Genomic DNA, 56,592 nt, shown 5'->3' with positions numbered 1-56,592 from the left:
AGTCCTCCGGACGCGCGTCGTCCAGCTCCGCCCAGTCCAACGGCGTCGACACCAACGCCCGGGGCGTCGGCCGGATCGAGTACGCCGACGCCATCGTGTGGTCGCGGGACATCTGGTTGTAGTCCACGAAGACCGGCCGGTCCCGCTGGTCCCGCCACCAGGTGGTGGTGACCAGCTCCGGCAGACGGCGCTGCATCTCGCGCCCCAGCGCGAGCACCGCCCGGCGGCACTCGCCGAAACTCCACCTCGGCTCGATCGACAGGTACACGTGCAGGCCCCGGCCGCCGGTGGTCTTCGGATAGCCGGTCATGCCCAGCTCGGCGAGGAACGCCCGCACCTCGTGCGCCACCGGCACCACCTGGTCGAAGCCGACGCCGGGCATCGGGTCGAGGTCGATGCGCAACTGGTCGGGGCGTTCCACGTCGCCGGCGGACACCGGCCACGGATGAAAGCGCAGGGTGCCCAGGTTGGCGGCCCAGATGACCACCGCCAGCTCGCTCGGCGCGACCTCGTCGGCGGTCCGGCCGCTGGGGAACGTGATGTGCGCGGTGCGCACCCACTCGGGCGCGCCCGCCGGCAACCGCTTCTGGTAGAACGCGTCGCCGCGGTTGGTCTGCCGGGTGGCGATCGTCGCGCCCTCGAAGACGCCGCGCGGCCAGCGTTCCAGCATGGTCGGCCGGTCGCGCAGCGCCCGCAGGATGCCGTCGCCGACCGCCAGGAAGTAGCGGACCACGTCCAGCTTGGTCAGCCCGCGTTCCGGGAAGTACGGCTTGTCGGGGCTGGAGACGCGGACCAGCCGCTCCCCCACCTGGATCTCCTCCGCCGCCGTGGCCACGCCCCCGAGGGTACGACGTGCGGGCGGACCCGGTGGGCTACCGGCCCGGGACCAGCGTGGCGTGCTGCTGCGGCAACTCCTCCGTCGGGCCGCCGACGGAGGCCGGCTGCGGCTCCTCGGCCACCGCGGTCTGCTGCTCGACCGGCACCGGCTGCGACGAGCGGCGGGCCACGAAGCCCGGCGTCCAGTCCTTCAACCGCAGCGCCGGCCGCTCGACGAGCTTCCACGAGATGAACGCGGCGACGAAGGCGACCGCGACCGACATCGCGGCGAACGGCACGTACCCCCAGCGGCTCCACCCCAGGCTGGCCATCACCTGCTGGCCGACGAACCCGTAGATGTAGATGCCGTACGAGTAGTCGTTCTTCCGGCCGACCCAGTGCAGTTGACGCGGCATCCGCACCGACAGCCACACCAGCAGGTACGCGAACGCCGGCAGCCCGATGACGAAGAAGCCACCGAAGAGCAGGGACAATCCCAGCGCCACGGCCGAGGAGATGCCGAGCGCGTCGTTGATCGGCACCCGCTCGCGGTAGAGGTCCAGCGTCGCGCCGAACGCGAACAGGAAGCCCAGGTAGACGATGTAGTGGAAGCTCATCACGCCCACCAGGGGCGAGTCGAACGACCAGCTCGCCGTGGACGCCGGTCCGCTGAACTGCCCGGAGCTCACCCAGTCCTGCACGATGCTCAGGTAGAGCGCGACGGTCAGGAACAGCACGAACCGGCGGGCGTTGCGCAGCACCGCGGTGATGGCCAGGACGCCCACCACGACGTAGCAGAACATCTCGTACTTGAGTGACCACAAGGCGCCGTTGAAGACGCTGGAGCCGCTCTTCTCGCCCCACGGGGTGGTCGCCTTGAGCAGGTCCTGGATGCCGTACTGACGGACACCGGTCCACCAGTTGGCCTGGAGGTAGGCCAACGGGCCGCCGCGGTCCCAGGCGTTGTCGAAGAAGCCGGCGGTGGTGCCGTGCTCGCGCAGGGCGACCAGCGGGGCGACCACGAGCGCGGTGATCAGCAGGCACACCCACAGGCCGGGGAAGATGCGCAGGGCGCGGTGCCAGGAGTAGCGGATGATGCCGGTACGCCGGGCGCTGCGGGTGATCAGCAGACCGGAGAGCACGAAGAAGCCGTACACGGCCATGGTGCCGACGTTGGTCTGCCGGCCGGTCAGGTGGTAGCCGAGGTCGTTGGCACCGAAGCCGAGCGGCTTGGAGTGTGACAACACGACGCCGACGGCGAGGCAGAGCCGGATGAGCCCGATGCCGTTGCTGCGGCCGGAGAGCAGATCGGCAAGCGTGCCACGGGAGCGGACGAGGGCGGGGGTAGTCATGCGGTCAGAACCTCTCGACCATCAGGCGGGCACCTCGGCGCCGGCGTGCTCCCACAACTGCTTCATCTCGGTGTGCAGATCATCGCTCGGCGACCAGCCGAGCACCTCGGCGGCGAGCCCGACGTCCAGCCGCTGCCAGTTCGTCTCGGCCGGGCCGGTCTGCTCGGCCTCGACCAGGTCGGTCGGCACCCCACTGGAGTCGATGAGGAGCTGGACCATATCACGGGCGCTGGCGGCTACTCCCCGACCGATGTTGATCACATGGCCGGCCGCTCCGGGTCGGGTCGTGGCCAGCACGACGGCGGCCACCACGTCGCTCAGGCCCACGAAGTCACGCCGCGAGCCGAGCGGGGCCAGCTCCAGGCGGGCGCGCTCACCGGCGCGCTGGGCGTCGCGCAGCCGACCCGCGACCACCCCGAGCAGGCTGTGCCCGGGCTGGCCGGCGCCGATGACGTTGCCGACCCGCAGCGTGACGCCCTCGATCAGGCCCGACCGGTCGGCCTCGCTGACCGCCGTGGTGCAGCGCAGCTTGAATTCGCCGTACGGCATGACCGGCGCGGGTCGCAGCCCCTCGGGCATCGAGGTGTCGACCGGTACCAGCCCGTACTCGTGCACGCTGCCCAACTGGACCACCCGGACCCGACCGGGCAACCGGCCGGCGGCCTCGATCAGCCGCTCGACCAGCGTCACGTTGACGGCGAGCATCTGCGCGTCGTTGAGCCCCCACATGCCGCCCGCGGAGTTGATCACCACGTCCGGGGCCAGCTCGCGGAGCATCTCGGTGATCTCGTCGACGTCGGCGGCGGCCAGGTCCAGGGCGCGGACCGCGACGCCCGGCCCGATGTCACGCGGGGTACGGGCGACGGCGACGACGGTGTGGCCCTGGTCGGCCAGGGCCCGGCAGATCGGGCGACCGAGGAATCCGGTGCCGCCGAGCACCACCACCCGTCGCCGCTGTCCGGCGTCCCGCGACGGGTTCCGTTGCTCGATGATCATGAACTCTCCCTGACTGCGGTCGCTCATCGGCCCGGCCCGAACGCGTGCCGCGACAGGCTCTTCACACCCGTCATCCGGCCCGCGAGGACCGCGGTCGGCAGCAGCGTCACGGCGTGCAGCCGGGAGGACATGTAACGGCGGGCCGCCCGCGCCGCCCGGGGCCAGCCCTGCTCGTCCATCCGCCGGGCGACCTGGACGAAGTACGCCCGCGCCTCGGTGAACCGGGTGCCGGTGATCGCGTCGGCGGCGGACTTGCTGACCGCGTGCCGCCGGTACTGGAAGCACAGGGTGGTGTCCACAGCCATCTGCTCGCCCCGCTGGATCAGGTCGATCACCAGCGCGAGATCCTGGATGACCTGGAACTCCTCGCGGAAGTCGACGGCCTTGAGGGCGTCCGTCCGCCAGCAGATCGACGGGAAGTAGAACCAGCAGCCGCGCAGCAGGCTGGCCGCCAGATCCTCGCCGCCCATCAGCTCCCGGGACTCGACGCGCGGCGCGTAGAGGCGGCGCTTGGCCTCGTCGACGATGGTGTTGACCACCGTGCCGTTGGCGTCGATGATCTCGACCCCCGGCTGGACCATGCCCACGCCCGGGTACTGCTCGATCACCGATCGCACCGTGGCGACGTAGTTGGGGTGCATGATGTCGTCCGTGCCCATCATGACCAGATACTCGTGCTCGGCGAGGCCGACGCACTTGCGGTAGTTGCCGGTGATGCCGAGGTTCCGCTCGTTGCGCTGGTAGCGGACCCGCTCGTCGGTGATCTGCGCGAACCACTCCGGCACACCCGGCTCGGTGCCGTCGTCGACCACTGTGAGACGCCAACCCGGATCACTCTGTGCCATCACGCTGCGGACCGCCGCCTGCATGAGGGGCACGCTCCCGTAGTACGGCAACATGATGTCGACAATCATCGGTTCCCCGGGCCTTACTGTGCGTGGTGGACGTGCGCGACGGGCGCGGGCCACATTATCAGGCGTGGCGTCCGAATCCAGTACCGGCGAGCCGGCCCCGGGCCCGTCACGACACCACGGCCGGTGACCGGGACGACGGGTCCTCCGGCGACCACGGTGGCGGCTATCATCGTCGCGCCCCCTCCCCGCTCGCCCCCGATCGGACGCCGATGCCAGACCGCGCCGTCACCACGGACGCGCCTTCCGCGCCTACCGACGCGGGGCCGCCCCCGCCCGCCCCCGAGCCGGAGCGGCGGCGACTGTCCTTCGCCCGCCGGCTCGTGCTCAGCGTCTGGTTCTGGCCCACGGCGTTCGCGGCCCTCGCGGTCGGCTGGCGCCTCGGCAGCCCAGAGATGTGGCACGACGAGCTGGTCACTGTCGACGTGGCGACCCGCTCCACCGGGCAGATCCTGGGGATGCTCGAGAACGTCGACGCCGTGCACGGGGCGTACTACCTCTTCATGCACGGCTGGACGAGCCTGTTCGGCACCGGCCCGGCGGTCGTACGGCTGCCGTCGGCGCTGGCCATGGTCCTGGCGACCACGTGCGTGGCGCTGGTCGGGCGTCGGCTCTTCGACCGCACGGCGGGGGTCGCCGCCGGCTTCGTCTTCGCCCTCGTGCCCACGGTCACCCGCTTCGGGCAGGAGACCCGGTCGTACGCCTTCGTCGTCCTCGCCGCGGCCGCGGCCACGCTGTTCCTGCTCCGGGCCCTGGAGAAGCCGGGCTGGCTGCGGTGGATCGCGTACGCGCTCAGCGTGGCCGGTATCGGTCTGGTGAACGTGGTGGCGCTCACGCTGCTGCTCGGGCACGGGGTGGCGGTGTTGATCCACTGCTGGCGTGAGCGCCGCTGGTGGTCGCCGGCCTGGTTCGTGCTCGCCGCCGCCGCCGGGGTGGGGATCGCCGCCCCGGTGATCCTGCGCGGCATGAAGCAGGCGGGACGGCAGATCAGTTGGATCCCGGACAGCGCGCCCTGGACGGTCTGGGAGCAGGTCTTCGGCTCGGTGCTGCTGGCCGCCGCGATCACCGCGCTGGCGCTGGTCGGGGTGCTGACCCACCTGCGCCGCGACGTGGCCGCGCGGACCGCCGCCGCCGCGGTGATCGCCGCTCTGCCGGTCCCGGTGATCCTGGTGGCCTCCACCGGCGACATCAACTACTTCTTCTCCAAGTACCTGCTCTTCCTCGTACCGGCGTGGGCGGTGCTCGCCGGCGCGGCCGTCGGCGCGCTGCGCCGCGCGCCGCTGGTCGCGGTGGGCGTGGTGGTGCTCGCCGCGCTGAGCGTCCCCGGTCAGCTCGCGTTGCGCGGGGAGTACTCGCACGGCTGGTACACGTATCCGCAGAAGCGGGCGTTCGCGCCGCTCTCCTACTCGGAGGCGGCGCGGGTGATCGAGGCCGGCTACCAGCCCGGTGACGGCCTGGTCGCGGGTGGCCCCTGGTGGTGGATGCACGAGCCCGGCGTGCGCTACTACCTCCCCGCCGACATCTCGCCGCGCAACGTCTTCCAGGAGCGGTCGGCGGCAGCGCGTGACGAGCTGTTCGGCGCGGACTGCGCCAGCCCGGCCCGCTGTCTGCGCGACGAGCCGCGGCTCTGGGTGCTGCTGCCGACGGTCACCGACGCGCCGCTGACCGGTCTGCCGAAGAAGCAGTCCGCCGCTCTCGCCGAGCGGTACGAGGTGGTCCGCGTCACGCACGTGACCGGACTGACCGTGGCCCTGCTGCGCAAGCGCGGCTGAGCCGACCCCGTCCCGGGCGCGCCCACGGTTACGCCGTGTCGCGCCCGGGTAGGGGGTCGGCATGGCGGAACTGTCGACGCTCTGGATCATCCGGCACGGGGAGAGCACCGCGAACGTGGCGGCCACCCGGGCCGAGGAGACCGGCGCGGACGTGATCGCACTGAGCCACCGCGACGCCGACGTGCCGCTCTCGAACACCGGCGAGGAGCAGGCGCGGGCGACCGGCCGGTGGCTCGCCGGCCTGCCCGAGGACCGGCGGCCCGACGTGGCCGTGGTGTCGCCGTACCTGCGGGCGGTGTCCACGGCGAAGCTGGCGCTGCACGGCACCGGGGTGCCGGTGAGCCGCGACGAGCGGCTGCGCGACCGGGAGCTGGGCATCCTGGACGGCCTGACCGGGCACGGGGTGCAGCGGCGGTTTCCCGACGAGGCGGAGCGCCGCGCCCGGCTGGGCAAGTTCTACTACCGGCCGCCCGGCGGTGAGGCCTGGACCGACGTGGCGCTGCGCCTGCGCGCGCTCCTCGGTGACCTGCGCCGTGACCACGAGGGTCAGCGGGTGCTGCTCTTCGGTCACGACGCGCTGGTCTTCCTGCTGCGCTACCTCCTCGAGGGCCTGACCGAGCCGGAGTTGATGGCGTTGACCCGCGAACACGTGATCGCCAACTGCTCGATCACCGACTGGTCCGCCGACGAGCAGGGCAGACTGCGGCTCGGCGGTTTCAACGAGGTCGGCCACCTGCACCGGCAGGGCGCCGAGGCGACCAGGGAGGACGAGATCCATGCCGAACCGGTCTGAGGTTCAGGTGATCACGCCGGCGCTGCTGCGGGACTGGGCGCTGCCCGTACCCGCCGGTGGCAAGGAGAGCCGGGGCACGGTGCTGGTGATCGGCGGCTCCCGCTTCACCCCCGGGGCGGTCCTGCTCGCCGGGGTGGCCGCGCTGCGCGCCGGCGCCGGGGTGCTCCAGCTCGCCCTCGCCGAGTCGACCGCGGCCGCGTTGAGCATCCAGGTGCCCGAGGCGCTGGTGGTGGGGCTGCCGGAGACGTCCGACGGCACGGTGGCCGCCGACCGGGCCGGGCAGCTCCGCGAGTTGGCCGGCGCGGCGGACGTGGTGGCCCTGGGCCCGGGGTTGACGGACATCGACGAGACCTCCCGACTGCTGGACCTCGTCCTGGAGGCGGCCGGGCCGGACACCCCGCTGGTCCTGGACGCGTACGCCCTCGGCGCGCTCAGCCACGAGCCGAAGCTGCTGGTCGGCTCGGGCCGCCCGGTGGTGCTCACTCCCAACGTCACCGAGGCCGGTCACCTGCTCGGCCGGGACGCGGGCGACGACCTGGGCGCCGAGGCCGCCGAGCTGGCACAGCGGTACGAGGCGGTGGTCTCGCTCTACGGGCACGTGGCCGCCCCGGACGGGCGCGGGTGGCGGGAGGAGAGCGGCGACGCGGGCCTCGGCACGTCCGGCAGCGGAGACGTGCTCGCCGGCCTGCTGGCCGGGCTGCTCTCCCGAGGCGCCGACCCGGCGCAGGCCGCCTGCTGGGGTGCCTTCGCGCACGCCGTGAGCGGCCAACGGCTGATCCCCCGGTACGGCCGGATCGGTTTCCTGGCCCGGGAACTGCTCGACGAGATCCCGCGCACCCTGGCCACGGTCTGAGCAGGCGGTATCCGCCGCGTTCGTCCGTTTCGCCGCGCACTCTCGGGGTACCGGATCGACATCAGCCAAGCTATCGAACAAGGGGGGCACACCGGTGTCGACCGATGCCATCGTCCTGCTCAAAGAGGACCACAAGGAGATGCGCCGCCTGTTCAAGGCCTTCCAGGACGCCGAGGAGGGGCCGGCGAGCCAGCGGCAGAAGCTGGTGGACCAGATCCTGGAGGCCCTGACAGTGCACACCTACCTGGAGAACGAGGTGATGTACCCGGAGGTCCGCCGGCTCCTGCCCGACCTGGAGGACGACATCCTCGAGTCGTACGAGGAGCACCACGTGGCCGACCTGCTCTGCCTCGAACTGGCCAGCATGGACGCCAAGGACGAGCGCTTCACCGCCAAGACGACGGTGCTGATTGAGAACGTCACGCACCACGTCGAGGAGGAAGAGGAGGAGTGGTTCCCGAAGGTCCGCGAGGCGTTGGGCCGTAAGCAGCTCCAGGAGATCGGCGAGAAGATGATCGCGCTGCGCGCGGACGCGCCGCGTACCCCCACCGAGCCGAAGGCGATCAAGAAGGCGCGCGACGCCGTGACCGCCTGAGGCACCCGCTCACACCGAAGGGCCCGGCGAACTGCCGGGCCCCTCGTCATGCCGCCCACCCCGCCCCCGGCCCGCCGGCCCGGCGGGCTCCCCCGGCCCCTCGCCCCCGCGATCTTGCACTTTATGTTGCCGATTGGCGACGTTTAGTGCCGTTTCGTCACGACAGAAAGTGCAAGATCGCGGGAGGCGAGGCGGGGTCGGGGAGGCGGGGGCGGGGGCGGGGGCGGGGCGGGGGGTCAGTCGCCCGAGCCCGGCTTGGCCATGAGACGGTGCTGTTCGGACTTGAGCTTGTCCGGGATGATCTTCCCGGCAGCCGTCTGCACCTTGTTGATCAGTGAACCCGCCGTGACGGTCTGGTCACCCCTCATCATCGCCGCGAAGCCCTGCGCGGCTACCTCGGCCGGGTCGTCCTTCTTGCCGGAGCCGACCCGGGTGTCCCGCATCTCGGCCCGGTCGAAGAAGGCGGTGTCGGTCGGCCCGGGCATCAACGCGGTCACCGTGACGCCGCTGTCCTTCAGCTCGTTGCGCAGCGCCTCGGCGAAGGACTGCACGAACGACTTCGAGGCGTTGTAGACCGCCTGGAAGGGGCCCGGCATCGTCGAGGCGATCGACGAGGTGAACAGCACGCGGCCCGCGCCCCGCTCGACCATCCCGGGAAGCAGTCGCTTCGCCAGGTGCACCGTCGACCGCACGTTGAGGTCGACGACCTCCAACTCGTCGCGCAGGTCGGTGCCGCCGACGAACGCGCCCCCGGCGCCCCGCCCGGCGTTCAGCGCCAGCGCGTCCAGGGGACGTCCGGTCGCGGCGACGGCGCTCACCAACTCCTCGACGCCCTGCTCGGTGGACAGGTCGACGCGTACCGGATGGATCTGGACGCCGCCATCGCGGCGCAGCTTGTCGGCCGCCGCGGTGATGCCGGCGTCCTCGGCGGCCACGATCAGGTCGAATCCGTGCTCGGCGAACTGCACGGCCAGTTCGTACCCGATGCCGCTGGACGCTCCGGTCACCAGAGCTGACGGTCGACCGGTGGTGGGTGTGGTCATGGGTGTCGACTCCTCTCGTGGCAGGGACTGCCGCACCCGTTGCCGGCGCGACGTCCCCCTTGTCGAATGCCCGAGCGCGGGCCGTCCAACCACCTCGGCGCGCTCGCGTCGGGAGTCGCGCGGCTCGGTCGACGCCCGGCCCGGTAGGATCGGCGCGGGCCGTTACTGGCGCGTTGGGATGGACAACCATCGGGGAGCGGCCCCGTCACGAGGACGTTTGCCGAGCGCCTGGGCCTTCCGCACGTACGTAGGAGGTCGCATGTCGCACAACGCCGAGTCCAGCGCATTCCGGAGCGCCCTCGAGGTGATCCGGGCCGTCGAGCCGCGGGTGGCCGACGCCATCGGTGCCGAGCTGACCGACCAGCGGGAGTCCCTCAAGCTCATCGCCAGCGAGAACTACGCCTCCCCGGCGACGCTGCTGGCGATGGGCAACTGGTTCAGCGACAAGTACGCCGAGGGCACCGTCGGCCGCCGCTTCTACGCCGGCTGCCAGAACGTGGACACCGTCGAGGCGCTCGCCGCCGAACATGCCCGGGAGCTGTTCGGCGCGGCCCACGCGTACGTGCAGCCGCACTCGGGCATCGACGCCAACCTGGTCGCGTTCTGGGCGGTGCTCGCCGACCGGGTCGAGTCCCCCGCCCTCAAGAAGGCCCAGGTCCGTCAGGTCAACGACCTCACCGAGGCGGACTGGTTCGCACTGCGCCGCGAGCTGGGCAACCAGCGGATGCTCGGCATGTCGCTGGACGCCGGCGGGCACCTCACCCACGGCTTCCGGCCGAACATCTCCGGAAAGATGTTCGACCAGCGCAGCTACGGCACCGACCCGGCGACCGGCCTGATCGACTACGACCGGGTGGCCGAGGCGGCCCGCGAGTTCAAGCCGCTGATCCTGGTGGGCGGCTACTCGGCGTACCCCCGGAAGGTGAACTTCCGGATCCTGCGCGAGATCGCCGACTCGGTCGGCGCGACCTTCATGGTCGACATGGCCCACTTCGCCGGTCTGGTGGCCGGCAAGGTCTTCACCGGCGACTTCGACCCGGTGCCGCACGCGCACATCGTCACCACCACCACCCACAAGTCGCTGCGCGGCCCGCGCGGCGGCATGGTGCTCTGCCAGCCGGAGCTGGCCGACCAGGTCGACCGGGGCTGCCCGATGGTGCTCGGCGGTCCGCTGCCGCACGTCATGGCCGCGAAGGCGGTCGCGCTCGCCGAGGCTCGCCGCCCGGACTTCGCCGACTACGCGCAGCGGATCGTGGACAACTCGCAGGCCCTCGCCGAGGGGCTGCTGCGCCGGGGCGCGACGCTGGTCACCGGTGGCACCGACAACCACCTGGTGCTGATCGACGTGTCCGGCTACGGGCTCACCGGCCGGCAGGCCGAACAGGCACTGCTCGACTCGGGCATCGTCACCAACCGCAACTCGGTCCCGCAGGACCCGAACGGCGCCTGGTACACGTCCGGCATCCGGATCGGCACCCCGGCGCTGACCACCCGGGGGCTGGGCGCCGCCGAGATGGACCAGACGGCGGAGTTGATCCACACCGTGCTGACCAACACCACGGCCGGCGCCAACGCCGACGGCACCCCGTCCAAGGCGAAGTACACGCTCGACGCCGACCTGGCCGACAAGGTCTCCCGCCAGGCCACCGACCTGCTGGCCCCCCACCCGCTCTACCCGGGCATCGACCTGGCCTGACGGCCGGCCCCGACCCCGCACGCCCCCGTCGATCATGGAGCCGTGGTGTTTCCACGATCGACGGGGCGCGGCGGGGGTCAGTTCAGGGGGCGCTTCAGGTGGTAGCGGTGGACCTCGGTGCTGCCCTGGACGTTGTTGACGTCCTCGGCTGCCGACACCAGCTCCCAGCCCTCCCGGCCGGCGCGGTTGAGGTGCGCGATGGCCGTGTCGCCGTAGGCGGTGATGTCCTTGCGTGACCCGTCCGGGCCGTACCAGACGAACGAGACGGTGAAATTGCGACCCTGTCCCTGATAACGGCGGACGAGCAGGGCGTACTCCCAGGCAACCATGCGGCCCATTATGACCGTCCACCCAGGAGCTCGTCAGTGATGAGGGCGGCGAGCCGGTCCAATCCCACGTCGATCTGCTCCGGTGTCACCGCGCTGACCGACAGCCGCAGCGCCCGCACCGGCGCGGTGTCGTCGTAGAAGTGCGCCATCGGGGTCCAGAGCACGCCGTAGTTCCGCGCCGAGGTGTCCAGCAACGCGTCGTCGACCGTGAACGGCACCGTCACCACCACGAAGAACCCACCGGCCGGCACCGTCCAGCGCACCTCCGGGCGGTCCGCGAAGCGCCGGGCCAGGCCGGCCACCAGGTGGCGCAGGTTGCGGGCGTACGCGGCCCGCTCCCGGGTGTTCGCGGGCACCAGGCTGCACCCGTGCTCCAACAGCCGCCCACCGATCACCGCCTGCGCGAGGGGTGAGGTGTTCACGGTGACCATGCTCTTGATCATGGCGAGCTGGTCGGCGAACGGGCCGAGCCGGCCGTCCGGTCCGGCCACCCGCTGGTCGGCGACCACGTAACCCACCCGCGCGCCGGGCAGCACCGTCTTGGCGAAGGAGCCGAGATAGACGACCCGCCGGTCGGTGTCCAGCGCCTTCAGGGTCGGCGGACGCGGCCCGTCGGCGACGGCGAACAGCCCGTACGGGTTGTCCTCCAGCAGCAGCAGGTCCTCCTCGGCGGCCAGCGTGAGCAGCCGCTGCCGGTCGGCGACGTCGATGCTGACCCCGGACGGGTTGGCGAAGTCCGGCATCACGTAGCAGGCACGCGGCCGCAGGCCGGCGTCCCGGGCCCGACGCGCCTGGGCCCGCAGGTCGGCCAGATCCACACCGGACGGTCCGCCCGCGACCGGCCACACCGGCAGGTCCACCAGCCGGGCCGCACCGGTCAGCCCGACATAGGTCGGGGCGACCGCCAACAGCACGTCCGTCGGCCCGGCCCGCAGCGCCCGCAGCACCAGGAACATGGCCTCCTGACAGCCGACGGTCACCACCACGGCCTCCGGGTCGACGGTGATCCCCTCGTCGAGGGCGAGGTTGCGGGCGACCAGGTGGTGCACGATGCCCTTGGTCCGGCCGTACTGCAACAGCAGCCGTCGCGCCTGCTCGGCCGAATGTCCCAGCTCGTCCACGAGATGCCGGTGGAACGTGTCCAGGTGCCGGTGCACCGCGGCGACGTCGAGGAACTCCTCGTACGGGCGGCCGGCCGCGAGCGACACCGCCGTCGGGTACCGTTCGGACACCTCGTTGAGGAAGTTCATCGAGGTCAGCGCCGGATCGCCCAGCGCGGGGTGCAGGTCGGCGGCGTCGAGGTCGGCCGGTTCGGTCGGGGCCACCGGATCAGCCCGTCCCGAGCGTCCGCAGCCCGGCCGCCGCCGTCGGATCGGCACAGCCGGCGAGGGTGAGCGCGTCCCGCACCTCGGCGGCGAGCAACGCCAACGCGTCCTGCGCGCCCTGCCGTCCCCCGACGGCGAGCGCCCAGAGCAGCGGACGGCCGACCAGGACGCCCGCCGCGCCCAGCGCCAACGCCCGCAGCACGTCGCTGCCGCCACGAATGCCGCTGTCGAGCAGCACCTGACAGCCGTCGCCGACCGCGTCGACGACCTCCGGCAGCATGGTGACGCTGGCTGGCGCGCCGTCCAACTGTCGACCGCCGTGGTTCGACACCACCACCGCGTCCGCCCCGATCCGCACCGCCTCGATCGCGTCGCGGGGATCCAGCACCCCCTTGACGACAAGCGGCAGGTCGACGTGCTGACGCAGCCAGGCCAGGTCCGCCCAGCGCAGGGCCGAATCGAACGACGCGTCGGTGTGCGCGGCGATCGCGGAGACACCGGGAACGCCCGCGTGGGCGAGCGTGTCCCTGCCGTTTGGCAGGTTGGCGGCGACCACGTCGGCCGGCAGGCGGAACGCGTTACGCAGGTCGCGGGGGCGTCGGCCGAGCACCGGGACGTCCACGGTGACGACCAGGGCGCGGCAGCCGGCCGCGACGACCCGGTCCAGCAGGTCACGGACCAGGGTTCGGTCGCGCAGCCAGTAGAGCTGGAACCAGACCGGGGCGCCGGTGGCGGTGATCTGTTCGATCGGCGTGCTGCTCAGGGTGCTCGCCACGTAGGGCACGCCCGCCGCACGGGCCGCCGCCGCCAGGCCCGCCTCTCCGTCCGGGTGCACGAGCCGCTGGTAGGCCATCGGCGCCACCCCGACCGGCAGCGCGTACGACTGGCCGAGCAGCCGGGCTCCGGTGTCCACCGTGTCCCGGCCGCGCAGCACCCGGGGCAGCACGGCGACCCGGTCCAGCGCGACCCGGTTGGCGGCCAGGGTCACCTCCGCCCCGCCACCACCGGAGACGTAGTCCCACACGTCCGGGGCCAGCACCGCCCGCGCCCGCTCGCCGTAGTCGGCGAACGTCACCTCGGGCGTCGCGGTCGGCCGGTCGGCCAGGGCAGGCTCAACCACCGCGTACCCCCGTGCCCTCCGGCTCGGCCGGAGCCGCCTGTCGATTCGCCGGCAGCCCGAACCGGTCCCGCAGGAACGCGGCGGCGCTGTCCTGTGCGCGCCGGCCGTCGGTGAACACGCCGGGCATGGCGAAGAACCCGTGGATCATGCCCGGGTAGTGGTCGACGCGGGCGGGCACACCGGCGGCGCCGAGCCGCTCGGCGTAGCGCTGCCCCTCGGCGCACAGCGGGTCCAGCTCGGCGGTGATCACCAGGGCCGCCGGCAGGCCGGACAGGTCGTCGGCGCGCAGCGGCGACGCCAGCGGGTCCCGCGACTGCTCCGGTTCGGCCAGGTAGTGCGTCCGGTACCAGGCCACCGAGTGGCGGTTGAACAGGGTGGGGTCGTCGCCGACCGGCCCGGACGGCTCACCGCCGATGTCGGTGTTCGGGTAGACCAGCAGTTGCGCGGCGAGCGCGGGCCCGTCCGCGCGGCACAGCAGGGTCACCGCCGCGGCGAGGTTCCCGCCGGCGCTGTCCCCGCCCACCGCCAGCCGGGTCGGGTCCACGCCGAACCGGTCGGCGTTCTCGGCGATCCAGACGGTCGCGGCGTGACAGTCCTGCACCGCCGCCGGAAAGGGGTGCTCCGGCGCCAACCGGTAGCCGACGGTCACCACCTGGCACGGCACCGCATTGGCCAGCCGTCGGCAGATGCCGTCGGCGGTGTCGATGCTGCCGAGCGTCCAACCACCGCCGAAGAAGTACAGCAGGGTGGGCAGTGAATCCGACCCGGCCGGCCGGTACACGCGGACGGGCAGGTCACCGCCCGGGCCGGGGACGTGCTCGTCGCGTACCTCGAAGACCTGCTCGACCGCGCCGCCGCCGGCGCGGATCGCGGCCAGGTCCGCGGCGCGGGCCTCGGCGAGGGTCTGCACGTACAGCGGCGGTGTGCCCGCCGCGGCGCGGGCGGCGCGGTAGGCCGCCACCTCCGGATGCAGGGCCATGCTGATCTCCTATCCGCCGGTGCTGACCAGCAGCTTGTCGATGCCACGCAGGAAGAGGCTGCCGCTGTACGTCGGGGTCTCGGTGACCGCGAGCCGGGGGAACCGGGCGAACAGGCGGGGCAGCGCGAGACGTCCCTCCAGTCGGGACACCGCCGCGCCGAGACAGAAGTGCAGGCCCACCCCGAAGGCCAGCGACGGCGGGCCGGTGCGGGTGGGGTCGAAGACGTCCGGATCGGGGAACCGCGCCGGGTCGCGGTTGGCCGCGCCGACGATGATCAGCACGTTGGCGTCCCGGGCGACCGGAACACCGGCCAGCACCGTGTCCTCCGGCGCGGCCCGGGCGAGGAAGTGCACGGGACTCTGCAGGCGCAGTACCTCGTCGACGCATCCGGAGGCGAGGGCGTCGTCGGTGGGCAGCGCGGCGACCGTCTCCGGGTGGGCCAGCAGCAGCGGTAGGCCGTTGCTGAACATGTAGACGGTGGTGACGAAGCTCGCGTTGAACAGCACGATCAGATTGCTGATCAACTCCTCCTCGGTCAGCTCCACCTCACCCGAGCCGACCGCCTCCACCAGCGCGCTGATCAGGTCCTCGCCGGGCGTACGACGGCGGTGGGCCAGCAGATCCCGGTAGAACGCCCGCAGCTCCTGCGCCGCGGTGTTGGCCGCGGCCAACCGCTGCGGGGTCTTGCCGGCCACGTCCAGGAACTCGTCGATGCGGTCCACCCGGTCCCGGTACCAGGGCAGATCCCCCGCCGGGATGCCGATGAACTCGGCCATCACCAGCGCGGGAATCGGGTACGCGAAGTCGGCCACGAAGTCGACGACGCTGTCACCGGCGTCGGCCATCCTGTCCAGCAACTCGTCGACGACGCGCAGGATCACCGGCTCCAGGGCGCCGAGGCGACGCGGGGTGAAGGTGCGGGAGAAGACCTGCCGCATCCGGGTGTGGTCGGGCGGGTTGATGAACATCATCGACGTCTGGAAGGTCTGCAGGATCTCGTGCTCCTCCCAGCCGGGCGGCGGCTGTTTGGTCCACCGGGGATCGCGCAGCATCTGATCGATCACGTCGTAGCCGACCGCCACCGCCGCCACCGTGCGGTGCTCGGCGCGCGGCGGCACCGCGCTGACCGGCCCGAGCCGGTGCAGGCGCGCGTACCACGGGTACGGATTCTGGCGGCCCTCTTCGCTGTAGAGGCCGGTGAGCAGGTCCTGCACCGTCATGACGTACTCCTCCCCAGGATGTCGGTGCTCCGGGGGCGGCGGGGTCGCCCCGCCGCCCCCGGGGTGTCACAGGCCGAGCAGCCGTAACGGCACGGCGTCGGCCATCGCCTTGTTGCCGGCGTCGTTCGGGTGGATGTGGTCCCCCGAGTCGTACGCGGGCAGCAACTGGCTGGGCTTGGCCGGGTCACGCAGCACCCGGTCGAAGTCCAGCAGTCCGTCGAACTCCCGGCTGCCCCGCAGGTACGTGTTCACGGCCTGCCGGGTGGCCTCCTTCTCCGGCGTCCACACGCCCGGAGCGCCATGCCCCTCGTACGGCGTCAGCGTGGCCACCAGGCTGGTCAGCCCGCGTTGCTGGAGCTGCTGATTGATCTGCCGCAGGGTGGCGATGATCGCCTCCGGCGAGTCGTTGGACATCCAGATGTCGTTGATGCCCAGGTGCGTGACGACGGTACGCACCCCGGTCTGGGCGAAGACGTCCTCGTTGAGGCGGGCCGCCGCGTTCGGACCGAGCTGGAAGTAGCCGGGGTAGTCGGCCGCGCCCGGCTCGGTGCCCTCGTGGTTGAGGCGGTTGCCGGCGAGGCTGAGGTTGAGCACGCCCGGGGTGCGCTTGTCGGGCCGGTCGGCGAGGAGCCGGTCGGAGAGCAGGTCGGGCCAGCGCCGGTTCGCGTTGACGGTGCTGCCGTTGCCGTCCCCGATGGAGTCGCCGAGCACGACCAGCGCCCCCGGGCTGGCCCTGCGCTGCACGTCGACGCCGGACAGGAAGAACCAGCAGCAGGTGGGACGGATGGTGAAGCCCGCGCCGTCGGCCGCCCCGGTCAGGTCACCGGCGCCGATGAAGTTCGTCTGCTGGGACTGCCCGTGGAAGGTGGTCGGCCCGGTCGGCGTCGGGAAGTGCAGGGTGATCACCAGGTCGCTGTCGTCCGCGACGGCGAAGGTCAGCGGGTCGCTGAGCAGCTCCGCGCCCCGGTTCATGGTCGCCGAGGCCGCGCCGGTGAAGGTCAGAGCCCGCAGCGTGGCCGGGTCGACGTCGGACACGTCGTCGACGGTCGCGGTGTTCGGTCGGGCGACGGTGGCGCGGCCCACCCGGACCGCCTGCTCGCCGTAGAGGTTGCTCAGCCGTACGCGCAGCGCCGGGCCACCCACCGAGACGTGCACGACCATCCGGACGCTCTGGTCGTTCAGGCCGGTGTTGGTCAGACCGACCGAGTTTCCCCGGGTGACGGCCGCGGCCCAACTGCCCGCCCACTCGTCGCGGTCCGGCCGGCCGGCGGCGGTAGGCGATCCACCAGCGGTGGCGACGACGGCGGGTGTTCCCGTGACCAGTAGCGCCGCGACCGCGGCGACCACGTGCCATCTCTTCGGGGTCGACATTGAACCTCCATCGTGTGGCAGCCCAGGGCCATCCGCTGACGGCTCCCGCCTGGACGATGGTCCAGAAACCTAGCCGCCGCCGATGACGGGCGTCAATCGACTGATCGACACGATCAAATGTCCTCCGGGCCTGCGGTTTCGCCCTTCGGCCCGGTCCCGGCGCGCCCTCGCCGGCCTAGGCTCGCAGGCGGCGGCGGTGCGGTCGCCGAACGCGCCCTCACCGCCCGCGACGTCGCCGGGAACCGACCCGGAGACCGCCGCTCGAATCCGATGGGGGTTTGCCGGATGACTGAGGGACCCGGGCACGCGACCTATGTGGACAGGGCGCTCGACCTCTTCGCCGACTTCGGCGACCGGGAGGCGCTGGTCGGCGGCGGGCAGCGCCTCACCTACACCCAGGCCGCCGCGCGCACACGCGCGATGGCCGCGGCCCTGACCCGCCACGGTGTACGGCCCGGGGCGGCGGTGCTGGTGACCATGGCGAACGCCGTGGAGGGTCCACTGCTCCAGCTCGCGCTGCACCTGATCGGCTGCCGGACGATGTGGGTCGCCCCGGTCACCGCCCGCCGGGAGGTCGACGAGTTCATCCGGCTGGCCCGCCCCGACGCCCTCGTCTACGACGCCCGTGACCCGGCCAGCCTGGGGCCGGAGCTGGCCGCCGCGCTGCCCGGCGTACCGGTGTGCTGCCTGGGTCCCGGCGGCGCGGGCCCGGACCTCACGGCCGACACCGAGCCGGACGGTCCCGTGGCGCTGCCGACGGCCGCCGCCGCGCCGGAGTCGTTCCTCCAGACCAGCGGCACCACCGGCGCACCGAAGCTGGTGCACCACACCGAGAGCTTCTACGCCCAGATCCTCACCCTCGCTGCCGACTTCCGCGCGGCCGGGTTCCCGCTGCTACGGCACCTGTCGCACTCGCCCATGTGGCTGGCCAGCGGCCAGATCACCACCCTGTTCAACCTGTTCACCGGCGGAGTGCTGTTCCTGCGCGACGACTGGGACCCGGCGGCGTTCGTGGCCACCGTGCAGCGGGAACGGATCAACTCCACCTTCGTGACCCCGCCGATGCTCTACGAGCTGCTGGACCACCCGGCGCTGGTGGGCGCCGACTTCTCCGCCATGTTCATGTTCAACGTGGGCGCCGGGCCCGCCGCGCCCGCGCGGCTCCGCCAGGCCATCGCGCGGTTCGGCCCGGTCCTGCGCATCGTGTACGGCCTCAGCGAGGCCGTCGTGATCACCGCGCTGCCCGGGCTGACCGACGACCCGGAGCACCCGGAACGGCTGCGCTCCTGCGGGCGACCCTACGGCGACGTACGGATCGAGATCCGCGACGACGACGGCGCCGTGCTGCCACCGGGGCACGACGGCGAGGTGTGGGTGCGTAGCCGGCTCAGCTTCGCCGGCTACCACGGGCAGCCCGAGCTGACCGCGCAGACGCTCGTCGACGGCTGGGTCCGCACCCGCGACATCGGCCACCTCGACGAGGACGGCTACCTCTACCTGGTCGACCGGGCGCACGACATGATCGTCACCCACCGGCGGAACTGGGCCATCTTCTGCCGCCCGATCGAGGACGTGCTGGCCGGGCACCCCCAGGTACGGTCCGCCGCCGTGATCGGCGTACCGGACGAGGAGGTCGGCGAGGTGCCGTTCGCCTACGTGGTGACCGCGCCGGACGCGACCGTGACGGTGGCGGAGCTGATCGACCTGGTGACCGCCGAGCTGAACGAGATGTGGGCGCCCGCCGGGGTGGAGTTCGTCGACAGGTTGCCGGTGAACCGTTCGGTCAAGGTGGACAAGCGGGCGTTGCGCGCGGAGTACGCCGCGCGGCGGGCGGCGGCGGTCGGCGCGTGACACCCCGCCGGCAGTTGGTCGTCCTGGTCGGCGCGGATCTGGTCTCCAACCTGGGTACGCGCATCTCGGTGGTGACCATCCCCTGGCTGGTGCTGGTCACCACCGGCAGCCCGACCAAGATGGGTCTGGTCGCGTTCGCCGAGACGCTGCCGTACCTGCTGTCCAGTGCCCTCGGCACGCCCTGGGCGGACCGGATGGGCCTGCGCCGGACCTCGATCCTGTGCGACGCGGGCAGCGCGGTGGCCATGGTCGTCGTCGCGCTGACCCCGTGGCTGGGCTTCGCCCCCCTGGTGGCGCTGGTCGCGGTCGCCGGGGCGCTGCGCGGCATCGGGGACCGCGTCAAGCACGTCATGTTCCGGCCGGTCGCCGAGGCCGCCGGGGTGCCCCTGATCCGTCTCACCTCGGCGTACGACGGGTTGAGCCGGGTCGTGACGTTGTTCGGCGCCGCCGTGGGTGGCCTGTTGATCGCCGCGTTCGGGGTGACCGAGGCGATCCTCATCGACGCGGCCAGCTTCGGGATCTGCGCGCTGCTCATCGGCCTCCTGGTCCGCCCCCCGGCCGCCCCGACGGCCCCCGCCGCGCCGGTGGGCTACCTCCGCGCGCTGCGGGACGGCTTCGGCTACCTCGGTCGGGACCGACCGCTGCTGGGCATGCTGGTGGTCGTCTCGGCGCTGAACATGGTGGCCAACGCGAGCGTGGCCGTCTACATCCCGTTCTGGGTCGCCCGGGAACTGCACGGTCCGAGCGGGCTCGGCCTCGTGCTGGCGGCGTTCTCGGCGGGCGCGCTGCTGGGAAACGTGGCGTTCACCGCGCTCGGACCCCGGCTGCCCGGCCGACTGACGTTCCTGATCGGCGCGACGGTCGCCGGCACACCCCGGCTGGTCGCCCTGGCGATCAGCGACGAGCTGCCGGTCGTCCTCGTGGTCACCTTCCTGTCCGGGATCGGCATCGCGGCGGTCAACCCGCTGCTCGGTGTGGCGCTCTACGAACGGGTGCCACCGGACCTGCAGACGCGGGTGCTCGGCATCGCCGGATCGCTGGCCTTCGTCGGCCTACCGGTGGGCGCGCTGCTCGGCGGCTGGTCGGTGGACGCGTTCGGCCTCACTCCGGCGCTGCTGGCCATGGCGGCAGCCTGCCTGCTCGTCACCGCATTCCCGCTGGTGGCCAGGGCGTCCAACCCGAAGGCGCCGACGCCCACACCTGCGGCGACCGCCTGACGTCCCGCGGCGCAGCGGCGCAGCGGCCCAGCGGCCCAGCGGCCCGCAACCGTCTCGTGCGCCTCCTTTGCTCTGCTTCAACCCACGCACCACTTTCGAGGGCTCGGTGTTGCCTGGGTTGAAGCAGAGCAAAGGGGGCAGGTGAGGTACGGCCAGGCCCGCACCTACCGGACACCTGGACCTCCAAAGGCACCTGTCCCGAGCGCTGGCTCGACCTGTCCCACTGTCGGCGCAAATCGGTTGCGGGCGGCCGGCGGCGCCCGCAGGCTCGGGCGGATGAGCGCACAGCCCGCAACCGACGTGCCGCACAGTGACGAGACGACGGCCCGGCGCATCGACGTGGACCTGGTCCGCCGACTGGTCGCCGAGCAGTTCCCGCGGTGGGCCGACCTGCCGGTGCGCCCGGTCGAGGTGGGCGGCTGGGACAACCGGACCTTCCACCTGGGCGACGAGATGACCGTCCGGCTGCCCAGCGGCGAGGGGTACGTCCTCCAGGTAGCCAAGGAGCAGCGGTGGCTGCCCGTGCTCGGCCGGTTGCTCCCGCTGGAGATCCCCGTGCCGCTGGCCCAGGGCCGACCGGGCGCGGGTTACCCGTACTCCTGGTCGGTCTACCGCTGGATCGACGGACACACCGCCCGGCCCGAGCGGATCGACGACCTGACCCGGTTCGCGACGGACCTCGCGGCCTTCCTGCGGGCGCTGCGCGCCGTCGAGGCCACCGGCGGCCCGGCGGCCGGCGGGCACAGCGCCTGGCGCGGAGGACCACTGTCCACCTACGACGCCGAGACCCGGGCGGCGATCAAGATTCACCGCGACCGGCTGCCCGTCGAGGCGGTCACCGCCATCTGGCAGGACGCTCTCGACGCCACCTGGGCAGGGCCGCCGGTGTGGTTCCACGGCGACGCCGCGTACGCCAACCTGCTGGTCCGCGACGGGCGGCTCGCCGCGGTCATCGACTTCGGCTGCTGCGGCGTCGGCGACCCCGCCTGCGACACGGTGATCGCCTGGACCCTGCTGCACGGCGCCAGCCGAGCGGCGTTCCGCGACGCGGTCGACGTCGACGCGGCCACCTGGACGCGCGGACGCGGCTGGGCGCTGTGGAAGGCGCTGATCACCCTCGACGGTCCGGACCCCGCCGGGGCCCGACGCGTGATCGACGAACTGCTCGGCGAGCAGCGCTGAGGCATTCTCAGTGGCCAGCCGCCGTCGGAGTCGGGTGTTCGGTGCGGCAGCGTGGGCAGCGCAGCCGCGACCCGGCGGCCCGGGGCACCCGCAGCAGTTGACCGCACGCGCAGGCGAACACCGGCTGAGCTGCCCGTAGGTAGTCATCGCGGGTACGCCGGGGCCAGCTCCCGTGGCAGCGGTGGCAGCGCTTCGGCGGATAGCTGTGGTACCGGCACGCCGAGCAGCAGGCCCGCGAATCCCCACGTGAACGTGACCGACCGTCGCCACCCGACCACTCCAGCGCGCCGACGCCTTTTCGACAGGCCATCGTTCGTCCTCCGTTCGCCGCGCGGTCGTCCGGACGTCGGCGGCAGCGACTACCGTCGGCCGGCGTCACCGGGACGTCCCGCCCACCAACGCCAGGAGGCCCGTCGCGCATGACGTCGTCATCCCTCCACCGCACCGCCGCCGAGGTCGTCGCCGTACACCGGATCGGCGACAGCGCGCCGCACAGCGCGTTCACCGACCTCGTCCGGTACGCCGGTATGTGGTTCTGCGCGTTCCGCGAGGCCGACAGCCACCTCTCCGACGACGGTGTGATCCGGGTATTGACCTCGACGGACGGTCGGGCGTGGAGTTCCGCGGCGGTCATCCGGGCGGCCGGCGTCGACCTGCGCGACCCACGGTTCGTGGCGCGGCCCGACGGGCGGCTGCAACTGCTGGCGGCGGCGAGGACCGATGCGTTCACGACGGTGTCCTGGCTCTCCGACGACGGCCGCGCCTGGGGCGACCCGACGTCGGTCGGCGAGCCGGACGTCTGGGTGTGGCAGGCCGCCTGGCACGACGACGCGATGTACGGCGTCGGCTACGCCACCCGGGGGCCGAGGTTCGCCCGCCTCTACCGCAGCGTCGACGGGCTCGACCTGCGGCCGTGGGTGCCGACACTGTTCGAGGGCGGCTACCCCAACGAGTCCGGGCTGGCCTTCGACCCGGACGGGACGGCCCACTGTCTCCTGCGCCGCGACGGCGACAGCGCCACCGCGCAGCTCGGGCGGGCCCAGCCGCCGTACCGGGAGTGGACGTGGACCGACCTGGGCGTACGGGTCGGTGGCCCGGCGCTGCTGCGGCTGCCCGACGGGCAGCTGGTCGCCGGGGTACGCCTGCTCGACGGCGACGTCCGCACCGCGATCTGCGCCGTCGACGAGGAGCACGGTGAGCTGACCGAGCTGGTCGCGCTGCCCTCCGGAGGCGACACCAGCTACCCGGGGCTGGTGTGGCACGACGACAGGCTCTGGGTCAGCTACTACTCCTCCCACGAGGAGCGGACCTGCGTGTACCTGGCCGAGGTCAGCCTGGCCGAGGAGGCGGTGGTCGGCTAGCGTGCCGACATGCCATCGACGCTGAGCGAATCGACGGACCCGTACTGTCTGCGTCCCGGCGAGGCCGCCGAACTGCTGCACGCCCACCCGTGGCGACGGTTCGTGGCACTCGGCGACAGCGTCGTGGAGGGCATGTGCGAGCCGACGCCGGGCTACCCGGACGTGCAGTGGGTCGACCGGCTCGCCGCCGAGCTGAGGGTCGTACGCCCCGAGCTGGCGTACGCGAATCTGGGCCGGCGCGGACTGCGCGCGCATCAGGTGCGGGCCACCCAGCTCGCCCCGGCGCTGGCGTTCACGCCGGACCTGGCGCTGGTGGTCTGCGGCGGCAACGACGCCTTCTCCCCGGCGTACGACGCGGACGCGGTGGACGCCGAGCTGACCGGGACGATCGGCGCGCTACGGGACGAGGGCGCGGACGTGATCACCGTCGGGATGTTCGACGTGTCGCACAGCCCGGCCGTGCCCGAGCACGTGCGGGCCGGCCTCGGCGAGCGGATGCGCCGACTCTCCGCCCACACGGCACGGCTGGCCGAACGCCTGGGAACAATCCACGTGCACCTCACCGACCATCCGCTCACAGCCGATGCGACCCTCTACAGCACCGACGGCCGCCACGGCAGTGCCCGCAGCGACGCGATAGCGACAGCCGAAACCCTCCGCGCCCTGTCCCGCCACCTCCGCCCCGCACCCCGTTGATCATGAAGTTGTTGTCGACCGCATCGGCGTGTCGGGACAATAACTTCATGATCAACGGGGCCGGGCCGGGGCGGGCCGGGCGGGGCGGGCCGGGGCGGGGCGGGGCGGGCTGGGTCAGTCGTGCAGGAGGATTCCCGTTAGGAGGACTCCGTGGGCCAGGTTGAGGATTCCGTCGCCGCCGGGGTAGCCGACCCTCGCCAGGCCGCCGGAGGCCGTACGGCCGAACAGGTACGGCGCCAGGGAGTACGGGACGTCGGCTGTGACCGTCTCACCGGTCTCGATCTGCACGAAGTCCATCGGCACCCGGTCGGCCGGCAGGTACTGCTGCAGGATCGCCCCGCCCCGGTCGACGGCCGCGCGTAGGCCCTCGGCCCAGTCCTGCGGGCTCAGGTCGGGGCCGATGAGCACCCCGTGCCCGGCCGAGCCGTCCGCCGGCTTCGCCACCAACTCGGCCTGCTCGGCGATTGCCCGGTCGAGCAGCGCGACGGTCAGCGCCACCGTGTGCGGGACGTGCCGGCGGATCAGTGTCTGGTCGTCGGCGGGCAGGATGTCGACGTCCTCCCACAGCCAGGCGAAGGTGGTCTTGTTGCCGAGCAGCCAGGCCGCCGCCGACACGTACATCGGTAGCGTGCCGGCGGCCAGCGCGCCGGCCACCGCGTCCAGGCCTGCGGTCGGAGTGACCCGGTTGGGCACGAACAGCCGGAACAGCGCGTCGACCGGCGCGCCGTCCACGACCAGCCGGTCGTCGGCGTCCAGGGTGGCGGTGGACAGGGGCGCGATGACCAGGTCGATGCCGAAGTCCCGGGCCCGTACGGCGAGCGGGCTGAGGATCCGGATGAACGTCTCCGGGTCGTCCAGGCCCGGGTAGTCGGCGTCGAAGTCCATCAGCAGCGCCAGCCGGGCGCCCTCGGGCAGCCCCAGCTCGTCGCGGATCGCCACGAACCGCTGGTCCAGCAGCGACGGCGCGGCGCGCAGCGGCAGACCGTCGAGAATGCCGTGCTCGGTGTAGAGCTGTGCGAACCGCTGGATGACGGTGTCGGCGTCGAACCCTCCCCCGAGGCTGCTGTCGATGTTGTACTCGACGAACTTCGGCACACCCTCGGTGAAGATCACATCCGGCCGGTACGCGGCCAGCAGCGCCTCGGTCAGCGGCTCCGACTCGTCCAGCAGGCGGGTCTCCCCCGCCGGAACGCCGAGCAGCCGACGCAGCTCGCCGGCGGTGTCCACCCGACGGCGGCAGGCGTCCAGGATGAGTTGGGCGAGCCGGTCGCAGACGTCGTTCAGCTCCCGCCAGGTGTCGGCGGCGAGCACCGGGGGTCGGGCCAGTCGCCACTGCTTGTTGTAGGTGGCCCGGCCGTGGAAGACGCGTTCCCAGGCGGCGGCGCCGGTCGCCACCATGGCCCGGCGGGCCGGCTCCGGCAGGTCCGTCCAGGCGCCGTCGGCCGAGGGCCACGGATAGTTCGGATCGATCATGAGCCGTCCTTCATGGTCAGGTGGATGGCGGTGGCGAGCTGCTCCCGGCCGGGCTGCACGGCCCGGTCCAGGGCGGGGGCGAACGGCAGCACCGCGCCGTCCGGTCGGGTCACCCGGCGCGGCGGGGCGAGCAGCCGGACCCGTTCCACCACCGAGGCGATGATCTCGGCGGCGATGCCGCAGGATCGGTTGGCGTCGTCGACGACGACGAGACGGCCGGTACGCGCCACCGACTCGGTGAGGCCGTCGATGTCGAACGGGTACAGGGTGCGCGGGTCGAAGACCTCCACCGACACCTCGTCGGCCAGCTCCTCGGCCACGGCGAGCGCGTCGTGCACCAGGTGCCCGACCGCGACCACTGTGACGTCGTCGCCGCGCCGGTGGACGCGGCCCCGACCGAGCGGCACCGGTTCCAGCTCGGCGACGTCGTCGCGGACGTCCATCGCGCCGGCCGGCGCGAACACGACCACCGGGTCGTCGTGCCGGATCGCGGTGACCAGCAGGCCGTACGCGTCGGCCGGGGTGGACGGTACGACGGTGACCACGCCGACGTGGGCGAAGAGGCTGTACGGGTGGTCGGAGTGCTGCCCGGCCCAGCCGGTCCGCGACCCGGAGCCCGGCACCAGGTAGGTGACCGGCACGGCGCACTGGCCGCCGGTCATCAACGGGAACTTGTGCGCGTGGTTGACGATCTGCTCGAAGACCAGGAACAGCAGCGACGGGATCTGGAACTCGATCACCGGCCGGAGCCCGGCCAGCGCCGCCCCGGTCGCGAAACTGGTGAACGCCTGCTCGGACAGCGGGGTGTCGCGGACCCGGTCGACGCCGAAGCGCTTGGCCAGCCCGGTCGTCACCAGCGAGGCGCCGACCTGGACGTCCTCGCCGAGCAGGAACACCGACTCGTCGCGGGCCAGCTCGTCGGCGAGCGCCCGGGTCAACGCCCGGCGGTACGAGAGTCGGGGCACCTCAACCACCTCCGGTGCGGGCGGTCAGGCCGCTGGCGTACAGGTACGCGAGGGCGTCGGCCGGATCGGGTTCTTCGCTGGCCAGGGCGAACCGCACGGCCTCGTCGAGGGTCGCCTCGACCTCGGCGTCCACGGCTGCCCGCTCCGCGTCGGTGAGCCGTGCGCCCTGGATGTCCACCGGGTCCCGGGATCGACCCCGGGACACCTCGTCGGGCGGGCGGTAGTCGAGGCGTACCGCGTGTTCGAACGTGTGGTGGACGTCGAAGCGGTAGGTACGGGCCTCGACCAGCTCGGGGCCGCCGCCCGCCCGCATGCGGTCGACGGCGGCGGCCGCGGCGACGCGTACCGTCTCCGGGTCCTGGCCGTCGACCTCGACCGCCGGGATGCCGAACGCGGCGGCGCGGCCGGCGATGCTGCCGGCCACCGCGCCGCCGACCGGCATGGTGGTGGCGTAGCCGTTGTTCTCGCAGACGAACAGCACCGGCACCCGCCACAGCGCGGCCAGGTTGAAGGCCTCCAGCAGCATGCCCTCGTTGACCGCGCCGTCACCGAAGAAGCTGACGCCGACGGTGTCCCGGCCCTGCCGCCGCCGGGCCCACACCGCGCCCGTGACGATCGCCCCGGACGCGCCGACGATCGCGTTGGCGCCGAGCACGCCGATGCTCAGGTCGGCGGCGTGCATCGAGCCGCCCCGGCCGGCGTTGAGCCCGGTGACCCGGCCGCACAGCTCGGCGAGCATCCGCGCCGGGTCCGCGCCGCGGGCCAGCACGTGCCCGTGCCCCCGGTGGGTGCCGGCGAGCACGTCGTCGGCACCCAGGGCGGCGCAGACGCCGGCGGCGATTCCCTCCTGACCGAGGTACGGGTGGATGCCGCCGACGATCTGCCCGCCGTGGACCAGCTCCACCGCCCGTTCCTCGAACCGGCGGATCAGCCGGACCGTGCGGTAGAGCCGGACCGGGTCGGCGTCGGTCACGCCGGGCCCTTGACGGCGGCGAGGATGTCGTCCCAGAGCCGGGCGCGGGCGGCGAGGGCGGTGTTGACCGTGTCGGCGCACTCCTGCCACTTGGCGTCGTCGTCGCCGCACAGGTCGGCGAGCATCTGCATGGCCATCGGCGTGTGCTGCTCGCCGTCGACCTCGATGTGCCGTTCCAGGTAGTCGACGAACGTGTGCAGCCGGTTGCTGCGCTCGTTGACCGCGACGACCTGCGTGAACATGTCGGGGATCAGGTCCTCGCGGCCGAACGCGAACGCCGCCGCCTGGCAGTGCACCGGGGTCGACTCGATGATGTGCCAGGTGGTCGCGGCGAACCGCGCGGACGCGGCCGGCGCCCCGGCCTCGGCCAGCGCGTCGGTCACCGGCCGGCCGGCGCGCAGCAGGTCCACGAGGGCGTTCACGGCGGTGGTGTCCGCGCCGGCCTCGGCCATGCCCCGCACGTACAGCTCGAAGTGGCTGATGTAGCCCTCGCCCAGCTCGTCGCTCTCCTCGACCATGACGATGTCGTTGATGAGCCGGCGGCTGCCGGTCGGGCCGGTCGGGATCCACGGCACGGTGACGCAGGTCAACTGCCGCTGCAACGACTTCAGCAGCGACATGAAGTCCCAGACCGCGAAGACGTGGTGCTCCATGAAGGTGACCAGCGCCTCGTGGGTGTCCAGGTTGGCGTACAGGGGGTGCTTGACCACGGCGTCGCGCCGCTCGGTCACCGCCTGTTCCAGTCGCTCGATGCCCGGGTGCGTCCTACCCCAGTCGTACCGTGACATTGTCAACCTCCCTGTTGGGCGCGGTCGCGCCAGATGACCGGGCAGTAGTCGGGGTCCGCGTAGTCCGGCCGCCCCTCGTGGGTGCGGCGGACCAGCACGTCGTGGTTGTACGCGGCGAGCGTCCCGTCCGAGAGCGGATACTCCCGCCAGGCGTTGTCGCCGTCCTGTAGGTGCAGCGAGATCGCCTGTCGGGGGCGACCGCTGACGTTGGCGCCACTGCCGTGATACGTGCGGCAGTGGTGGAAGCTCACGTGTCCCCTGGGGATCACCATGGGGACCTTGCTGATCTCCGCGCCGTTGTACGCGGCGTTCTCGGCCAGCATCTCCTCGAGCTGACCGCGGTCGCGGTCGGCGAAGTGCCCCACCACGGTGTCGTCCGCGCCGATCTCCTTCCACCGGTGCGAACCGTCGACCATCGTGATGGTGCCCATCTCCGGGCCGCAGTCGTGGAAGGGGATGAACGCGGTGAGCATCTTCTCCGACGACGAGGACGCCCAGTAGTGCTTGTCGAAGTGCCAGGGCACGATGTTGCTCGGCTCCCCCTCGACCGGTGGCTTGAGGATCAGCGTGGACTGGAAGACGCGGATCTCGTCGGCCTGCGCCAACCGGGCGGCCACCGCGCCGATCAGCGGCTTGCGCAGGATAGCGCCGAGCCCGTCGTGTTCGTGGTGGACGTAGTCGTTGTGCCGCTGCACCGGCCCCTTGGACGGGTCCCAGTAGGCGAGCTTCGGCGGACGCACCGGCAGGCGGCGGTCGCGCTCACCGTCGTAGTAGCGCTGCGCGGCCGCCGCGAGGGTGTCCACCTCGTCGTCGGTGAGGATCTTCCTGGACAGGTACCAGCCGTGCTCGGCGTAGTGCCGCACGTCCTCGTCGGAGGGCAGCAGCGCTCGTTCCGCGGCGGTCAGCGCGCTCACGCCCCCACCCCCTGCGCGGCCAGTTCCCGCTCCTTGGCCTCGTAGAGCGCCTTGATGTTGCCGCTGCCGAAGCCGCTCGCGCCCCGCCGCTCGATCAGCTCCAGGAACAGCGTGCGACGTACGTGCATCGACTCGGCGAAGATCTGCAACAGCTGCCCGCCGTGGTCGGAGTCGACCAGGACCCCCAGTTCGCGCAGGCGGTCCACCGGCGCGTCCACCCGACCCACCCGTGCCTCCAGGCTGTCGTAGTAGGCGCCGGGCGTGCCGGCGAAGCGCACCCCGCGCCGGCCCAGCGACTCCACGGCCGCCACGATGTCGTCGGTGCGCAGACCCAGGTGCTGCACACCGCCACCGGCGTGCTGGTCGAGGAACGCGTCGATCTGCCCGGGGCGGCGGGTGCGGTCCGGCTCCAGCAGCACCACGGTGACGCGGCCGGACGGGCTCTGCACCACCTTCGAGTTCATGCCCTGTCCGGCGACCTCGACGTGCTCCTCGAAGATCTGCGCGAAGTCGAACAGCTCCCGGAAGTGCCGGACCGTCGTGTCGAGTTCCCCGGGCGGCACGCACACCGCCAGGTGGTCGACCTCGGCGAGGACCGGCTCGGCCCCATCCGTCGTCGACCGGGTGGGCGTGATCAGGCCGGGCAGGAAGTCGCCCCGGCTCCCCCGGCGCTGCACCAGGCGGTGCCGCACGTCGGCGAAGCCCTCCACCTCGGCGGTCACCACCTCGGCGTCCGCGCCGGTGACGGTGGTCGGTGGCGTCACGCCGGTCGCACCCCGACCCAGCAGCTCGGCGTACGCGGCCACGACGTCGTCGACCTCGACGGCGACCACCGCGATGCCGTCACCGTGGCGGTGCACGTAGCGGGCCGCCGGGTGGCCGGCGTCCAGCCCCGAGGTGAGCAGCAGCCGGATGTCGCCGTGGCAGAGCAGCATCGAGCGCTGCCCGGCCAGCCCGGTTTCCGGGCCCCCCTGCCCGCAGAGCTGGAAACCGACGGCCGTACTGAACCAGAACGCCGCCTGTCGGGCGTCGCCTACGTAGAGTTCGATGTGGTCGATACCACGGATGTCCATGTTCTTGAGTGCCCTTCCCGATGCTTCGTCCGTGTTGCCGTCCGGACGCCCCCCGTCCGGGATGCCGCGTCGCTCACCTCCTCGGCTCGGCGACCCGCGCGAGCACCAGGCTCACGTTCTGGCCGCCGAACCCGAACGAGTTGGTCAGCGCGTACTCCGGGTCGGCCCGACGGGGCGCCCCCCGGATGTGGTCCCCCGGGCACGCCGGGTCCGGGTCGTCGAGGTGGTACGTCGGTGGCAGCAACCCCCGACCGAGCGCCAGCGCGGTCACCGCCGTCTCCAGCACACCGGACGCGCCGAGCAGGTGGCCGGTGAGCGCCTTGGTGGAGCTGACCGGCACACCACCGTCACCGAAGACGTCCGCGAGGGCCGTGGTCTCCGCGATGTCGCCGAGCTTCGTGCCGGTGCCGTGGGCGTTGACGTAGCCGACCGCCGCCGCGGGCACGCCGGAGCTGCGCAGCGCGCCCCGGATGCACGCCGCCGCGCCCGCGCCGTCGGGGCGCGGGGCGGTCGGGTGGTACGCGTCGGTGGTCGCGCCGTAGCCGGCCACCTCGGCGTACCCGCTGGCGCCGCGCGCGGCCGCGTGCTCGGGGTGTTCCAGCACCAGCAGCGCCGCACCCTCGGCCAGCACGAACCCGCTGCGGGACGTGTCGAACGGCCGGCTCGCCCGGGTCGGGTCGGCCCCGGCGCGGGCCAGCGCCCGCGCGTTGCCGAACGTGTCGGTGAAGGTCGGGAAGAGCGGCGCCTCGCTGGCCCCGCAGACCACCACGTCGGCTTCCCCGCAGCGGATGAGCCGGACCGCGTCGGCGACCGCCTGGGCGCCGGAGGCGCAGGCCGTGCCGACCGACGAGCTGTAGCCCTGGATGCCGTACCTGATGGCGATCCGGGCCGCCGGCATGTTCGGCAGGATGCCGGTGAGCAGGTACGGGCTGACCGCCGACCGTCCCCGGGCGGCCCGGGCCAGCACCTGCGACTCCAGGGTGGCCATCCCGCCGACACCGCCCACGATCACACCGATCCGGGACGGGTCGACGTCGCGGCCCACCTCGATGCCGGCGTCGGCGAGCGCGTCGGCGGCGGTGAGCAGCGCCAGGACCACGGTCCGGTCCAGCACCCGGCTCTCCGGCCCGGGCAGGACGCTGCGCGGGTCGATGTCGGGCAGCAGACCGGCCACGTCCAGCGAGCCCGACGCCGGATGGCCCTCGGGTGGGCGGGTCAGCCCGGACCGGCCGGTCGTCAACGCGTCGAAGGTCTCCTCGACACCCCGTCCGACCGGGCTGAACAGGCCCATCCCGGTGATCAGCGCGCTCACGCCGGCACTCCGAACCGTCCGCTCACGACGCGGCCTCGGTGAGGTAGCGCTCGCGCAGGGCCACCTTGCGGACCTTGCCGGTGACGGTGACCGGAATGTCGTCGGACCGTACCGGCACGACCCGGCGCAGCGTGGCGCCGACGTCCGCGCCGAGGGCGGCGCGCACCCGGTCGGTGCGGTCCTCGGCCTCGTCGGCGCCGGCGGCCAACTCCAGCAGCACGTCGGTCACCACCCCGTCCGCCGCGCCGACGATCACCACGGTGCAGTCGGTGACGTCCGGGCAGGCGGCGAGGACCCGCTCCTCCGACAGGGCGGTGAAGAACCGCCGGCCGTTCCCGGCATCGACCGAGTCGACCGCCCGGTCCAGGTGGTAGTAGCGGCCCTCGGCGTCGGCGCGGACCAGGTCCCCGGTGAGGTACCAGCCGCGCTGGCGGAACCGGTAGGTGGTGGCCGAGTCGTTCCAGTAGCCACGGAACAGCGACGGCGAGTCGATGCCCAGGAAACCCACCTCGCCGACCGGCACCGGCTCGCCGTCGGCGTCCAGCACGGCGACCTTGGTGAACTGGTACGGCCGGCCGATGCAGCGCCCGTACCGGTCGGTGTCGGCGCGGTGGGTGATGTGGAACATGGAGTGGCCCATCTCGCTGGAGCCCAGCCCGTCGATGAAGAGTGAGCCGGGCACCCGCGCCACCCCGTCGCGCGTGACGGTGTCGTGCCAGCCGACCGCGACGAGCCGGCGGATGTGCGGCTCGTGCGAGCAGTCGCCGGTGTTGAACCACAGCCGCACCGAGTCCAGGTCGTACCCGGACAGGTCGAAGCGGGCCAGCTCGGCCCAGGTGACCGAGAAACCGAACACCCCGTCGGGACGCCAGCGTTGGATCGCGTCGAGGACGCGCTCGCCGCCCTGCTCGGAGAGCAGGAACATCTCCGCGCGGTTGCCCAGCGCCTGGTTGACCATCAGCACGGTCGCGGTGTGCGGTGCCGGCAACGCGTTGAGGATCCGGGTGGTGCCCTGCGCCTGCGGCATGCTCAGCAGGTGCCGGGTGGCGGCGAAGAGGCTGGCGTGGGAGTGCAGCACCGCCTTGGGCACCCCGGTCGTCCCCGAGGTGTGGGTGATCACGATCGGGTCGTCCGGGTGGTGCCGGTAGTGCGGCGGGGCCGCCGCCGGATCACCGGTGCCGGCCTGCGCGGGCGTACCCAGCAGCGGTACGCCCAGTTCGTGCCCGGCCAGCAGGGCGGTGTGCGCGTCGTCCGCGAGCACACCGACGCCGCGCAGCCGACGGATGTACTCGGCGGCGATCTCCGGCCGGAGCTTGCCGTTCATCAGCGCCGGGATCGCCCCGAGCCGGGCCAGCGCCAGGAAGCTCAGCACCATGTCGGCGGCGGCGGTGGCCCAGACGGCCACCGGGTCGCGGCGGCGTACCCCCTGCTCGTGCAGCCACGCGGCGCGGGCGGCGACCCGCTCGTCGAGCTGACCCAGCGTGAGTGGTGCCTGGGCCGGATGCCCGTCGACGGCGGTGTCGAAGGTCAGCGCCGGTCCGTCCGGGTCGGCGCCGTGCGCCAGCACGCGGGCCAGCATGTTGCCCGCGCCCAGTTCGGTGTCGGCGGCCAACCGGCCGCGCAGTCCCGGTGTCCTCATGGTCGTGCTCCTCCCCCCCAGCAGCACCGCGACCGCCTCGGTGGACAGGTCGGGCGTCTGTTCGATCAGGATCAGCAACACCTCGTCGGCGTCGCCGTCGTCGTGCAGCAGGGCCGCCTCGGCGGTGCCCTCGGCGTGCGGGTCGCCGGTCGGGCTGAGGCAGACCACCGGGCCGCGCAGTCCCCAGCGGGCCGCGATGTGGCCGGCGACGCTGTTGGGCACGGACTGGTAGAAGAACAGCGGTCCGACCCGGCCGCCGGCCTCGACCGTCGCGCGTACGTGTTCGGCGCTGGCCCGGTCCCCAGACGCGCTGACCAGAACGATCGCCGTGCGCACCTCCGCAGGCACCGGCGAGGTCCCGTACCGCCGCCGCAGACACCGCTCGGCGACCGCCACCACAGTGGGCGCGAACGCCGAGTGCACGAACCCCGGCACCACCGGCACGACCCCGTCCCCCGGCTCGGGCCACCCCGCCCGCGCAAGCTCCCGCACCCCGCCCGCCCCCCGCGATCTTGCGTTTCCTGTCGTCGATTCGCGTTGTTCGTCAGATTCGTCGCCATCGAAAGTGCAAGATCGCGGGGTGGTGGGGGTGGTCATGGCACGCCGATCAGGAGCGCCGTGTTGGCGCCGCCGAAGGCCGCGTTGAGGGTCAGGGCGTGGGTTACCGTCGCGCGGCGGTGCGCGGTGGTGACGACGTTGAGGGGGCAGGCCTCGTCGCGGCCCTGCCAGCCGGCGTTGACCGGCAGCTCACCGGTTCGCAGCGCCATCGACGTGACCACAAGTTCGAGCAGCCCGGACGCCTCCAACGTGTGCCCGTGCAACGCCTTCGTGGAGCTGACCGGCACCTCGCTGGCGTACCCGTCGAAGGCCCGCAGCAGCGCCGCGGCCTCGGCGGCGTCGCTCTGCGCGGTGCCGGTGGCGTTGGCGTTGACGTACCCGACCGCCTGCGGCGGCAGCCCGGCCCGGCGCAGCGCGACGCTCGCCGCGCGGGCCAGTCCGACGCCGGTCGGGTCCGGCTGGCACGGGTGGTACGCGTCCCCGGCGCGACCCCAGCCCGCGACGGTCGCCACCGGCTCCGCGCCCCGCCGGGCCTCGGCGCGGGACTCGATGACCACGGCGGCCACGCCGTCGCCGAGCAGCAGGCCACGGCGGCCGGTGCTGAACGGCCGCACCGCCCCGTCGTCGGCGAGGGCCCGACCCGCGTCGAAGAGCGCGAACTGGTCCGGCTCGACGAGGTAGCCGGCGGCCACCACCACCCGCGAAAGTTCGCCCCGGCTGATCAGGGTGGCGGCGTCGGCCACCGCCGTACTCGCCGACACGCAGGCGCTGGTGTAGACCCGGGTGCGATCGGACAGTCCACACCGGGCGGCGAGCTGGCCGGCCAGCGCGGACGGGACCGGCTCCACGCCGGGGGCCGGGCCGCCGTGCACGGCGAGCAGCAGCGCGCACTCCGACCGTCGGGTGCGGTCCAGGCCAGCCGCCCGGCAGGCCGCGTCGATCGCGTCGGCCAGCTCGTCGCCGAGGGTGCCCACCTCGGGCAGGGTGGCGGCCACGGTCACCCGGCGGGCGCTCGTGTCGAAGCGACGGATCGGACCGAAGGCCGGCGCGGAGGCGAGCTGCGCCTCGGCGCCCCGCCCCAGGGCGCTGACCGCGTACACACCGGTGAGCTGGACGACGGGCGGCTCAGCCATCTGCGGGAGCGGTCAACGACGCCCGCAGGACCGCCAGGGCGTCGTCGACGGTACGGATGCCGGCCAGGTCGTCGTCGGTGAGGTCGAGCTGACGCTCGTAACGCTGCTCGACGAGGTGCACGAGCCAGGCGAGTTCCATCGAGCCGACCCGGTCGGGAACCTGGTCGGCGGGTTTCGCGGTGAGTTCGGCGAGCATGGTCAGCAGGTCAGCTCGCCCCAGATCGGGCTGACCGGACATCAGGCGTCGTCGCGCTTCGCCTCGGCGGCGCGGTCGGCGACCATCGTGGTGAACTCGCCGACGGTCATCAGGGCCAGCTTCTCCGACTCGTCGTCGGCGAACCTCAGACCGAACCGGTCCTCGACGCGGACAGCGAGGTCGGACAGGGCCAGCGATTCCAGGTCGACGCCGGACGGGCCGAGCGTGGTGTCGTCGTCGAGCCCCTCGACGTCGTAGTTCATGTCGACGAGCTGCTCGACGACGAAGGCGCGGACCTCGGCTCTCATGGATACCCTCTCTGCGTATGCCAGGTGACGGTGTCCGATCGGGACACCGCGTCGGTCTGGGTCGGTGGGGACACCGGCGGTCGGCCGGGTCCCGCCGTACGGATGCCGCGCGCGGGTGCGACGCTGCTCGGGTTGGTGGTGGGCAGCGAGGCCCTGGCGCTCGCGGTAGGTGTCCACGTCGAGGTGGCGCAGCGGGCCGGTCACGACGTCACCGCCGAGCGCAGCACGTCGGTCGAGCGGACCAGCTTGCCGGTGGTGGTGCGCGGCAACGCGTCGAGCAGGCGCAGCACCCGGGGTCGCTTGTAGCCGGCCAGCCGCTCGGCGAGGAGCTTGTCCAGCATCTCTTCCGACAGGGGGCCGTCCGGCTGGACGTACGCGGTGATGCCCTCGTCCCACACCACCACGGCGGCGGCCACGCCCGGCAGCTCGGTGACGGTCGCCTCCACCTCGCTGAGGTCGACCTTCAATCCGCCCACGGAGACCTGCGAGTCGAGCCGACCGCGCACGGTGACGAGGCCGGTGTCGGCGTCGACGGTGCCGGCGTCACGGGTGTGCAGCCAGCCGTCGGCCCAACGGGTCGGGTCGCTCAACCCGACGTACGGCGACGCCGGGCAGGACACCCACAGCTCGCCGCCGGACTCGCGGACCTCGATGCCGGGCGCCGGAGCGATCGACGGGCGGTGGGCACCGTGCAGGTCGGTGCCGATCACCCCGACCTCGGTCATCCCGTACATGTTGCCCAGCGGCACCCCGTAGCGGTCGGTGAACGCCTGGGCCACCGCGGCGGGCACCAGCTCGCCGCCGGTGGTCATCCGTTGGAACTGCGGCAGCGGGCTGGACGGCCGGGTGGAGGCGAGCAGACCGATGTGGAACGGCACGCCCAGCACCGTGGCCGGCGTGGCCTCGGCGGCGATTGCGGCCAGCACGGCGTCGCCGCTGAGCCGCTGCGGCGGCACCAGCTCCACGCCGGCGTGCAGCCCGTAGAGCAGGCCGCCGACCAGGCCGAGCACGTGCACCATGGACGGCAGCAGGATGATCCGTTCACCGGGCAGCGCCACACCGTCGATCCGGGTGTAGCGGCGCACCTCGGCGACCAGGTCGGCCGCGGTCCGGCCGATCACCTTCGACGGGCCGGTCGAGCCGGAGCTGAGCTGGATCACGGCGTGACCGCTGACCGCTGGACTGTCCGCGTACCGGGTGACGCTCTCGGTGACGTCGACGAACACCTTCAACGCGCCGCCGCCGGTGCGCAGCGGGGCGACCACCACCTGTGGGGTGAGCCGGGTCAGCGCTCGGTCCACCTCGTGGTCGGTGAGCCGGTGGTCGAGCAGGATGGCCTGCCCGCCGGCTCGCCACGTGGCGAGCAGATTGACGACGTACGCCAGCGACGGCGGCAACCGCAGCGCGGCAGCGCCGCCGGGACGCAGTCCGGCCGCGGTCAGCCGATCCTGCGCGGCGGTTACCAACCGGTGCAGGGTGGCCCGGTCGATCGGTTCCGGTAGGCGGAGACAAACATCGGTCGGACGGCCGGCGAACAGGACTTCGTCCACCCAGCCGGGGTCATCTACCGTAAGGTTTTCGGCGACATGAGTCATTGCCCCCACCATTCGACGCGCAGCGCAAAGTAGGGCATAGGAGCCAATTTTTGGCATCTTTCGAGGTGCTGCCGGAACCCTACGACAGCCGCGCGCGGCATCGCTAGATGCAAATGGCTAGATCAAAATGAGCGCCCGGACCGATTGCCACATACCGACGCCGACCACTCGTTCACGCCCGCCGCCCGTGCTGGTCCGCTGTCCGTGATCGACTCCATTTCGCCGATGTGGGGGTATCCGGACGTCCGGATACCCCCACATCGGCGAGTTGGTGTGGATCAAACGGCCGTGCTTCCTCCGGCGGCCGTGAGGGGCACCTCGTCCGGGGTCTGGGCGTGGATGGTGAAGCGCAGCGAACGGGCGTCGGTGAAGCACTCCCGCATCGGACGGACCAGGTCACGGTGCTCCTCGGTGCGCTCCCACGCCTCGAAGTCGGAAAGGTCCGCCCACTCGCTGGTGATCAGCCACTGCTCCGGGTCGGTCGACGAGCGGCACACCTGGTCCACCAGGTGCCCCGGCACGCCGTCGGCGACGAGGTGCCGGATCTCCTCGTACGCGGCGAGGAACTGCTCGGTGCGCGGTTCCGGCACCCGGACCAGGAAGACCACTCGGGCCCGCTGCTCGCTCACGGCATCTCTCCCCTCGTCGGCGCGGCCCCCCGCAGGACCAGCGCGCTGTTGAACCCGTCGAAGCCCCGCGCGCAGACCAGCGCGAGGCGACTGCGCGGCCGGCGGTGCTCGCGCAGGAAGTCCAGCTCGCACCCGTCGGCGACCTCGTCGGGGCTGGCCGAGGCGGGCAGCGTGTCGTGCGCGAACGCCAGCAGCGCGGTGGCCACGTCCAGCGCCGAGCCGCCCTGGTGCGCCCGGCCGGTCAACGGTTTCTGCGTAGTCACCGGGGGCGGCCCGTCGGCGAACACGGCGCGCAGCGCCGCCGCCTCGCTGCGGTCGTACCGGGGTACGCCGAGGGCGTCGGGCAGCACCACGTCGATTGCGGTCGCCGCGACGCCGGCCCGGTCCAGGGCCAGCCGCATCGCCCGCGCGTACTGGATGGGATCTCCGGCGCTGTCGGCGGTGGTGTGCGCGGCGTCGTGGGTGGCGCCCCAGCCGCTCACCTCCCCGTAGATCCGGGCGCCCCGGGCCAGCGCGTGCCCCAGCTCCTCCACCACGAACACCGCGCCGCCCTCGGCCGGCAGGTAGCCGCTGGCCGCCGCGTCGAACGGCCGGTACGCCCGCTCCGGGTCGGCGACGTCGCTGAGCAGTCCGGAACGTAGCTGGCAGGCCAGGGCGTACGGGCTCAGTGGACACTCGGTCGCCCCGGCGATCACCACGGGCGTACCGCGGCGCACCGCGCGGGCGGCGTGCGCGAGGCTGTCCAGCCCTCCGGCCGTCTCCGCGACCAGCACCCCGCTCGGCCCCTTGAACTGGTGGTGGATGGAGAGCTGTCCGACACTGGCGGCGTAGAACCAGGCGATCGACTGGTACGCGCCGACGGTGCGCGACTGCCCACCCCAGAGCCGTTGCAGTTCCCGCTGCCCGAACAGGTTGCCCCCGGACGAGCTGGCCAGGGCCACCGCGTACCCGTACGGGTCGGGCGCCTTCTCGGGCAGCCCCGCGTCGGCCAGCGCGAGGCGGGTGGCGGCGAAGCCGAGGTGCGTCCACCTGTCGGTCTGTACGAGCTGCCGACTCTCGGCGTACGACTCGGCCGCGAAGTCGGGCACCTCGCCGCCGAAACGGGTGGGATAGCCGGCCGGGTCGAAGAGCGTGATCGGTCCGGTGCGCCGGGTGCCGGCCAGCACGGTACGCCAGTGCGCGTCCACGCCGACGCCGCTGGGCGCGACCACACCGATGCCGGTGACGACCGCCCGGGCGGTGCTCACGCCGCCGCCGGGAGCCGGCGGAACACCATCGCCGACTGGAAGCCGCCGAACCCGCTGCCCACCGACAGTGCCACGTTCACCGGCACCTCCCGCGCCTCGTTGGGTACGTAGTCCAGGTCGCACTCCGGGTCGCGGGTGCTCCAGTTGGCCGTCGGCGGTACGACACCGAACTCGATCGCGAGGGCGCAGGCGGCCATCTCGATCGACCCGATGGCCCCGAGTGAGTGCCCGATCATCGACTTGATGGAGCTGATCGGCACCCGATACGCGGCCTGGCCCAGTGCCCGCTTGAAGGCGGCCGTCTCGTGCCGGTCGTTCTGCCGCGTGCCCGAGCCGTGTGCGCTGATGTAGGAGACCTGTTCGGGGATGATCCGGCCCTGCCGCAACGCGTCGGTGACGGCGAGGCCCATCTCCAGCCCGTCGGGGCGCAGCCCGGTCATGTGGTAGCCGTTGCTGCGGCTGGCGTAGCCGGCGACCTCGCAGTAGACGTGGGCGCCGCGCCGTCGGGCGTGCTCGGCCTCCTCGAGCACCAGCACTGCCGCACCCTCGGCCAGCACGAACCCGTGCCGGTCGGCGTCGAACGGGCGGGACGCGTGCGCCGGGTCGTCGTTGTCGGGACTGGTCGCCTTGATCGCGTCGAACGAGGCGACGGTGACCGGCGAGATCGGCGAGTCGGCCGCACCGGCCAGCACGATGTCCGCCTCACCGTCCACGATCATCTGGTGGCCGTAGCCGATGGCGTCGATGCCCGACGTGCAGCCGGTGGAGACCACCTGCGCCGGGCCGTGCAGCCCGTGCCGGCAGGCCACGTCCGCGGCGAGGCTGCTGGGCACCAGCGCCTGGTAGAGGTACGGGCCGCCGAGCGCCGCGTCGACCAGCCACCGCCGACCGTGCTCGCTGACCCGCACGTACTCCTGCTCCAGGGCCATCGTGCCGCCCACGGCGGTGCCGAGCACCACCCCGGCACGGTCCCGCTCGGCGTCGTCGAGCACCAGGCCGGCGTCGGCGATGGCCTCGGTGGAGCAGGCCAGCGCGAACTGCACGTACCGGTCGGCGCGCCGCCGCTCGCTGTCGGTGAGCCCGGCGGCGACCGGGTCGAAGTCGCACTCGGCGGCGATCTGCGAGCGGAACGGCGACGGGTCGAAGAAGCTGATCCGCCGGGTGGCCGTACGTCCCTCGGTGATGGTCTTCCAGAACCGGTCCCGGCTGGCGCCGCCGGGAGCGACCACACCCACACCGGTGACCACGGTCCGACGGGCGGTCATGATCCGCCCCGCTGTTCGACGAGTTCGGTGTCGACGTGCCCCAGCTCCGGGCGCGGGGCGAGCGGACCCAGGTGGAAGACCACCTCGGCCGACTCCGAGCCGGTGTTGCGCAGCCGGTGCCGCACGTTGACCGGCACGAACAGAGCCTCGCCGGCGGCCACCTGGGTCGGCTGGTCGTCCAGGTCCACGGTGATCGCGCCGCGTGCCACGTACAGGAACTCCTCGCTGTAGGGGTGGTAGTGCTCGGCGATCCGCTCCCCCGGCGCGAGCGTCGCCACCCCGAGGAAACCGGAGGTGCTGCCGACGGTGCGGGGGCCGAGCAGCACCCGCAGCTCGCCACCGCGTCGCCGGTCGGCCGGTACGTCTGATGCCACGATCAGCCGGGTGCCCAGATCACTCATCGCCGGCCTCCGTCCCGGCGAGACCGGCGACCGGACCGACCTGTCCGGCGCGTTCGCGGGCAATCCGCTCGACCCGGTCCTTGATGACCGCGAGTTGGATGACGCTGTTGGTGTTGATCCGTTCGGTCATGGCGGCGTTGTCGACGGGCGCGGTCGGCTTCATGGCGAAGTCCTGCGTCCAGGTCATCCGCGTGCCACCGGCCTCCTCGGTGTAGCGCCAGTGGATCCGCATGTACTCGAACGGCCCGGTCTCCACCCGGTGCGCCCGCACCTGACGGCTGACCGGGTCGGCGGTGCGTTCACTGACCCAGCTCCAGGCCACCCCGTTCTCGTCGGGGTACATGGTGAGGCGGAACCGCACGGTGTGCCCGTCGCGGTGCAGGATCTCCACCACGGCGTACTCGGTGAACAGCTCGGTCCAGTTCGCGACATCGTTGGTGACGTCCCAGACCACGGCGAGCGGCGCCTCGATGACCACGAAGTTCTCGGTGTGCCCGGGTGGGTCGGTGCGGCGGGCGACGAGGTCGGCCACCGCCCCGATGCTCAACTGCCCGGCCTGTTCCGGGATGCTCACCTGCCACCGGTCGGCGACGACCGCGGAGAGTTCCAGCAGGGCGAGCGAGTCCATGCCCAGCTCCTCCAGGGACGCGGCGGGCGTACGGGCCGCGGCGTCGGCGTCCAGGCCGCAGTGCGCCACCAGGATGTCGGTGATCTCGGCGGTCATCGGGCGACCATGGGTGACGGTCATCGTGTCCTCCTGTGGGTTACGTCGGGCTCCGCGGCGGGCGCGGCGCGAGGTGTGGGGGTGGTCGCCGGCTGCGGTGCGGGCGCGGCGAGCAGACGGTCGACGAGGCCGGTGGTGTAGCGGCCCTTGCGGAACCCGGCGTCGTCGAGCACCCGTCGGACGAATCCGATGGTGGTGTGCACGCCCGGGCCGGCGATGTCGAACTCGTCGAGGGCTCGTTCCAGCCGGTTGAGCGCCAGCTCCCGGTCGGGCGCCCAGACCACGACCTTGGCCAGCAGGGAGTCGTACCAGGGGCCGACCAGGTAGCCGGCGCGGGCGTGGGTGTCCACTCGGGTGAACGGTCCGCCCGGCGGGGTGAACCGCTCCAACCGTCCGGGTGTCGGGGCGAAGCCGCGCGCCGGGTCCTCGGTGTTGACACGGCACTCCACCGCGACGCCGCGCAGCCGGATCTCCTCCTGCCGCCACCGCAGCGGCACACCGGCCGCGATGTGCAGTTGCTCGTGGACCAGGTCGATCCCGGTGACCATCTCGGTGACGGGGTGCTCCACCTGGATCCGACAATTGATCTCCAGGAAGTGGAAGCGTTCCTCGGCGTCGACCAGGAACTCCAGCGTGCCGGCGCCGACGAAGCCGACCTCCAGAGCGCCCCGGAGCGCGGTCTCGGCGATGCTGTCGAGGGTCGCGGCGGACAGCGCCGGAGCGGGCGCCTCCTCGACGAGCTTCTGGTGCCGGCGCTGCACCGAGCAGTCCCGGGTGCCCAGGTGCACGCCGTTGCCGTGGGCGTCGCAGAGCACCTGCACCTCGACGTGCCGCGCCTCGGTGAGGTAGCGCTCGACGTACACCCGGTCGTCGCCGAAGGCGGCCTGGGCGGCGGCCCGGGTCCGCGCGTACGCCCGGGCCAACTCGGTCGGGCGGCGCACGACTGTCATCCCCCGGCCGCCGCCACCGGCGGCGGCCTTCACGATCACCGGATAGCCGACGGCGTCGGCGACCTCGGCCGCCGCGACGGCGGTCGGCACCGGCGCGACGCTGCCCGCCGGCAGCGGCAGCCCGGCCCGGCTCATCAGGGCCCGGGCCGAGGACTTGTCGGCGAGCGCCGCCATCACCGCCGGCGGCGGGCCGATGAACGTCAGGCCGTTGTCCGCGCAGATCTCGGCGAAGTCGGCGTCCTCGGAGAGGAACCCGTACCCGGGATGCACGGCCTGCGCGCCCACCTGTCGGGCCGCCTCCACGATCGCGGCGGCGTTGAGGTAGCTGCGTCGGCTGGACGCCGGTCCGATCCGGACGGCCTGGTCGGCGAGGCGGACGGCTGCGGAGTCCGCGTCGGCGGCGGAGTAGACCACCGCCGTGCGGATGCCGAGTTCGCGGCAGGCCCGCAGCACCCGCAGGGCGATCTCGCCCCGGTTGGCGATCAGCACGGTCTCGAACACGTGGTCACCCCCGCCGTCAGGCCGGATCCAGCTCGACCAGCGGCTGGTCGTACTCCACCGGCTGACCGTCCTCGACGAGGATCGCGACGACCCGACCGGCCCGGTCGGCGCTCACCTCGTTCATCAGCTTCATGGCCTCGACGATCGCGACCGGCTGGCCGGGGCGGACCAGGTCGCCGACCGCGACGAACGGCCGCGCGCCAGGTTCCGGCGCCCGGTAGAAGGTGCCGACGATCGGCGCCCGGACCGCGGCGCGTCCGGGCACCGGGGGCCGGATCAGCGCGGCCGGCGGGCCGGGCACGGCCACGGTCGGCAGCGGCGTGGTGACGGCCTGCGGCAGAACCGGGGGTACGTCCGATCCGGCGGCCGCCTCGCCCGGGTGCCACTCGACCTCGAGCACCGTCGTCCCGCTGCGCAGCCGGATCCGGCGTACCGGTCCGGCCAGCTCGGCGAGCAGGTGGCGCGCCTGTCGACGCAGTCCCGCCAGCACCTCCTCGTGGTCCGTGTCGGTCTCCTGCGGTCCGTTCGCCGGGAGGCGCCCGTCGACGTCCGCCCGGCCGTTCGGGCCGTCGGCGGTGGACACGGTGGCGCCGGCCGTCATCGAGCACCCACCTGGGCGCCGGCGCGGGTGGCGCCGAACCGGCGGAAGCGCTGCCGCCGTAGGCGGACCAGCATGGCGGGCGGCACGTCCAGCAGCGGTAGCAGGTTGGCCAGCAGCGCGGCGCGCAGCCGCCGGGCGGTCTCGGCCGGGTCGTCGTGGGCGGCCGTGGCCGGCTCGGGGACGATCTCGTCGACGACGCCGAGGCGGCACAGGTCGGGTGCGGTCAGCCGCAGCGCGCGGGCCGCCTGCGGCGCCGCCGAGCGGTCCGGCCAGAGGATGGCGGCGCAGCCCTCCGGACTGATCACCGAGTAGACGGCGTGTTGGAGCATCAGCACCCGGTCGGCGACGCCGAGGGCCAGCGCGCCACCGCTGCCGCCCTCACCGGTGATCACCGTGACGACGGGGGTCGGCAGCACGGTGAGGGTGAGGATGTTCTCCGCGATGGCCGCGGCCTGGCCCTGCTCCTCGGCGTTGATCCCCGGGTCGGCGCCGGGTGTGTCGACGAGGGTGATCACCGGCAGGCCCAGTCGGGCGGCGAGACGCATCAGCCGTAGCGCCTTGCGGTGCCCGGCCGGGCTGGCCATGCCGAAGTTGCGGGCGACCAGGTCGGCGGTGGTGTGGCCCTTCTGGTGACCGATCACCATCACGTGCCGGCTCGCCAACCGCGCGAGACCGCCGACGACCGCGGGACAGTCCCCGCCGAGCCGGTCGCCGTGCAGCTCGACGAACCCGTCGAAGACGGAGTCCAGATAGTCCAGGGTCGTGGGTCGGCCCGGGTGGCGGGCCGTCCGCACGGTCTCCCACGCGTCGTGCGTCGTCGGCTGCGGGCCGTCGCCGGCCGGCGGACGCTGCCCGTCCGGTGGGACCGCGTCGGCCAGGCGCTCGTGGTGCCGCGCCGGCTCCTGCCGGGGTACGGGTGTGCGCGTCGGACGGCCGGCGCGGGCCGCGGCCAGCAGGGCCGCCAGGCAACCTCGCAACGACCGGCGCTGCACCACCATGTCCACCTGACCGTGGCGCAGCAGGAAGTCGGCGGTCTGGAACCCCTCGGGCAACGCCCGGCCGGTGACCTGGCGGATGACCCGTGGCCCGGCGAACCCCATCCGCGCGCCGCTCTCGGCGAGCACCAGGTCGGTGTTGGTGGCGAACGACGCCGCCACCCCGCCGTAGGTCGGGTCGGTGAGCACGCTGACGGTGAGCAGACCCGCCTCGCGCAGCGCGGCGATGGCCTGGCTGACCGTGGCCATCTGCATCAGCGACAGGGCGCCCTCCTGCATCCGCGCCCCGCCGGACGCGGTGACCAGGACGAGCGGCACCCGGTCGTCGAGCGCCCGCTCGGCGGTCCGGGTGATCAGCTCGCCCACCGCCACGCCGAGGCTGCCGCCGAGGAACCGGAAGTCCATCACCGCCAGGGCGGCCGGGTGCCCGCCGATGGTGGCGGTGCCACAGAGGACCGCCTCGGGCAGGCCGGTGGCGGCGCGCGCCGCGGTGAGCCGGTGCGGGTACGGCAGCACGTCGACGAACTCCAGCGGGTCCGCCTCGGGCACCCGGTCGGGCAGCAGGCGCAGCGAGCCCGGGTCCGCGAGCAGCCGCAGCCGCTCCGGCGCGCCGAGGCGGGAGTGTGCGCCGCACTCCGGGCAGACGTCGAGGTTGCGTCGCAGCCGTTTGCGGTAGAGCAGGGTCGCGCAGCCAGCGCACCGGGACCAGAGCTGTTCCTCCTGCCCCGCGGTGGCGGTCACGAGCGTCCCCCGGCGTCCGGGGCGTCGAACCGGTAGAAGCAGTGCGCCATCGCGTCGCGCGGGGAGCTCCAGGTCGACAGGTACGGCGAGACGTACGGCCGTAGCCGGTCGCTGACCCGGACGAACTCGGGGTGTTCCCGGGCGGCCTCCACCGCCGGCTGCGCCGGATGCTCGGTCTCCAGCAGGTGCACGTAGAGGTCGTGCAGTCGGTACAGCGCGCGGTGCCGGACGCCGACCAGGCGCGGCAGCTCGGTCGCGTCCGACTCGGCGAAGATCTCGGCGACCCGTTCCTCGGCGGTCGGTACCACCTTCGCGACGATCAGCGATCGGTCCATGGCTGGGCCTCCCCCCACGGCGTCCAGGTCGGCTCGACGAGCCTGCGGACGCGCTGGACGACTGCCGCCACGATGCGGGAGCCGTCGTCACGACGGCGTCACGGCGACGGACCGGGCAGCGACGCCCAACGGTGACGCTGCGTTGACGCAACCTGTGCATGAGCTATGCGTCCCTTGTGTGCAGCGCGCCCCGACGAATTGATGTTTTAGCAGTTCGGAACCGATTTCATGGTTACCTGGTGAGCGACGACAAGCCGCCGTCGGCGTTGACGCACCGTGACTGTTATTGATAATCTTCACGGTGGTCAGCCCGGCGGCTCCGCGGGTGGTGCCATGCCTGGACAGCCGTGGTCGGATTCCATCGACGGAGTCGACGGTGGCGGCGCGGGCAGTCGATCCGGGACACAGCAGACAGTCGGGACGAGCGTTCCGCAGGGGGTGCCGCCGTGGCCGCTGATCCGTCCGTGCCGACCGCCGGAGGTCCCGGCGAGGGCGACCTCACGCTGCACCTGCTCGGCGGTTTCCGCCTTCTGCACGCCACCGCGCACATCGTGGTGCCGCGCGGGCTGCAACGGGTGATCGCGCTGATCGGGCTGCGCCCCGGCGCCACCCGCAGCCAGGTGGCCGGGCTGCTGTGGCCCGACGTGTCCGAGGAACGGGCGCTGTCCTCGCTGCGGACCGCGCTGTGGCGGCTGCGGCAGGACCCGTGCTGCCCGATGACCGTGGCCGGCGACACCGTCCGGCTGGCCCCGGCCGTACGCCTCGACGTGGACGACCTCGTCGGGACGGCCGAGCGGGTCCGCAACGGCGACGACCCGCGGACCACCGCCGGCGCGCTCGCCGCCGGCCGGCACGACCTGCTGCCCGGCTGGTACGACGACTGGGTGTTGCTGGACCGGGAGCGGCTGCGGCAACTGCGTCTGCACATGCTGGAGCAGGTGTCCGCCCAGCACCTCGCCGCGGGTCGACACGGCGAGGCGTTGGAGGCCGCGTTGGAGGCGATGGCCGCCGAGCCGCTGCGCGAGACGCCGCACCGACTGGTGGTACGCATCCACCTCGCCGAGGGCAACGCCTTCGAGGCCGTACACGCCTTCTACGTCTACCGGGACCTGCTGCGCCGGGAGCTGCGCCTCGAACCCAGCCCGGCGATGAGCGCGCTGCTCGACGACACGCTCGCCCCGATCCGGGCGGCCAGCCGCCCCGCCACCGGGCGGGACACCGCCGCGCGGCCGTCACCGGCCGGACGGCCGACGTGACGGTGACGTGACACGTCCTACGGCACGGTGACCGCATCGAGCACGTGACCACCGGCCCCCGGGTCGGGATCGGCCACCGGCGGAAGGGGTCCCATGAGTCGTCTACTGATCGTCAGCCGGATCATCCCGGGCGCGGAGGGGCGGGTCGCCCAGATCTTCGCCGAGTCCGACGCCACCGAACTGCCCGGTCTCACCGGCGTCACGCACCGGTCCCTGTACTGCCTGCACGACGTGTTCGTGCATCTCATCGAGACCTCGGACGTGAACCCGGGCGCCCTCGCGGCCGCCCGCAACCACCCGCTGTTCCAGCAGGTCAACGAACGGCTCGCCGCGCACACCTCGCCGTACCTGTCGACCTGGCGCTCCCCGAAGGACGCCATCGCCGACTGCTTCTACCGCTGGGACGCGGTCGACGCGGCGGCACCCCACCCGGCGGGCTGACATGTCCACCGCAGGACCGCACGTCCTGATCATCGGTGCCGGCACGGGCGGCCTGTGCCTGGCGCACGGGCTGCGTCGCGCCGGGATCAGCGTGGCCGTCTACGAGCGCCACCGGCACAGCGGCGAGGGGCTGCTCGGATACCGCGTGGGCATCGGTCCCACCGGCAGCCGGGCGCTGCGTGACTGCCTGCCGCCACAGCTGTTCGCCACGTTCCTGGCCACCTGCGCCCGGCCGCCGAGCTACTTCAACGTCGTCACGCAACGGCTTCGGGAGACCGCGTCGTTCGAGCTGCGTCCGGCGGTCGATCCCGTACGCACCGAACACTCGGTGGCCCGGACGGTGCTGCGCCAGGTGCTGCTCACCGGCCTGGCCGACGTGGTGCACTTCGGCAAGACCTTCGTCCGGTACGAGCAGCGTGACGACGGCACGGTCACCGCGTACTTCGCCGACGGGAGCAGCGCCACCGGTGACCTGCTGGTGGCGGCGGACGGCACGCACTCGGCGGTACGCCACCAGTACCTCCCGCACGCGGTCACCCGCGACGCCGGCACCATCAACATCGCCACCCGCATCCCGTTGACCCCGCAGACCCGCGACCTCGTGCCCGAGCGGGTCGGCAAGGGCATCTCGCTCATCTTCGGCGCCGGCGGCACCATGGGCGTGCTGCACGTGATGGAGTTCAAGTGGAGCCCCGACGGGGCGATCAAGTCCGGCGTCAACGACGAGGACGCCGCCCTGCTCCGGGCCTGGTCCGGCCTGTCGGAGAACACCAGCGCCGACTACATCAACCTCATCATCTGGAGTACGGCCCGTCGGTTCCCGGTCGACGTGCTGCAACGCCGGGGCGAGGACCTGAAACGGGTCGCGCTGGACCTCACTCCCAACTGGCATCCACACCTGCGGGAACTGCTGCGGATCAGCGATCCGGGCAGCGTCCTGCCGATCAAGGTGAGCACGTCCGAACCGACGCCACCCTGGAAGAGCAGCACCGTCACACTGCTCGGGGACGCCATCCACACGATGACGCCGGGGCGCGGGGTGGGGGCCAACACCGCGCTGCGCGACGCCCGGCTGCTCTGCCGGCACCTGTCCAGCGCCGTCACCGGGGACAAGACGCTCGTGCAGGCCGTGGCGGACTACGAGGCCGCGATGGTGCCCTACGGCTTCGCGCGGGTCGCCGAATCGCTGAACCGCAGCGGCACCAGCGGCGACGACCGGATGTACCGTCCGGTGGTCGGGCGACTCGCGCTGCTCGGCGCGCGTGGCTACTTCGGAGTGACCAGCCGGGTGCCCCCGCTGCGACGCCGTTTCGTCGACGACTTTCACACCTACGAGGGCGACCAGGACTGACCACGGCACCACCGACCCGGGTACGGCGTGCGAGCGCCGGCCCGGGTCGTCCTCTGTCCATGCCCCGTGGTCGGTCGCCGCGCTGGTCGGGGCACGCTTGCGGCGCTGGTCGGGGCGCGACGACGGCCTGGGCGGGTGGACGGTCCGGGGCGACGCTGCGTCACCCGTCGCGCACCACACGCGGTGACGGACGACGGCGCGCGCCATACGGCCAGTCCTCTCTGTCGTCGTCCGAGCGCGTGTGCGAAGCTGCGGCGAGTTTTTCTCGTGACTTTCTCGACGACGTGAGAGGGAGGTTCGCCGTGGAGTGGTCTATCGGACACTCGCTGATAGTGGTAGTGGCGTTGTTGCTGGGCCTGGCCGCCGGATGGTTGCTGCGCGGCCGGCAGAGCGCGGGGGTCACCGGCAGGCCCATCGTGGACGGTGATCCCGTCGCTGGTCTGGCCGTTGTCAGCAGCCCGGAGCCACCGGCCACGACCGACGAGGCCCGACCGGCGGCGAGCATCGACTCCCCGCCCGTGGTGGTGGCCGACGAGCCGGCCCCGGTGGACACGGTCAGCGCGCCTGCCGCCGTGACCACCTCGGACGATTCCACGCCGAACGCCGTCGACCCGGGCGACATGGCCCTCACCGACCCCCCGCCGCCCGTTCCCGCCGCCGAGCGGACCGACGAGATCGACGAGCCGGTCACTGCCGACGAGCAGTCCGGCCCGGCGACCGTGATCGCCCCGCGCCAGCCGCTGGACGACAGCACCGACACGCCGTCGCCCGAGGCCACCCCGGCCGAGACCGCACAGGCGGAGACCAGCCCGGTCGAGACCAGCCCGGTCGACACCACGCCGGTCCACCCGGTCGACGCCGGCCTGAGCACGACTGACGCCGCCGAGACCGACGCCGAGCCGGCAGAGCCGGCCGTCGCCACGCCGGTCGCGACCACGGCGGCCGACAGCACGCCGGCCGACACCACGCCGGCCGACACCACGCCGGCCGACACCACGCCGGCCGACACCACGCCGGTCGACGCCACGCCGGCTGAGACCTCGCCGCTCGACACGACGCCGGTCGACACCACGGCGGTCGACACCACGCCGGCTGAGACGTCGTACAACGAGGCGACGCCGGCCGGGACGGCGGCGGACGTCGACGACGCCGAGCCGGTGCGGGCCACGCCGCCGGTCCGGGACGCCGACACCACGCCGGCCACGGCGGCGAGCGCGGACACCGACCCGACGGGCCGGGCCGACGACTTCCGCCGTATCCAGGGTGTGGGGCCGAAGATGGCCGCCGCGTTGCAGGCGGCCGGCGTGCGTACCTACGGCCAGCTCGGCGCGCTGGACGAGCCGGCGCTGCGCGACCTGATCCGGGCCGCCGGTCTGCGCGCCGCGCCCGGGTTGGCCACCTGGCCCCAGCAGGCCCGGTTGCTGGCCGGCGTCGGTGACGAGGCGGCCGCGGTGCTGCCCGGCGGCGACCAGGGCTGAACTGCCACCGTGAACCCCCGGTCTTCCGCGCGGACGACCGGGGGTTCGCTCGTTCCGGCCGCGTCACGAAGGGTGCCCGCCGCTGCCCGTGATCGACCACCCCGGTCGGGGGACGAGGGGACGAATCCCCAGGTGGCGCGCGGCGCTGCTGGCTAGCGTCGGTCGAGGTGGGCCGGACGGTCCGCCGAGTCCACCGGCACCGCAGGAGCGAGCGTGCACCTCCCCGCGCCGGAGCCCGGCCCGGAGAGGTCCCGACCACCGGTACGCGACCCGGAGTCCCCGCGACGAGTGACGCTGCTCGAACTCTTCTTCGACCTGGTCTACGTGGTGGCGCTCGCGCTCATCTCGCGGGGCATGGTCACCCAGCTCGACTGGCATCGCGCCGGGCAGGCGTTGATCCTCCTGGCCGCCGTCTGGTGGACGTGGGCGATCACCACCCTCGTCACCGACCTGTACGACCCGGAACGAACCGAGATCAAGCTGCTGATCTCCGCCGTCATGTTCGGCGCCCTGCTGATGACCACCGCGATCCCGGAGGCGTTCGGCGCGCGCGGCCTCGTCTTCGCCGGCACGTACGTGGTCATCCACCTCGGCCGCGGGCTGTTCCTGATGCCGGCCGTGCGCCGCCAACCGCAGACCCAGCGCAGGGCGTTACGCATCTTCGCCTGGTTCGCCGTGTCGGCGATCCCCTGGATCATCGGCGGGTTCGTCGCCGGCGACGCCCGGATGGCGTGCTGGGCCATCGCGCTGGCCATCGACTACACGGGCTTCCGGCTCGCGTACCCGGTGCCCGGGCTCGGGGTGGTGCCGGAGCCGCAGCGCAACGTCACGGCCGAGCACCTCTCCGAGCGGTACCAGCAGTTCTTCATCATCGCCCTCGGCGACGCCATCCTGACCATCGGCACGATGTTCAACCTGAACCACACCGAGGCGCAGAACATCGTGTCGTTCGCCGTGGCGTTCGCGACCACCCTGTTGCTGTGGCGGATCTACGTCCACAAGTCCGGCCAACTGCTGCCGTCGGCGATCAAGATGTCCGGCGCGCCGGGGAGGTTCCTGTTCACCGCGCCGTACACCCACCTGCTGATGATCGCCGGAGTGGTGACCACCGCCTCCGGGTTCGACCTGGTGCTGCACGACCACCCCGGCCGTACGCCGCCGGCCTGGGTGGCGGTGATCCTCGGCGGCCCGGCACTGTTCCTGGTGGGTCGGTCCTCGTTCGAGTACGAGGTGTTCAGCAGGGTGTCGCCGTCCCGGGCCGGCGGCCTCCTGGCCCTGTTGACGATCGCGCCCGCGGCGATGTACCTGCCACCGTTGGCCGCCTCGTTCGGCGCGCTGGTGGTGCTGGCCGGGGTCGCGTACGCGGACCACCTCCGCAGTCGAGGCAAGCCGCCGGAGTCCCCCGCACCGCCGCACTGAACCGGCCGCCGGCCGGCGGCCGGTTCACACCAACGCGCCCGCGTACGCCCGGGCCTGTAGCCGCTGCCCGGCGTTGTCGCCGAGGCGGACCTGGAGGCCCAGTGGCACGGCCGCGCGGCGTACGTCGTCGACGTGCAGCGAGCCGTGCCGGTCCACGGTCAACACCGGCGGCTCCTCCAGCTCGCCGACGGGCGCGTGGAACGAGAGCAGGGTCACCGAGGTGGTGAGGTAACCCGGGTAGGCGGCACGGGCCACCGCCTCGTCCGGGTGGGCGAGCACCACCAGGTCGTCGAGGTGGGCGAAGTCGGCGGTGAGCGCGCCGGCCTTCCAGTGCGCCGGCTCGTCGACGGCCCCGGTGTGGTGCCGGGACCGGTTCGCCGACGTGATGTAGAGGTGGTCGGTGCCGGTCTCGGCGAGCGCCCGCTCGAAGAACGTGTTGGACGGGCAGGTGAGACCGGGAGCGATGACCTGGGCGGTACGCAGACCGCTGTCGACCTGTGTCAGGTGCTCGGGCAACCGGTCGGCGGCCGGCCCGCGGAAGCCGAACGGACCGCCCCCGTAGAGGGCGTCCATCAGGGCCCGCACCCGGCCGACCGGCAATCGCGGCGAGATGCGGGACCAGTCGAACATCCCCGGGATCCGCCCGATCGCGGTGGTGATGCTGCCGACCTGGTGAGCCGCGCGGCCCTTGGCCAGGTTGACCCGGCGCACGGTGGCCGGGTCGGGGCGGGTCACGAGGGCGTAGACGTTGGCGAACGCCACCGCGACGATCGCGCCGCCGGCGAGCGCGCGGGCGGCGACCGCGACGTCCTCGGGGCGGTCGATGTGCAGCGACGGTGTCGGGACGTCCATGGGTCCTCCTCGGCGGGCCGTGAGGCAGTTCTACGTCCGCTGCCCGCTGCGACGGCCGGGTGGGTCGGCGATCCGATAGCAGCCCGCCGATACGTGGTGCGGGCGGCTGATGCCGACATCAGCCGGACGGACGATGCCGCCGGGCACGCCTTCCGATCACCGTTAGCCGCGCGACCCGATTGGGTACAACGCCTGCACCTCAGATACACCACATTCCTTCAGGAGGCAGCGATGCGCGGCACCTCGATACTCGGAGTCATCGTCGTGATCTGGCTGGTGATCGGTGCGATCGCCGGCGGTCAGCGCGGGTACTACAGCGGCGACGACACCAACTGCGCCGAGGCGGGGACGATCCTGGTCACGGTCGTGGCCGGACCGCTGAACTACATCGGGGCCAACCCGAAGGTGAAGTGCAAGCTACCCGAGCCGTCCAAGTAGGACCGACGCCGTCGAACGGCCCGCGCCCGTGCAGGGCGCGGGCCGTTCGACGTCCGGGGTCGCCGGCTCGATCCCCCGCAGAGCGGGCGCGGGCGGTCGGGGTTGCCACACCGCCTGGGCCGTCCTAGGAGGCTGGTTCGGAGGCGTGGCTGCGGCGACGGGACGAGCACGCCCGCCCGGACGCTGTCCGGGCGGGCGGATGTGCTCAGGATGGATGACGCTGGCAGGCCTCAGCGGAAGCAGTGGGCGATCGGTACGGCGCTGCCCTCGCAGTTGGTCGGCTCGTTCTCGACGACGACGCTCTCGTCGTCGATCTTGATCTGGGCGTGCTCGGCGAAGATGCCGCCCGGCTTCACCGTGGCCGCGTTGTGGGTGACCTTGGTCGTGTAGAGCGCCACCGAACCCGCGGAGGCGTAGATGCCACCGCCCTTGGACGTCGCGCCGACCGCCTCGTTACCGGTCACGTCGCTGCCGCGGACGAGCAGGTTGGACTTCTCGGCGTAGATGCCGGCGCCGATGCCGTGCGTGGTGTTGCCGGCGACCACGCTGTCGTCGAGGGGCAGCAGACCCTTGACGGTCGAGATGCCGCCGCCGTTGACGGTGGAGGTGTTGCCGCGAATGGTCATCTTGCGCATCACGAGCACCGCGTCGGAGTTGGCGGCGCCGCCGCCGACCTGTGCGGTGTTGTTCAGCAGCTCGGTGTCGTAGACCTTGGTCCGGGCCGAGAAGCTGGCCAGGCCGCCGCCCTGCCCGGCGCTGTTCTCGGCGAGCGTGCTGGTGTCCACGTCCGCCGCGCCCCGGTAGTTGCCGAGCCCGCCGCCGTACCCGTTGGCGCTGTTGTGGCGGAACTCCGAACGCTTGACCGTCAGCACACCGCCGTTGAGCAGGCCCCCGCCCTTGCCCGCGGCGCCCGAGGCGCTGTTGCCGACGAACGTGGAGTCGGTGACCACCATGTTGCCGTCGTTGAAGATCCCACCGCCACCGCCCTCGGGCGACAGCGACGTGCTCTGGGTGACGGTGACCCGTTCCACCACCGCCGTCGCGCCGTGCACGACGTGCACGCTGCCGCCCTCGATGGCCGAGCGGCCGTTGTGCAGCTCGACGTCGCGCAGGGTCAGCTCGCCCCCGTCGCGGACGGTGAAGAAGCGGAACGCCTCGGCCTGGGCGTCGCGCGCGATGGTCGCGCCGGCCCCGTCGACGGTGATGGGCTGGTAGATCACCGGCAGGCCGGCCGTGTCGTCGGCCGGGTTGTGCGGCGGGGCGTCGGCGTCCCCGGGGGTCTCCGCGGCGTCGGCCTGCTCCCGGGCGTCACGAATCCCACCGTCGTACTGGTCGGTCTCGTGGAACGCCTCGGTCAGCGTGTACCGGCACCGGGGAGCGAGCCGCAGCTCCCCGCCGCCCTCCGCGTTGGCCGTCACCAGCGCGGCCACCAGCTTCGCCGCGTCGCAGGGCACCTCGACCACGCCCCGCTTGCCGGTCCCCGGAGTGTGCGGCCGGGCCCGCTCGGCGTCCTCCCCGCCGCGCTCCGGGGTGGACCCGTCTCCGGACCGCCGGTCGTCGTCGCGATCGGCCGCGGAGGTCAACCTCCCCAGGACTCCGAGGGAGAGGTCACGGTCGGCGGCGGCGGCGACGCCGGCCACGCCGGCCGCCCCCACCACCAGGCTCCCGGCCAGCAGCCCGCCGGCTAGGAACCATCGGGACCGCCGTCGGGGTCGGGCTGGGCGGTCTCCTGGTCGGTACGTGGACATCCGGTGCCTGCCTTCCTGCGTACGTGCCATGACCACGCCGCATCCGGGCGCGGGGGGGCCGGACGTGCCGCCGACCACCAGAGGTCACGATATGACCGCAATACGGACAGGAGGGTGTGAACGTGAATAGTGCTGCCATTCATCTTTTTCGGCACCTTCGGCACTAGAGGGCTCGGTTCACCCGCCGACGTGGATGCCGGGACGACGCAGGGGGTCCCGCTCGGTACGGCGGATGATCTCCCGCACCACCGGCGGGGTGTCCCCCCGACCGAGGATCAGATAGCGCAGCAGGTGCGCGATCGGGCTGCCCTCGGACCACTCGAAGTGCGCGTGCGGACGTACCCCGGTCGCGTCCCGCAGCGCGAGCAGGATCGCGGCGATCGCGTTCGGCGCGGCCGGGCTGCTGGCCCGCAGCACCCGGAAGCCGGCCACCTCGACGCCGTGCACCTGCAGCACCTGGCTGAACCCCGACGGGTCCACCACGTCGATCTCCAGGAACAGCACGTCCGCCGCCCCGGGCACCGGATTCATCCCCCGCTGCGCCCGCTCCTTGATCGTGTACTCCTTCACCGAACCGCTCTGCCGCTTGTTCGCGATCAGGTGCAACTGCCCGTCGTGGGCCAGCGACTCGGCGACGAACCGGCGGGCCGGTTCGTCGAACTCGATCCGCTCGGCGCGCAGCTCGGTGGTCCGGGTGATCCGGGAGATCAACGACACCGCGACGATGCCGAGGATGAACAGCGCCGAGATGGTGATCCCGTCCGGCTGCTCGATGACGTTCTCCAGCAACGCGTACAGCAGCACCAACGTCAGCACGGTGAAGCCGACGGCCCCGGCACGGTGGCGACGCCGGATCGCCGAGATGGTCACCGCCACCGCGCCGGAGACCATCATCGCCAGGATCCCCGTGGCGTACGCGCCGGCCTGGGCGTTGACGTCGGCGCGGAAGGCGATGGTGATGGCGACGCTGACCACGGTGTAGACGATCACCACGGGGCGGACGGCGCGTGCCCACTCCGGTGCCATGCCGTACGAGGGCAGGTAGCGGGGCACGATGTTGATCAGCCCGGCCATCGCCGACGCCCCGGCGAACCAGAGGATGAGCACGCTGCTCACGTCGTAGACGGTGCCGAACACCTCGCCGAGATGGGTGTGCGCCAGGAAGGCCAGCGCCCGTCCGTTCGCCGCGCCGCCCGGCCGGAACTCGGCGGCCGGGACGAGCGCCGTGGTCACGAACGTCGTCGAGATGAGGTACACCGACATGATCAAGGCGGCGGTGGTGAGCAGCCGCCGGGTGTTGCGGATGCGGGCGGCCAGCCGTGCTGCCCGGTCCGGTCCGTCGGCCGCCACCAGGGGCATCATGCTGACTCCGGTCTCGAAACCGGACAGCCCCAGCACCAGCAGCGGGAAGGCCAGCACGGCGGTGAGCAGCACGTGGCCCGGTCCCCCGCCGCTCGCCGTCAGGGCCGCCGTCCAGTCCGACACGATGGCGGGATCGTCGGCGATCCGGGCCACCGCGACCACCACGATCACCGCGTTGAGCACGAGGAAGACCGCCACCAGCGGGATGGCGACCACCACGGCCTCGCGGAAGCCGAGCAGGAACACCCCGCCGAGGACGAGCAGCAGCGCGACCGTGACCAGCACCGGCACCGCCCGGCCGTGCAGGGCGTCCGGCAGGTACGGGTTCTCCAGCAGGTGCACGGTGGCGTCGGCCGAGGACAGGGTGATCGTGATGATCCACGAGGTGGCCACGAACCCGAGCAGCACGAGCACGAAGATCTTGCCCCGCCAGAACGGCAGCAGTCGCTCCAGCATCGCCACCGAGCCCTGCCCGTGCGGGCTTTCCTGGGCCACCCGGCGGTACATCGGCAGCATGCCGAACAGGGTCAGCGCGACGATCAACAGGGTCGCCAGCGGCGAGAGCGCGCCGGCGGCCACCGCCGCGATGCCCGGCAGGTACGACAGGGTGGAGAAGTAGTCCACGCCGGTCAGGCACATCACCTGCCACCAGGCGTGCCGGCGGTTCTGCCCCTCGGCCGTCTCCGGGCCGGGTGGCTGCACCTGGTGCTCGAAGAGCCACCGCCGCAGCGGGCTGGCCGGCGGCGCCGAGCGGGCCGGACTGTCCACCCGCTCGGGCATCACGACACCCTGCCGACCACCCCGGTGCGGGCGGGCCGGATCGCGGGCGGCGCGCAGCGCCGGGTCCGGCCCGGTCGGCGTGTGGCGTCGTCCGTCCCAGCGTCGCGGTTTCGCCCGGTGCTCGTCAGCCATCGCCCGTCCCACCCTCGCAGGTCCTGATCCGACCGTAGGTGCCAGCCGACGGCCCGAGCGGCGGAACCGGGTAGCTGGATGCCCTGGTCAGGACAGGTCCGCGCCGGTGGACGGCCGAGGCGGGGTCGCCGGCTCGACGACGCCTACCGCCGGGCGACGGTGTCCCCCACCGGTCACCCGGGCCGGCGGACGACGCGCGGCGACGATGCGGATCGGGGCTGCTCTCATCGCGCACCCGGCCGGGCGGCGGGCCGCGAAACCGGGCCGCCCGGTCGCAGGGGGCCGGGCCGCGCGGGACGGGGTCGGGCGGCGGGACGGCGCCGGGCCAGGACGGTCATGGCGCGGGCGTACCCGGAACGGGCCCGCCGACACCCCCGGATGCTCCCGCTTCCACGCCCCTGCCGACGACCGACGCCGTTCCCCGCCCGCCACTCCCCCGTCGCCGGCCGGCACCCCCCCGGCGGGGCGGCCCCCGCCGGGGGGGACGTCGCCCCCCGTAGCAAACAACAAACCCCGTAGGGTAAGGGTTTGTGGAGGATG

51 protein-coding genes, 1 pseudogene and 1 riboswitch (1 of these 53 only partly in view) are annotated in these 56,592 nt (G+C 72.8%); of the genes and pseudogenes, 16 read left to right on the top strand and 36 right to left on the bottom strand.

The window, feature by feature from the left end; translation table 11 throughout:
• The 4 genes in view from ABZV06_RS21535 to ABZV06_RS21520 are tightly spaced (at most 37 nt apart) and all read right to left on the bottom strand, a layout consistent with a single transcriptional unit that may run on beyond the window.
• On the bottom strand, positions 1-835 hold the 5' portion of the coding sequence (locus ABZV06_RS21535) for a DNA primase small subunit domain-containing protein (protein ID WP_355238875.1). The gene continues 137 nt to the left of window position 1, outside the view; 835 of the gene's 972 nt are visible here — the first part of the coding sequence; its start codon is at positions 833-835; its stop codon lies beyond the left edge, outside the window.
• Positions 836-872: 37 nt separating this feature from the next.
• Positions 873-2,168, bottom strand: coding sequence for an acyltransferase (locus tag ABZV06_RS21530; protein ID WP_355238878.1), 1,296 nt, complete (start codon positions 2,166-2,168; stop codon positions 873-875).
• Between the two features lie 21 nt (positions 2,169-2,189).
• The gene (locus ABZV06_RS21525) at positions 2,190-3,164 is read right to left on the bottom strand and encodes an NAD(P)-dependent oxidoreductase (protein ID WP_355623625.1); all 975 of its coding nucleotides are present in this window, start codon (positions 3,162-3,164) and stop codon (positions 2,190-2,192) included.
• 23 nt (positions 3,165-3,187) lie between these two features.
• Positions 3,188-4,078, bottom strand: coding sequence for a glycosyltransferase (locus ABZV06_RS21520; protein ID WP_355238884.1), 891 nt, complete (start codon positions 4,076-4,078; stop codon positions 3,188-3,190).
• A 209-nt stretch (positions 4,079-4,287) separates the two neighbouring features.
• Between ABZV06_RS21520 and ABZV06_RS21515 the strand changes: the two genes are divergently transcribed.
• The 4 genes from ABZV06_RS21515 (at position 4,288) to ABZV06_RS21500 (ending at position 8,088) form a co-directional block, all read left to right on the top strand.
• Complete coding sequence (locus tag ABZV06_RS21515) at positions 4,288-5,847, top strand: glycosyltransferase family 39 protein (protein WP_355623622.1); 1,560 nt, start codon at positions 4,288-4,290, stop codon at positions 5,845-5,847.
• Positions 5,848-5,908: 61 nt separating this feature from the next.
• A complete protein-coding gene (locus ABZV06_RS21510; RefSeq protein WP_355623619.1) occupies positions 5,909-6,640 on the top strand; it encodes a histidine phosphatase family protein in 732 nt (243 codons plus the stop codon).
• The gene (locus ABZV06_RS21505; protein WP_355238893.1) at positions 6,624-7,493 is read left to right on the top strand and encodes an NAD(P)H-hydrate dehydratase; all 870 of its coding nucleotides are present in this window, start codon (positions 6,624-6,626) and stop codon (positions 7,491-7,493) included. The genes ABZV06_RS21510 and ABZV06_RS21505 overlap by 17 nt, the downstream gene beginning before the upstream one ends.
• Positions 7,494-7,587: 94 nt before the next feature.
• Positions 7,588-8,088, top strand: coding sequence for a hemerythrin domain-containing protein (locus tag ABZV06_RS21500; RefSeq protein ID WP_355238896.1), 501 nt, complete (start codon positions 7,588-7,590; stop codon positions 8,086-8,088).
• A gap of 236 nt (positions 8,089-8,324) precedes the next feature.
• Here the strand turns inward: ABZV06_RS21500 and ABZV06_RS21495 are convergent, their stop codons facing one another.
• Entirely contained in the window at positions 8,325-9,131 is an 807-nt protein-coding gene (locus ABZV06_RS21495; RefSeq protein ID WP_355623616.1) for an SDR family NAD(P)-dependent oxidoreductase, read from the bottom strand.
• 151 nt (positions 9,132-9,282) lie between these two features.
• Positions 9,283-9,372, top strand: a riboswitch (ZMP/ZTP riboswitch).
• An 18-nt stretch (positions 9,373-9,390) separates the two neighbouring features.
• On the opposite strand from ABZV06_RS21495, the gene ABZV06_RS21490 reads away from it, so the two are divergent.
• Positions 9,391-10,827: a glycine hydroxymethyltransferase gene (locus ABZV06_RS21490; protein ID WP_355238902.1), complete on the top strand. Its 1,437-nt coding sequence runs from the start codon at positions 9,391-9,393 to the stop codon at positions 10,825-10,827.
• Positions 10,828-10,904: 77 nt separating this feature from the next.
• Here the strand turns inward: ABZV06_RS21490 and ABZV06_RS21485 are convergent, their stop codons facing one another.
• The 6 genes from ABZV06_RS21485 to ABZV06_RS21460 form a co-directional block, all read right to left on the bottom strand.
• Complete coding sequence (locus ABZV06_RS21485; RefSeq protein ID WP_007460594.1) at positions 10,905-11,165, bottom strand: hypothetical protein; 261 nt, start codon at positions 11,163-11,165, stop codon at positions 10,905-10,907.
• Positions 11,165-12,481, bottom strand: coding sequence for a PLP-dependent aminotransferase family protein (locus ABZV06_RS21480; protein WP_355623613.1), 1,317 nt, complete (start codon positions 12,479-12,481; stop codon positions 11,165-11,167). Before ABZV06_RS21480 ends, ABZV06_RS21485 begins: the two co-directional genes overlap by 1 nt.
• Positions 12,482-12,485: 4 nt before the next feature.
• Positions 12,486-13,601, bottom strand: coding sequence for an alpha-hydroxy acid oxidase (locus ABZV06_RS21475; RefSeq protein WP_355623611.1), 1,116 nt, complete (start codon positions 13,599-13,601; stop codon positions 12,486-12,488).
• On the bottom strand, positions 13,594-14,580 hold the full coding sequence (locus ABZV06_RS21470; protein ID WP_355623608.1) for an alpha/beta hydrolase: 987 nt from the start codon (positions 14,578-14,580) through the stop codon (positions 13,594-13,596). Before ABZV06_RS21470 ends, ABZV06_RS21475 begins: the two co-directional genes overlap by 8 nt.
• Positions 14,581-14,589: 9 nt before the next feature.
• Positions 14,590-15,801, bottom strand: coding sequence for a cytochrome P450 (locus ABZV06_RS21465; protein ID WP_355238914.1), 1,212 nt, complete (start codon positions 15,799-15,801; stop codon positions 14,590-14,592).
• Positions 15,802-15,867: 66 nt separating this feature from the next.
• Positions 15,868-17,172: an SGNH/GDSL hydrolase family protein gene (locus ABZV06_RS21460; RefSeq protein WP_355238917.1), complete on the bottom strand. Its 1,305-nt coding sequence runs from the start codon at positions 17,170-17,172 to the stop codon at positions 15,868-15,870.
• Positions 17,173-17,457: 285 nt separating this feature from the next.
• Between ABZV06_RS21460 and ABZV06_RS21455 the strand changes: the two genes are divergently transcribed.
• From ABZV06_RS21455 to ABZV06_RS21435, 5 genes are all read left to right on the top strand, one after another.
• A complete protein-coding gene (locus ABZV06_RS21455; RefSeq protein WP_355623605.1) occupies positions 17,458-19,023 on the top strand; it encodes an AMP-binding protein in 1,566 nt (521 codons plus the stop codon).
• Positions 19,020-20,240, top strand: a complete 1,221-nt coding sequence (locus ABZV06_RS21450) for an MFS transporter (protein WP_355623602.1) — start codon at positions 19,020-19,022, stop codon at positions 20,238-20,240. Before ABZV06_RS21455 ends, ABZV06_RS21450 begins: the two co-directional genes overlap by 4 nt.
• 276 nt (positions 20,241-20,516) lie before the next feature.
• The gene (locus ABZV06_RS21445) at positions 20,517-21,422 is read left to right on the top strand and encodes an aminoglycoside phosphotransferase family protein (protein ID WP_355623599.1); all 906 of its coding nucleotides are present in this window, start codon (positions 20,517-20,519) and stop codon (positions 21,420-21,422) included.
• Positions 21,423-21,841: 419 nt separating this feature from the next.
• Positions 21,842-22,783: an exo-alpha-sialidase gene (locus tag ABZV06_RS21440; protein WP_355623596.1), complete on the top strand. Its 942-nt coding sequence runs from the start codon at positions 21,842-21,844 to the stop codon at positions 22,781-22,783.
• A gap of 9 nt (positions 22,784-22,792) precedes the next feature.
• Positions 22,793-23,479, top strand: coding sequence for an SGNH/GDSL hydrolase family protein (locus ABZV06_RS21435; protein WP_355623593.1), 687 nt, complete (start codon positions 22,793-22,795; stop codon positions 23,477-23,479).
• Between the two features lie 114 nt (positions 23,480-23,593).
• Here ABZV06_RS21435 and ABZV06_RS21430 read toward each other — a convergent pair whose 3' ends face one another.
• The 21 genes from ABZV06_RS21430 to ABZV06_RS21330 all read right to left on the bottom strand — a co-directional run bounded on the left by ABZV06_RS21430 (position 23,594) and on the right by ABZV06_RS21330 (position 44,795).
• Complete coding sequence (locus ABZV06_RS21430) at positions 23,594-24,952, bottom strand: hypothetical protein (protein ID WP_355623590.1); 1,359 nt, start codon at positions 24,950-24,952, stop codon at positions 23,594-23,596.
• Positions 24,949-25,917, bottom strand: coding sequence for a transketolase C-terminal domain-containing protein (locus ABZV06_RS21425; protein ID WP_355623587.1), 969 nt, complete (start codon positions 25,915-25,917; stop codon positions 24,949-24,951). Before ABZV06_RS21425 ends, ABZV06_RS21430 begins: the two co-directional genes overlap by 4 nt.
• Before the next feature lies 1 nt (position 25,918).
• The gene (locus tag ABZV06_RS21420; protein ID WP_355623584.1) at positions 25,919-26,890 is read right to left on the bottom strand and encodes a thiamine pyrophosphate-dependent dehydrogenase E1 component subunit alpha; all 972 of its coding nucleotides are present in this window, start codon (positions 26,888-26,890) and stop codon (positions 25,919-25,921) included.
• Positions 26,887-27,678 carry a DUF3050 domain-containing protein gene (locus ABZV06_RS21415; RefSeq protein WP_355238943.1) on the bottom strand — a complete coding sequence of 264 codons (792 nt, stop codon included), beginning with the start codon at positions 27,676-27,678 and terminating at the stop codon, positions 26,887-26,889. The genes ABZV06_RS21420 and ABZV06_RS21415 overlap by 4 nt, the downstream gene beginning before the upstream one ends.
• 2 nt (positions 27,679-27,680) lie before the next feature.
• Positions 27,681-28,592, bottom strand: coding sequence for a phytanoyl-CoA dioxygenase family protein (locus tag ABZV06_RS21410; RefSeq protein ID WP_355623581.1), 912 nt, complete (start codon positions 28,590-28,592; stop codon positions 27,681-27,683).
• Positions 28,589-29,665 carry a 4-hydroxyphenylpyruvate dioxygenase gene (gene hppD / locus ABZV06_RS21405; RefSeq protein WP_355623578.1) on the bottom strand — a complete coding sequence of 359 codons (1,077 nt, stop codon included), beginning with the start codon at positions 29,663-29,665 and terminating at the stop codon, positions 28,589-28,591. Before hppD ends, ABZV06_RS21410 begins: the two co-directional genes overlap by 4 nt.
• Positions 29,666-29,738: 73 nt before the next feature.
• On the bottom strand, positions 29,739-30,977 hold the full coding sequence (locus ABZV06_RS21400) for a beta-ketoacyl-[acyl-carrier-protein] synthase family protein (RefSeq protein ID WP_355238952.1): 1,239 nt from the start codon (positions 30,975-30,977) through the stop codon (positions 29,739-29,741).
• Between the two features lie 22 nt (positions 30,978-30,999).
• Complete coding sequence (locus ABZV06_RS21395; RefSeq protein WP_355623575.1) at positions 31,000-33,108, bottom strand: AMP-binding protein; 2,109 nt, start codon at positions 33,106-33,108, stop codon at positions 31,000-31,002.
• A gap of 101 nt (positions 33,109-33,209) precedes the next feature.
• Positions 33,210-34,307 carry a beta-ketoacyl synthase N-terminal-like domain-containing protein gene (locus ABZV06_RS21390; protein ID WP_355623572.1) on the bottom strand — a complete coding sequence of 366 codons (1,098 nt, stop codon included), beginning with the start codon at positions 34,305-34,307 and terminating at the stop codon, positions 33,210-33,212.
• A complete protein-coding gene (locus ABZV06_RS21385) occupies positions 34,300-34,545 on the bottom strand; it encodes an acyl carrier protein (protein WP_355238963.1) in 246 nt (81 codons plus the stop codon). Before ABZV06_RS21385 ends, ABZV06_RS21390 begins: the two co-directional genes overlap by 8 nt.
• Positions 34,545-34,811, bottom strand: coding sequence for an acyl carrier protein (locus ABZV06_RS21380; protein WP_355238966.1), 267 nt, complete (start codon positions 34,809-34,811; stop codon positions 34,545-34,547). The genes ABZV06_RS21385 and ABZV06_RS21380 overlap by 1 nt, the downstream gene beginning before the upstream one ends.
• 200 nt (positions 34,812-35,011) lie before the next feature.
• Entirely contained in the window at positions 35,012-36,406 is a 1,395-nt protein-coding gene (locus ABZV06_RS21375; protein ID WP_355238969.1) for a class I adenylate-forming enzyme family protein, read from the bottom strand.
• Between the two features lie 278 nt (positions 36,407-36,684).
• Entirely contained in the window at positions 36,685-37,035 is a 351-nt protein-coding gene (locus ABZV06_RS21370; RefSeq protein WP_355238972.1) for an antibiotic biosynthesis monooxygenase family protein, read from the bottom strand.
• Positions 37,032-38,282, bottom strand: coding sequence for a beta-ketoacyl synthase N-terminal-like domain-containing protein (locus tag ABZV06_RS21365; RefSeq protein ID WP_355238975.1), 1,251 nt, complete (start codon positions 38,280-38,282; stop codon positions 37,032-37,034). The genes ABZV06_RS21370 and ABZV06_RS21365 overlap by 4 nt, the downstream gene beginning before the upstream one ends.
• Positions 38,279-39,547: a beta-ketoacyl-[acyl-carrier-protein] synthase family protein gene (locus ABZV06_RS21360; protein ID WP_355238978.1), complete on the bottom strand. Its 1,269-nt coding sequence runs from the start codon at positions 39,545-39,547 to the stop codon at positions 38,279-38,281. The genes ABZV06_RS21365 and ABZV06_RS21360 overlap by 4 nt, the downstream gene beginning before the upstream one ends.
• Entirely contained in the window at positions 39,544-39,948 is a 405-nt protein-coding gene (locus tag ABZV06_RS21355) for a cupin domain-containing protein (protein ID WP_355238981.1), read from the bottom strand. Before ABZV06_RS21355 ends, ABZV06_RS21360 begins: the two co-directional genes overlap by 4 nt.
• Complete coding sequence (locus ABZV06_RS21350) at positions 39,941-40,696, bottom strand: SRPBCC family protein (RefSeq protein WP_355238984.1); 756 nt, start codon at positions 40,694-40,696, stop codon at positions 39,941-39,943. Before ABZV06_RS21350 ends, ABZV06_RS21355 begins: the two co-directional genes overlap by 8 nt.
• Complete coding sequence (locus ABZV06_RS21345; protein ID WP_355238987.1) at positions 40,693-42,123, bottom strand: acetyl-CoA carboxylase biotin carboxylase subunit; 1,431 nt, start codon at positions 42,121-42,123, stop codon at positions 40,693-40,695. The genes ABZV06_RS21350 and ABZV06_RS21345 overlap by 4 nt, the downstream gene beginning before the upstream one ends.
• Positions 42,124-42,139: 16 nt before the next feature.
• On the bottom strand, positions 42,140-42,724 hold the full coding sequence (gene accB / locus ABZV06_RS21340; RefSeq protein WP_355238990.1) for an acetyl-CoA carboxylase biotin carboxyl carrier protein: 585 nt from the start codon (positions 42,722-42,724) through the stop codon (positions 42,140-42,142).
• Positions 42,721-44,460, bottom strand: a complete 1,740-nt coding sequence (locus ABZV06_RS21335; RefSeq protein WP_355238993.1) for an acetyl-CoA carboxylase carboxyltransferase subunit alpha — start codon at positions 44,458-44,460, stop codon at positions 42,721-42,723. The genes accB and ABZV06_RS21335 overlap by 4 nt, the downstream gene beginning before the upstream one ends.
• The gene (locus ABZV06_RS21330) at positions 44,457-44,795 is read right to left on the bottom strand and encodes a TcmI family type II polyketide cyclase (RefSeq protein WP_355238996.1); all 339 of its coding nucleotides are present in this window, start codon (positions 44,793-44,795) and stop codon (positions 44,457-44,459) included. The genes ABZV06_RS21335 and ABZV06_RS21330 overlap by 4 nt, the downstream gene beginning before the upstream one ends.
• A 446-nt stretch (positions 44,796-45,241) precedes the next feature.
• Here ABZV06_RS21330 and ABZV06_RS21325 point away from each other — a divergent pair, with 446 nt between their 5' ends.
• The 5 genes and pseudogenes from ABZV06_RS21325 (at position 45,242) to ABZV06_RS21305 (ending at position 50,740) form a co-directional block, all read left to right on the top strand.
• A complete protein-coding gene (locus tag ABZV06_RS21325) occupies positions 45,242-46,051 on the top strand; it encodes a BTAD domain-containing putative transcriptional regulator (RefSeq protein ID WP_355623569.1) in 810 nt (269 codons plus the stop codon).
• 93 nt (positions 46,052-46,144) lie between these two features.
• Positions 46,145-46,492, top strand: a complete 348-nt coding sequence (locus ABZV06_RS21320) for a TcmI family type II polyketide cyclase (RefSeq protein WP_355239002.1) — start codon at positions 46,145-46,147, stop codon at positions 46,490-46,492.
• A gap of 1 nt (position 46,493) precedes the next feature.
• Positions 46,494-47,843 (top strand): NAD(P)/FAD-dependent oxidoreductase, encoded by a 1,350-nt coding sequence (locus ABZV06_RS21315; protein ID WP_355623566.1) that lies wholly within the window; start codon positions 46,494-46,496, stop codon positions 47,841-47,843.
• 1,241 nt (positions 47,844-49,084) lie between these two features.
• Positions 49,085-49,321: pseudogene (locus tag ABZV06_RS21310) on the top strand (hypothetical protein); the annotation flags it as partial.
• Between the two features lie 213 nt (positions 49,322-49,534).
• Positions 49,535-50,740: a low temperature requirement protein A gene (locus ABZV06_RS21305; RefSeq protein ID WP_355623563.1), complete on the top strand. Its 1,206-nt coding sequence runs from the start codon at positions 49,535-49,537 to the stop codon at positions 50,738-50,740.
• A 24-nt stretch (positions 50,741-50,764) separates the two neighbouring features.
• Here the strand turns inward: ABZV06_RS21305 and ABZV06_RS21300 are convergent, their stop codons facing one another.
• Positions 50,765-51,592, bottom strand: a complete 828-nt coding sequence (locus ABZV06_RS21300; RefSeq protein WP_355623560.1) for a hypothetical protein — start codon at positions 51,590-51,592, stop codon at positions 50,765-50,767.
• Positions 51,593-51,823: 231 nt separating this feature from the next.
• Here ABZV06_RS21300 and ABZV06_RS21295 point away from each other — a divergent pair, with 231 nt between their 5' ends.
• A complete protein-coding gene (locus tag ABZV06_RS21295) occupies positions 51,824-52,030 on the top strand; it encodes a hypothetical protein (protein WP_355239014.1) in 207 nt (68 codons plus the stop codon).
• A gap of 230 nt (positions 52,031-52,260) precedes the next feature.
• On the opposite strand, the gene ABZV06_RS21290 is transcribed toward ABZV06_RS21295, so the two are convergent.
• From ABZV06_RS21290 to ABZV06_RS21280, 3 genes are all read right to left on the bottom strand, one after another.
• Entirely contained in the window at positions 52,261-53,778 is a 1,518-nt protein-coding gene (locus ABZV06_RS21290; RefSeq protein ID WP_355623557.1) for a hypothetical protein, read from the bottom strand.
• Positions 53,779-53,955: 177 nt separating this feature from the next.
• On the bottom strand, positions 53,956-55,920 hold the full coding sequence (locus ABZV06_RS21285; RefSeq protein ID WP_355239347.1) for an amino acid transporter: 1,965 nt from the start codon (positions 55,918-55,920) through the stop codon (positions 53,956-53,958).
• 219 nt (positions 55,921-56,139) lie between these two features.
• The gene (locus ABZV06_RS21280) at positions 56,140-56,280 is read right to left on the bottom strand and encodes a hypothetical protein (protein WP_355239019.1); all 141 of its coding nucleotides are present in this window, start codon (positions 56,278-56,280) and stop codon (positions 56,140-56,142) included.
• Between the last annotated feature and the right edge of the window lie 312 nt (positions 56,281-56,592).

Origin of the sequence: Micromonospora sp. NPDC005172 (assembly GCF_040608555.1) — a bacterium.
In the GTDB taxonomy this organism is placed as follows: Bacteria; Actinomycetota; Actinomycetes; order Mycobacteriales; family Micromonosporaceae; genus Micromonospora.
Note: the sequence above shows the minus strand (reverse complement) of the source record. Positions and strands in the feature narration are given on the sequence as shown.

Bases quoted from the DNA above. Each gene is read 5' to 3' on its own strand.
- ABZV06_RS21530 (WP_355238878.1), bottom strand. From the start codon at position 2,168: ATGACTACCCCCGCCCTCGTCCGCTCCCGTGGCACGCTTGCCGATCTG.
- ABZV06_RS21525 (WP_355623625.1), bottom strand. From the start codon at position 3,164: ATGATCATCGAGCAACGGAACCCGTCGCGGGACGCCGGACAGCGGCGA.
- ABZV06_RS21520 (WP_355238884.1), bottom strand. From the start codon at position 4,078: ATGATTGTCGACATCATGTTGCCGTACTACGGGAGCGTGCCCCTCATG.
- ABZV06_RS21515 (WP_355623622.1), top strand. From the start codon at position 4,288: ATGCCAGACCGCGCCGTCACCACGGACGCGCCTTCCGCGCCTACCGAC.
- ABZV06_RS21510 (WP_355623619.1), top strand. From the start codon at position 5,909: ATGGCGGAACTGTCGACGCTCTGGATCATCCGGCACGGGGAGAGCACC.
- ABZV06_RS21505 (WP_355238893.1), top strand. From the start codon at position 6,624: ATGCCGAACCGGTCTGAGGTTCAGGTGATCACGCCGGCGCTGCTGCGG.
- ABZV06_RS21495 (WP_355623616.1), bottom strand. From the start codon at position 9,131: ATGACCACACCCACCACCGGTCGACCGTCAGCTCTGGTGACCGGAGCG.
- ABZV06_RS21490 (WP_355238902.1), top strand. From the start codon at position 9,391: ATGTCGCACAACGCCGAGTCCAGCGCATTCCGGAGCGCCCTCGAGGTG.
- ABZV06_RS21485 (WP_007460594.1), bottom strand. From the start codon at position 11,165: ATGGGCCGCATGGTTGCCTGGGAGTACGCCCTGCTCGTCCGCCGTTAT.
- ABZV06_RS21470 (WP_355623608.1), bottom strand. From the start codon at position 14,580: ATGGCCCTGCATCCGGAGGTGGCGGCCTACCGCGCCGCCCGCGCCGCG.
- ABZV06_RS21465 (WP_355238914.1), bottom strand. From the start codon at position 15,801: ATGACGGTGCAGGACCTGCTCACCGGCCTCTACAGCGAAGAGGGCCGC.
- ABZV06_RS21460 (WP_355238917.1), bottom strand. From the start codon at position 17,172: ATGTCGACCCCGAAGAGATGGCACGTGGTCGCCGCGGTCGCGGCGCTA.
- ABZV06_RS21455 (WP_355623605.1), top strand. From the start codon at position 17,458: ATGACTGAGGGACCCGGGCACGCGACCTATGTGGACAGGGCGCTCGAC.
- ABZV06_RS21445 (WP_355623599.1), top strand. From the start codon at position 20,517: ATGAGCGCACAGCCCGCAACCGACGTGCCGCACAGTGACGAGACGACG.
- ABZV06_RS21440 (WP_355623596.1), top strand. From the start codon at position 21,842: ATGACGTCGTCATCCCTCCACCGCACCGCCGCCGAGGTCGTCGCCGTA.
- ABZV06_RS21435 (WP_355623593.1), top strand. From the start codon at position 22,793: ATGCCATCGACGCTGAGCGAATCGACGGACCCGTACTGTCTGCGTCCC.
- ABZV06_RS21430 (WP_355623590.1), bottom strand. From the start codon at position 24,952: ATGATCGATCCGAACTATCCGTGGCCCTCGGCCGACGGCGCCTGGACG.
- ABZV06_RS21415 (WP_355238943.1), bottom strand. From the start codon at position 27,678: ATGTCACGGTACGACTGGGGTAGGACGCACCCGGGCATCGAGCGACTG.
- hppD (WP_355623578.1), bottom strand. From the start codon at position 29,665: ATGGACATCCGTGGTATCGACCACATCGAACTCTACGTAGGCGACGCC.
- ABZV06_RS21390 (WP_355623572.1), bottom strand. From the start codon at position 34,307: ATGGCTGAGCCGCCCGTCGTCCAGCTCACCGGTGTGTACGCGGTCAGC.
- ABZV06_RS21385 (WP_355238963.1), bottom strand. From the start codon at position 34,545: ATGTCCGGTCAGCCCGATCTGGGGCGAGCTGACCTGCTGACCATGCTC.
- ABZV06_RS21380 (WP_355238966.1), bottom strand. From the start codon at position 34,811: ATGAGAGCCGAGGTCCGCGCCTTCGTCGTCGAGCAGCTCGTCGACATG.
- ABZV06_RS21375 (WP_355238969.1), bottom strand. From the start codon at position 36,406: ATGACTCATGTCGCCGAAAACCTTACGGTAGATGACCCCGGCTGGGTG.
- ABZV06_RS21360 (WP_355238978.1), bottom strand. From the start codon at position 39,547: ATGACCGCCCGTCGGACCGTGGTCACCGGTGTGGGTGTGGTCGCTCCC.
- ABZV06_RS21355 (WP_355238981.1), bottom strand. From the start codon at position 39,948: ATGAGTGATCTGGGCACCCGGCTGATCGTGGCATCAGACGTACCGGCC.
- ABZV06_RS21350 (WP_355238984.1), bottom strand. From the start codon at position 40,696: ATGACCGTCACCCATGGTCGCCCGATGACCGCCGAGATCACCGACATC.
- accB (WP_355238990.1), bottom strand. From the start codon at position 42,724: ATGACGGCCGGCGCCACCGTGTCCACCGCCGACGGCCCGAACGGCCGG.
- ABZV06_RS21330 (WP_355238996.1), bottom strand. From the start codon at position 44,795: ATGGACCGATCGCTGATCGTCGCGAAGGTGGTACCGACCGCCGAGGAA.
- ABZV06_RS21320 (WP_355239002.1), top strand. From the start codon at position 46,145: ATGAGTCGTCTACTGATCGTCAGCCGGATCATCCCGGGCGCGGAGGGG.
- ABZV06_RS21315 (WP_355623566.1), top strand. From the start codon at position 46,494: ATGTCCACCGCAGGACCGCACGTCCTGATCATCGGTGCCGGCACGGGC.
- ABZV06_RS21300 (WP_355623560.1), bottom strand. From the start codon at position 51,592: ATGGACGTCCCGACACCGTCGCTGCACATCGACCGCCCCGAGGACGTC.
- ABZV06_RS21295 (WP_355239014.1), top strand. From the start codon at position 51,824: ATGCGCGGCACCTCGATACTCGGAGTCATCGTCGTGATCTGGCTGGTG.
- ABZV06_RS21290 (WP_355623557.1), bottom strand. From the start codon at position 53,778: ATGTCCACGTACCGACCAGGAGACCGCCCAGCCCGACCCCGACGGCGG.
- ABZV06_RS21285 (WP_355239347.1), bottom strand. From the start codon at position 55,920: ATGCCCGAGCGGGTGGACAGTCCGGCCCGCTCGGCGCCGCCGGCCAGC.
- ABZV06_RS21280 (WP_355239019.1), bottom strand. From the start codon at position 56,280: ATGAGAGCAGCCCCGATCCGCATCGTCGCCGCGCGTCGTCCGCCGGCC.